The following is a 54568-nucleotide window of genomic DNA, read 5'->3' as shown; positions in this document are numbered from 1 at the left end:
TGCTGTGGGGTGGGCGCGTGTTCGCGGATGGGGACAGCGCCTGGCTGGGGCGAGAGGTCGGGGGTGTCGTCAACCGCAAACACCAGGCGGCTCACGCGGTGGTCTTGACCACGGCGAGCGAAGCTCAAGCCGTCCCCCGCCGTAAACGCAAGAACTCCCGGCCCGCGACCAGCGAGACCGGGAGTTCCCGACAAACCCGAAACCGCCTAACGCCCCACCAGCAACAGGGCGGCAGGTGACACCGTCACCACCAAACCCACCAGGATCGCCAGCAGCGTGGTCTGCAGGTCTTCCGCGCGGCGGATCTTGCGGACGATCCACACCAGCGCCACGATCACCAGCAGGGCGCCCACGAGGGCGGCCGGCGCGAGGTTGACCCAGAGCCAGTTGAAGCCGAGCCACACACCGGCGCCGCCGACGACGCCGAGGGCCAGTTGGCCCGCGAGGGTGAGCCACTGTTTGCCAGGAGACCCTTCGAGGGCCGGCTCTGCGGCCACGGGAGCGGCGGCGGGCTCTTCGGGGGCGACGTCGTCGTAGTCGTCCTCGTAGTCGCCGTGCTGGTCGTAGCCGTAGTCGTCGCCGTCGAAGTCCTGGGAGCCCGGCTGGGCGAACTCGCGCTCGTACTCGGACAGGTCGTCGACGGGGCCGCCGCCCGGGGCGAACGGCATGGGCGCCGGGTAGCCCGCGGTGGGCGGGCCGGCGTCGAAGTCGGCGGGGGCGGCCATGGTGGGCGGGCCGCCGTCGTAGCCGCCCTCGGCGGCGTACGGCTCGTCGTAGTCGTCGGCCGCGTAGTCCTCGTCGGCGTAGGCGTCGGCGGACTCGCCCGGGACGACCGGCATCACGCCGATCTCGGTGTCCTCGAGTTGTTCCTGCTCACGACGTTTGCGCCAACCCGCCAAGCCCGGCGGCTGAGCGGGAGGACCACCGGGGCGAGGACCACCCGGCCCAGGACCACCCGGGCCAGGACCGGGAGCCACCTCAGGCGCCTCCGGCGCCACCCCGGCCACGGCGTCGAACTGCTCTGTGTGCGGGTCCTGCTGCGGCGCGGGACGGCGGGCCGGCGCCCGGCGCGGACGCTGCGGCGCACCCGTGGGGAACGCGCCACTGGCCATGGGCGGCTCGGGCACGTCGGCGTCGGGCGTTCCGTCAAGACCGTCGAGGCGCGACGTCAGCGTGCCGCCCGGCGCGGGCGGCGGGCCGGGACGACGGCGGACCGGCGGCACCTGGTTGCGGGTCTCTTCCGCACCCGGCGGCGGCACCGGCTGCTGGCGCGCCGGACGGCCGCGCGGCGGCACCGGCATCTGGCCGGACTCCTGCGGCGGCGCCGGCGGACGCACGAACTGGCTCGACTCGGCTGAAGGCGAAGGCGGAACCGGCAGCTGCGCCGACTCCTGCGGCCGCGCGAACTGGCCCGACTCCTGCGGCGGAGCCGGCGGGCGCGTGTAACCCGTCTCCTGCGGCCGCACGAACTGCCCGGACTCCTGCGGCGGAGCCGGCGGCCGGGCGAACTGCCCCGACTCGGGTGGAGGCTGACGAACGTACCCGGAATCCTGCTGCCCGTTCACCGGCCGGACCGACCGCGTCGGCGGGCCGGCAGGACCACCAGGGCCACCCGGACCCGCAGGACCCGGACCCGGACCAGGACCAGCCAACCCACCCGGTCCCTGAGGACCGGCGGGAGGAGCAGGCGGACGCTGCATCGGCCCCGACTCCTGCGGCACCGCCCGCGGCGCGGGGGCCGCGGGCCCGTCCGAACGACGACGGCCACCCGCCGAGCGCGAAGGCGGCGGCGGAGTGCCGCCGTCGCTGGTCACGCGGTCGATGATCGCCTGCGGGGCGGTGTCGCTCACACCCGCGGCGCGACGGCCGCTCTCCGGCGGCTGCTCGGGGGTTTCGTCGTCTTCGGCTGCGCGACGCCTGCGCCGCCGTGAGCCCTCGACCTGCTGCCCGTGCTGGGCGAGCAGTTCGGCCACGGTCTTCTGGGGCGGGGCGCCGTTCTCGTCGGTCATACCGTGCTGTCCAAAGCGCGCTCGGGGTTGGCCACGGCACGAGCCGGCGGCCGGACGCAGGCGGCGCCGCGCGCGCTGAACACCGTGCTGTGCATGTCCGTCACCTCTTCACCGTGCCTGTTTTCCGTCACCGAAGTCCAGTCCGCTGCTGTCACCGGTCCTCCCCGTTCGCCGAAACGCCGGTGAGGGCGGCCCCAGTTTCGTCCGCGCCGTTGGAATGGTCCAGCCGTCGCAGGATGACACCCTCTCGCAGTGCCCAGGGGCAGATCTCGAGTTCTTCGAGGGAGAGCGCCCGCATGGCGGCTTGCGCCACCAGAGCACCCGCCACGAGCTGGGCCGACCGGCTCGAGCTGACCCCCTCGAGTTGCGCGAGGTCCGCTGCGGGCATGCGCGAAATGAAGGCGATGAGCTGGCGCAACGCGGTGTCCGTGAGCGTACGGCGCACGCGCGGGCCCGCCGCCGAGGGGGCCGCGCCGGTGAGCCTGGCCAGGGAGCGGAACGTCTTCGACGTCGCCACCACCCGATCGGGTTCACCCCATCTCGCGACCTTCTTCGCGAGCCCGCCGAGCTCGCCCTCCAGCCACGCGGAAGTGGCCACGACCTCCGAACGCGTGGGCGGGTCGTGGCGGAAGCGCGTGCGCGTGGTGCGCCCGGCTCCCAGCGGCAGCGACTCCGCGAGCACGGGCTCCTCGTCGCGGCCCATCGCGACCTCCAGCGAGCCGCCGCCGATGTCGAGCACCAGCACCTGGCCGGCCGACCAGCCGAACCACCGCCGCACGGCCAGGAAAGTCAAGCGCGCCTCGTCGACGCCGGAGAGCACCTTCAGCTCGACGCCGGTCTCTTCCGCGACTCTGGCCAGCACCTTCGCCGAGTTCTTGGCTTCGCGCACCGCCGACGTCGCGAAGGCCATCACTTCTTCGCACCCGAGCCGGACGGCCGAAGCGCGCGCCGACTCCACGGCCCGAACCAGCTGGTCGGAGCCCGCGCGGCTGAGCTCGCCGGATCGCGTGATCTGCTCGGCCAGGCGCAACACGGCCTTCTCCGAGTGCATGGGCGTCGGGTGCGCACCACGATGGGCGTCGACCACCAGCAGGTGGACGGTGTTGGACCCGACGTCGAGTACCCCTAGGCGCACGAGGATCCAGCGTACCGGTCCCACAGCCAGGTCTCGAAACTGTAACCAACACCACTCGGTCCGGGCTCGACTCTGCGTGGCCGAACGCCCGCACAGGGTGAAAAATAAAGCGTTTTCCCAGGAGCCAAAACGGCCGGAGCGGCAAGAAAAAACCCCGCCACGCCGGCCGTGCTCCGGTGTTTTACCTACCGGCGGCTCACGTCTCGAACTTGTACCCGAGGCCGCGCACCGTCACGAGGTGGCGCGGGGAGCCCGGGTCGGGCTCGATCTTCGAGCGCAGGCGCTTCACGTGGACGTCGAGGGTCTTGGTGTCCCCGACGTAGTCGGCGCCCCACACGCGGTCGATGAGCTGGCCGCGCGTGAGCACGCGGCCCACGTTGCGCAGCAGGTACTCCAGCAGGTCGAACTCCTTGAGCGGCAGCGAAACCTCGGCGCCGTCCACGGTCACGACGTGCCGCTCGACGTCCATCCGCACGGGCCCGGCCGAGAGCACCAGCGGCGCCAGCTCGCCCTCCGCGCCCGGCTCGCCGCCGCGGCGCAGCACCGCGCGCACGCGCGCGATGAGTTCCCGGGCCGAGTAGGGCTTCGTCACGTAGTCGTCGGCGCCGAGCTCGAGGCCCACGACCTTGTCGATCTCGCTGTCGCGCGCCGTCACCATGATCACCGGCACGGCCGAACGCTGGCGCAACTGCTTGCACACGTCCGTGCCGCTCATACCCGGGAGCATGAGGTCGAGCAGCACGATGTCGGCACCATTGCGGTCGAACTCCTCGAGCGCCTGCTGTCCCGTCCCGGCCACCGCGGCCGTGAAACCTTCCTTGCGCAACAGGAAGGCGAGCGGGTCGGCGAAGGACTCTTCGTCCTCGACAATGAGAACCCTCGTCACAGGTTTCCTCCATGGTCTGGGCTGGAGAGCTCCTGCCCGGTTGCCACGAGCCGGGGTGTCCGCTCGGGGGTCTTGTCCTGCCGCACCACGGTGGCGGGCTGGGTCTGCTGTTTGCCACGCGCGCCGTCGCCGCCGGGCTCGGGGCTGACGTGCGCGGGGATCCGCAGCGTGAACGTGGACCCGGTGCCGGGTCTGCTCCACAGGCCCACCGAACCGCCGTGGTTGGCCGCGACGTGCTTCACGATCGCCAGGCCCAGCCCCGTGCCGCCGGTGGCGCGGGAGCGGGCCTTGTCCGCGCGGTAGAAGCGCTCGAACACGCGCTGCTGCTCGTCTTCGGCGATGCCGATGCCGCGGTCGGTCACGGCGATCTCGACCATGCCGTCGGCGAGCCGGCGCGAGATCGACACCGGGCTGCCCGGCGACGAGTACGCGACGGCGTTCTCCAGCAGGTTCGACAGCGCAGTGACCAGCAGCGTCCGGTCGCCCTCGATGAGCAGGCCGCTCGCCGTGTCGGTGGTGATGGTGATCTCCGCCGACTCCGCCGACAACGTTGTCCGGCCCAGCGCCTCCCGCACCACGGCGTCGACCTCGACGACGTTGAGGTCCGGCAGCCGTTCGGCGCCCTGCAGGCGCGAAAGCGCGATCAGCTCGGTCACGAGCGTGCCCAGCCGGGTGGACTCGCGCAGGATCTTGCTGCCGAAGCGGCGGACCTCGTCCACGTCGTCGACCGCGTCGAGCACAGCCTCGGTGAGCAGCGCGATCGCGCCCACCGGGGTCTTGAGCTCGTGGCTCACGTTGGCCACGAAGTCGCGCCGCACGGCTTCCAGGCGGATGGCCTCGGAGTGGTCCACGGCCTCGACCACGGTGAAGCCGTCGCCGAGCGGGCGGACCTCGCCGAGCACCGCCTCGGGCTGTCGCCTCCCGCGGTTCTCGAGCGGCGACAGGTCGATCTCCATCGGCTCGTCGGTCTCCACCACCTGCTCGGCGGCGGCGCGGGCCCGCGGGTCGGCCTGGTTCACGCGCACCAGGCCGAGCTCGTAGGCCCTCGGGTTGTGCAGCACGAGGTCCCCGAAGCGGTTGAGGACGATAACGCCGCTCCTGGACGACCGGATCAGCCGATCGAGTAGCTCCGCCACGGTCGGTCCCGCCGGCCGTGCCGTCTCCTTCCGGGCCCGGGCCCGGGCGATGAGGAACCCGACGACCGCGCCGACGACAAGAGCGCCGATGGCCGAGATCAGGGCAACAGGCGTGGTCACGAGGGAATCGTAAGCATCCCGGTAGCCTTTCGGACCAGTCCTGGAAGCCCGGTCGTGAGGCGCGTGACACCTACAGGGGACAAGTTCGCCCTGGTGTCAGGCCCCGTTCACCCTGCCGAGATCTTGCGGACAAATGTTCACGCTCCGTCGAGCTCGGCAAGATCGCCGGCCGTCAGGCGCAGCTGCGCGGCGGCGACGTTCTGTGCCAGATGGTCCGGGTTGCCCGTACCCGGGATCGCGAGCACGTGATCACCTTGCGCGAGTGTCCACGCGAGACGGACCTGGGCCGAGGTGGCGTCGTGGCGTTTCGCGACCGTCGCCACGCGCTCTTCGACGCCCGTTTCGTCGGTTTGTCCACTCGCGACGGCGAACCACGGCACGAACGCCACGCCGTGCTCACCGCACAGGCGCAGCAGCTCGTCGTCCTCGCGGACCGCGGTGAGGCCGTACTGGTTCTGCACGCAGACCACGGGCGCGATCGCCAGTGCCTCCGTGAGGTGCTCCGGGCCGACGTTGGAGATGCCCAGCTCGCGGATGAGGCCGGCCTCCCGCAGCTCGGCCAGCGCGCCGAAGTGCTCGGCGATGGAGCCCGTGCCGCGGCCGAGGCCCGTGCCGATGCGCAGGTTGACCACATCGATGTGGTCGCGCGCGAGCTGGCGCAGGTTCTCCTCGACCTGGCCGCGCAGCTGGTCGGGCCGCGCGAAGGGCAGGAACTCGCCGGACGGGTCGCGGCCGGGGCCGACCTTCGTGGTCAGGACCAGGTCGTCGGCGTACGGCGAAAGGGCCGCGTTGATCATCTCGTTGGAGGAGAACTCCGGCGTGAAGTAGAACGCCGCCGTGTCGATGTGGTTCACGCCGAGCTCGAGCGCGCGGCGCAGGACGGTGAGGGCGCGCTCGCGGTCGGCGCTGGTGCCGCCCGTGAACGGGACGAGCCGCATGGCGCCAAAGCCGAGGCGGTTGACGGTCAGGGAGCCGAGCTGCCACGTGCCGGCGGCCGCGGCGGGAAGTGCTGTCTGGGTCATGACTTCCAGCGTGACCCGGCGGCTTTCGCGTCGCCCGGATTGGCAGGAAGCTGCCACCCGGCAGTGGCCGCGGTCGCTCCACGAGGTGACACTGGAGTGCGTGACTCGAGTCGACGACGTCGTGACCGTGCGCGGCGAACGCGAGCTGTTCGACCGCACCGCCCACCTGTTCGGCAGCGCCACGGACATCGCGTGCGCCGCGAACACCCTCTTCACCTGGGCGGCTTCGCGCCCGGGCACCGGTGTGCCCCCGGTGCCCGACCTGCAGGGCCGGCGGGCACGCAAGATCTACGTGCCGAGCGTGCTGCTGGACGAGGCGAGCGTCGAGCACCTGCGCCTCCTGCGAAAGGTCGGCGCGCAGATCCGGATCACCGAGCGCGAGATCAACGAGACGATCATCCTCGACGGGCGCCTCGCGATCCTCGCCGCCGAGGTCACGCCGGACGGGCGCAGCTACACCGTCCTTTCGCGACCCGACCTCGTCAACGGGATCTCGTCGCTGTTCGAGGCCGCGTGGCGGTCGTCGACGGACCTCGCGGCGTTCGAAACGCGCTACGCCGAGCTGCGCCGCCACACGCCGCGGCTGCTCGACTTGCTGCTGTCGGGCTGCACCGACGAGACCGCGGCGCGCACGATGGGCGTCGGCCTGCGGACCTACCGGCGCTACGTCGCGGAGCTGATGGCAGCGTTGGGGGCGACGTCGCGGTTCCAGGCCGGGGCGCGCGCGAAGGAGGCCGGTCTGCTGTGAAGCGTGGTGTCGTGGTGTTGCTCGCCCTGTTCGCTGCCGGGTGCAGCTCGGCGGTGGGCGGGAAGGCCGCGGTTCCGCCGCAGCCCGCCAACCTGGCCTACGTGGACGCGAAGGCCACGAGCGACGCGTCCGCGGGGATCAAGAAGGCCATGGAGACCGTGTTCAGCTTCGACTCCACCGACACGGCCGCGGTCGCGAAGAACGAGCAGGAGTACTTCACCGGCAACGCCCGCACGCAGTTCGACCAGACCTTCGCACAGATCAAGACCACTCCGGTGAAGACGCAGACGCACGTGATCGATTCGGGCGTCGCCGCGCTGTCGCCGGGCGGGGCCACGGTGCTCGCCGCGATCAAGCAGCAGAGCCAGGCCCCCGACGGCAAGACCAACGCGGCGCTCGCGGTGGTCCTCGTGACCGCCGCACCGGCCGGCGACCACTGGCGCGTCAGCGACCTGAACCTCAACCCGCGCGGCACCCTCGGCCCGGCGGCCGACCCGGGCGCCCCGCGCCCTGCCGTCACCCGCGACTCCGCCCTCGCCGCCGCCCGGCACGCCGGCTCGGTGCTGCTGACCGTCGACGCCCAGAACGCCGACGCCGTGTACGACGGCTACGAGAGCGTCGCCGTCGACCCGCTCCTCACACAGTTCCGCGCGACCCGCCAGACCACCGTCGACAGCATGAAAAGCAGCGGCGCCAAGGCTTCCTTCAACCCCCAGTCCGCGGCCGCCGTGTCGTCGGCCTCCGCGGACGGCAAGACCGCCACGGTCCTCCTCGACGCCGTCGTCTCGACCCAGCAACAGGGCGGCCCACAGGACCGCACCATCCCCGTCCGCCTCACCCTGGCCCGCCAACCGGACGGCGGCTGGAAGGTGTCGGCGATCGACCCGCTGAACGCTGCCTGAGCCGCTCCCGACTACGCCGAAGGGCCACCGCGCAGCTCGCGCAGTGGCCCTTCGTCCGTGACTGGGTAAGGCTCAGCGACCCTGGTTCGCCACCGCGGCAGCGGCTTCCTCCGCCGCCTCCGGGTCGAGGTACAGGCCGCCCGGCTTGATGGGCTGGAGGTCGTCGGTGAGGTCGTAGCGCAGGGGGATGCCGGTGGGGATGTTGAGAGCCGCGATGTCCGTGTCGGAGATGCCGTCGAGGTGCTTCACGAGCGCGCGCAGCGAGTTGCCGTGCGCGGCGACCAGGACGTTCTTGCCCGCGCGAAGGTCGGGGACGATCGCGGACTCCCAATACGGCAGGAGGCGCTCGACGACGTCCTTGAGGCATTCGGTCAGGGGCGCGTTGTCGCCGAGGTCGGCGTAGCGCGGGTCGCCGGCCTGGCTGAACTCGTCGGCCGGGTCGATGGCGGGCGGCGGGGTGTCGTAGGAGCGGCGCCAGAGCATGAACTGCTCCTCGCCGAACTCCTCCAGCGTCTGCTTCTTGTTCTTGCCCTGCAGCGCACCGTAGTGGCGCTCGTTGAGCCGCCAGTCGCGCTTGACGGGGATCCAGTGCCGGTCGGCGGCGTCGAGGGCGATGTTCGCCGTGCCGATCGCGCGGCGCAGCAGCGACGTGTGCACCACGTCCGGCAGCAGCTCCGCCTCGGCCAGCAGCTGGCCACCCTGGCGAGCCTCGCGCTCGCCCGTCTCCGAAAGCGGCACGTCCACCCACCCGGTGAACAGGTTTTCCGCGTTCCACGTGCTCTGTCCGTGACGCAGCAGCACCAGCGTCCCAAGTTCGGCCATGGCCCACAGCCTGCCAGAGCGGACCAGGTTCGTGACTGGTGAGTCCCGCTTGAACGACGTTCTACAGAGAGTGTGTTACCCCATAGTAACACCTTCACCCGAACAGAAGTCAGCCCGTCAACAAGCCGCGAAAAGGGTGCAATGTGCTGCGCGCTGTTATCCCGCCTCGCGAAGTTCACACGAATGGAGTAACGAGTAGTCTTGTGATTACAGGTGGACATCTGACAGGTTTGGCATGTCCCGCTCAGCCGGATTCCACGCACTCCCCGGCTGACGGCGGGCTATGACCGCGGCTCGTCTCCCCCCTGCCGAGCCGCGGCCCGCCGGCCCCGTTGGCATCCCCCTCGTCACCGGGTCCTTGATCGGCGGGAACTTCAGCGGGGCGGCTCGAGATCGCGACTCCCCCCTCCCTCGAGCCGTCCCGCCTTTCCCGTTATCCCGCAGGTCCGGCGGGGACAGCCGCGTCTGCCGTGTCACCGACCGGCCGCGAACGGCGCCGCTTGCGCACCCACCACCACACCGCCCCGGCCGGGATCCCGAGCACCACGGCGAACGGCGCGATCGCCCCCAGCGCCGTCAGGAAGCCACCACCGACGGTCAGGAACGCGTCCCAGCCACCGGCGAGCCCCGCGAGGAAGCCGGGCAAGTCATCGGATGTCTGCCCGGGACCGGTTACGACCTCGGCCGTCACGGACAGTGCCACTGTCGCCATCGCGACACTCCCCGCGAGCGCCTTCTGCTGCTGTTCGAGTGACTCGAGCGCGGCTTCGCGGTTGGTGAGCTCACTCTCCACACTCGCGATCTCGGAGATCGACGTCGCCTTCGCCAGCAACGCCCGGATCCGGTCGACGCTCGCGCGCTGCGTCGCCAGGCGCGCGTCCACGTCGACCACCTGGGCGGTGACGTCCTGGGAGCTCAGCTCCCGCTTGGTGACCTTGCCGAGCCCCGCGAGCTGGTCGAGCACCCCGTCGAGCTTTTCGGCGGGCACGGCGAGGCTCAGGGTCGCGGACGACTCCAGCGTGCTCTCCTGGCCCGTGTACCCGCCGGCTCCGGCCGCGATCACCCGCGCCCGCGAGACGACGTCGTCGAGCTTCGGGGTCGAGAGGTCCAGTCGCGCGCTCCGGGCGAGTTTGCGGTCGGTGGTCCCCGCGGCCCCCACCGCCGGCGGAACCGGGCCCTTCGTGGTCAGGCCCTGCTGCGGCACACCGGGTTGCGCCACGCCCTGCTGAGGCAGTCCCTGTTGGGGCACAGCCGCGCGCCCGGCCGCCACCCCGCTGTCGGCCTCCGTCGAGCTCGGCTCGTTCGCCGTGCACCCCGCCAGCGCCACCAGCAACCCGGCGCCGGCCAGCATCCATCTCCATCGAGTTCTCATCCGTCCTCCTCCACTCGGGTGGCAGACGGACGGACCCCGGCGTCAACGGCGTTGCACGGCCCGAGTCACGACTCGGTCAAGCCCGGCTCGTGCGGCTTCTCGGGCGCCACGAGGTGCTTGAACGCCTGGAGGTTCGCCAGCGACTCCCCGCGCGACACGCGCCAGTCCCACTCGCGCTTGATCGACGACGCGAACCCGATCTCCAGCAACGTGTTGAAGTCACCGTCGGCGGCTTCGAGCACCTGCCCGAGGATCTTGTCCAGCTCGGCGTCGGTCACGGTCTCCTTGCCGAAGCGCCCGACGAGGTAGATGTCGCCGATACTGTCCACTGTGTAGTGCACGCCGTAGAGCCGGGCGTTGCGCTGCAACAGAAAGCGGTACACCTGCTCGTGCGCCTCGTCCGGGCGGCGGCACACGAACGCCTCCACGGAGAACGCGTGGTCGCCGTCCACGAGCCAGCAGTTGGTCTGGAGCTTCTTCGTGCCCGGCAAAGTCACGAAGTACTTTCCTTCGCCACGCCGGTCGTACTTGAGCTCGGCAGCGTCCAAAGTGGACTTGATCGTCGCGTCCAGGCTCACACGGCCACCTCCGCCCGCACTTCGAGCGCTCCGCGGAACGCCTTGGTCGCCTGAGCATAGATCTCCAGCAGCGAGTCCGTGGTGCGGCTCCAGGAGAAGCGGTGGGCGTGCAGCACGGCGTTGGCGCCGAGCTCACGCCGGCGTTCCGGACGCAGCGCGACGGCCGCCAGCGCGTCGGCCCAGTCGGTGGCCGTGTGCGAAGGCACGAGCAGTCCCGACACACCGTGCGGCACCGCGACCGGCAGCCCGCCGACCTCGGCGGCCACCACGGGCGTGCCGCAGGCCTGCGCCTCCAGCGCCACGAGCCCGAACGACTCGTTGTAGCTCGGCACGGCGACCACGTCGGCCGCGCGGAACACGTCCACGAGCTTCTGCCCCGGCTGCGGCGGCAGGAACCGCACCTGCTCCTGGATGCCGAGCGTCCACGCCAGTTCCTTGAGCGCCTGCGGCTGCTCCAGCCCGGTGCCCGACGGCCCCCCGACCACGAGCACCACGAGCTTCGAGCGCAGCGCCGGCCGCTGGGTCAGCAGCTCGGCGGCCGCGCGCAGCAGCACGTCCGGCGCTTTCAACGGCTGGATCCGGCCCGCGAACGCCAGCACCACGGCGTCCCGCGGCAGCCCGAACGCGTCGCGCGCCAGCGCCTGCGAACCGGGCGTGAAGCGGTCGAGGTCGACACCCGGCGGCACGGCGTGCACCGCGTGCGGGTCGGCGCCGTAGAGGTCCACGAGCTGGCGGGCCTCGACCTGCGTGTTGGCGACCAGGCAGTCGGCCTCGGCCACCACCTGGTCCTCGCCCATCACGCGCGTGCGCGGCTCGGGCTTGTCGCCGTCGGCGAGCAGCGAGTTCTTGACCTTCGCCAGCGTGTGGGCGGTGTGGACCAGCGGCACGCCCCAGCGGTCGCGCGCGAGCCAGCCGACCTGGCCCGAGAGCCAGTAGTGCGAGTGGATGAGGTCGTAGTAGCCGGGCTCGTGGAACGCCTCGGCCCGCAGCACACCCGAGGTGAACGCGCACAGCTGCGCGGGCAGCTCGTCGCGGCCCAGCGGCTCGAACGGGCCGGCCTGCACGTGCCGCACCGTCACGCCCGGCGCCAGCTCGACCAGCGGCGGCTGGTCCGACGAGGTCGCACGGGTGAACACCTCGACCTCGACGCCGCGGCGCGCCATCTCAGTGGCGGTCTCGCGCACGTACACGTTCATGCCGCCCGCGTCGCCGGTGCCCGGCTGTTCGAGCGGCGAGGTGTGCACGGACAGCACCGCGATGCGACGCGGCGCAGCGCGGAACCCCGACAGAGAGGAGATGGTCACCTGGTCACTACTCCTGTGTGCGCTACTCGGCTGTTTCCCCGGAGAACCGCCGCAGCGCGGAGTTGAACTCCCCCGCGTCCTCGACGAACGGCAGATGCCCCGCATCAACGAACCAACGCAGAACGGCCCCCGGAATCTTCCCGGCCGAATATTCCGCTGCCGACGGATCGACCACGCGGTCGGCCGTGCCGTGCACGACCAGCACCGGTTTGTCGACCTTGGCCAGCACTTCAGCGCTCTCCACGTCGCGCTTGAACAGCGCCGCGCGCACGGCCGGCGGCACCGCCAACGACATCCCGAGCAGGGCTTGCGCGAACGTCCCGGGCACCGAGGCGTTCGCCTGGGCCCGGGTGAACTCGACCAGCGCGGGCACGGCGACCTCGGGATCATCCGAGAGCGCCGCGGGCAGCGCGGCCCGTATGACCGATCCGGTCTTACCGCCTTCGCGGCCGCGGCCGATCTCCGTGATGGCTCCGACGAGCACGATCCCGGCCAGCCGTGCCGTTCCGTGCACCCGCAGGTAGTCGGCGATCACGAGCCCACCGTAAGACCAGCCGACGACGATCGCGTCGGGGCCCGCGAAGTCGAGCACGGCGGCGAGGTCGTCGGCCCACTGGCGCGGGTCGTCGTAGCCGGCCGCCGGGACGTCGGACGCACCGTGGCCCCGCAGGTCCATCGCCACCAGGCGGAACCGCTCCGTGAGCGCCGGGTCGGCCAGCTGGGCCGCCCACGCGCGCGACGACTGGGCCCAGCCGTGCACGAAGACGATCGGACGCGAGTTCTGGGCACCCTCGACGCGCAACGCGATGCGCACGCCGGAGGTACCGACCACTTCGGTGTTCACGACGTCATTTCGTAGCACGCTTCACTTGGCCGCCGACAGCGTCTTCCAGGTGGACCAGTCGTAGAACCAGTCCTTGACGTCGGAGCCGGTGGGGCTGGACAGCTGCGAACCGGTCACCTCGACCGGGTCGCCGATGAGCGCGGAGTCGAAGTACTCCTTCGCGTCGGCTTCCAGCAGGTTGACGCAGCCGTGGGAGTTGTTGGTCTTGCCGATGTTGGCGGCGTTGTCCTGGTTTTCGTGGATGTACTCGCCGTGGTTGGAGATGCGGCAGGCCCACTTCTTGTTGACGTTCGTGTAGCCGTAGCGGGCGTTGTCGAACACCGCCATGGGTTCCTTCGACATCACGATGAACGTGCCGTTGGGCGTGTTGCGATTCACATCGGAGTCGAGGCCGTTGGCGCACGGGTAGCTCTTGTACACGGAGCCGCCGCGGTAGACCTTCATCTCGTGGTCGGGGGTGTTCACCTTCACGACCTGGTTGCGGCCGATCTTGAACTTGGTCGTGACGTCGGCCTTGCCGTAGGCGCCGTTGCCGAGGTCGACGCCGTAGAGGTTGGCCTCGACCTCCACGGTCGTGTTCTCGGGCCAGTACTCCTTCGGCCGCCAGTCGACCTGCGTGGCCGAGAGCCAGCCCCACGAGCCCTCGACGTCCGTCTTCACCTTCAGCGCCTTCTCCACTGCCGCGCGGTCCTTCGGCGCTTCCTTGAACTTCACGCTGATCGGCATCGCGACACCCACGTGGGCGTCGTCGGCCGGGTTGAGCGTGGCGCGCAGCTGCTTGGCCGGGGTGACCGTCGCGAAGGAGCCCTTGAGCTCCACGGGCCGGTTGTCGGTGCCGGTGGCCTTGGCGGCGTAGGTGTAGGTCTTGCCGTAGCCGAGCGATTCGGAGCTCTTCCAGGTGAGGCCGTCGGCTGAGAGGTCACCCTTGACGGCGTCGCCGTCGGAGTTGGTGACCTTCACCTCGCTGAGCTTGCCGTCGGTCACCTTGACGACCACGGGCTCGCGGACGTCCGCGTCCTTCGCGTCGACGGCCGGCGTGGCAGTGATTTTCGCCACCGCGTCCACGGGCTTGCCGCCGTCCTCCCGGCTCCCGCCGAGCGGCAGCGCCGTGCCATTCGTGGTGGTCGAACATGCGGCCGCGAGCGCCCCCGCCCCCGCGGCGAGCACCGCCTTGAACACCGTGCGCCGTTCCATCCCCGTGAACCTCCCCTTTTGGACAACGCCGGCCCCCGCACCGGCGGATGCTTCCACGCTGTCAGCGCTGGTGAGCGACTCGACGTTACCTGCCGACGCCGGGTTCACCCAGTGAGTGGGGCCCGTGTCATGTCGACAAGACGTTTCATCCACCGGGTGGTTCCGCTGGTGACAGCGTTGTGACGGGATCAGAACGAGCAGGCGATCAGCAGCGGTTCCGGGTGCAGCGTCACGCCGAAGCGGTCACGCACGCCGTCGCGGACTTCGCGGGCCAGGCTGAGCAGGTCGGTGGTCGTGGCGGTGCCACGGTTGGTCAGGGCGAGCGTGTGTTTCGTCGACAGCGAGGCGCGGCCGCCGGGGCCGGGGTGGCCCTTGGCGAAGCCGGCGCGCTCGATCAACCACGCAGCGGAGAGCTTCACGCCGCCGTCGGCCGGGTACTGGGGCACGGCGACGTCCGGGCCGACGACGGCGGTGATCCGCGCGAGCACGGCCTCGACGTCGGACGGAGGGACGATCGGGTTCGTGAAGAACGAGCCGGCGCTCCACGTGTCGTGGTCGGCTGCGTCGAGGACCATGCCCTTGCCGCGGCGCAGGCCCAGAACCGCGGAGCGCGCGGCGGCGGTGGGGACTTTCGCGCCGATCTCGACATCGAGCGTGCGGGCGAGCTCGGCGTAGCGGATGGGCGCGGACTCGCCGGCCGGGTCGACACGGAAGCGGACGCTGAGCACCACGCCGCTGTCGGTGCCCTTGAGCGCACTGGTGCGGTAGGCGAAGCCGAGTTCGTCGGCCTTGACCGTGCGCACCTCGCGCGCGACGCGGTCGTAGAGCTCGATCGAGACGATGGACTCGGCGACCTCGCAGCCGTACGCGCCGACGTTCTGGATCGGCGTCGCGCCGACGGAACCCGGGATCCCGGACAGGCACTCGAGCCCGCCGATGCCCGCCTCGACGAGCCCGGCGACGAACGAGTCCCACTCCTGCCCCGCGGCCGCCTCGATGACGTCGTCGGTGTCGCCGGCCCCAGTCCAGCCGGTGTTCGCGACCTGGATGAGCGTGCCGGGGAAACCGCCGTCGGCCACCACGAGGTTCGAACCGCCGCCGAGGAGCAGCACGCGTTCGCCGGCGGCGTCGGCCCCGCGCACGGCGGCGACGAGATCGTCGCTGGTCGTGGCCCGCACGAACCGGCGCGCGGGTCCTCCGAGGCGCAGCGTCGTGTACTCGGCGAGGCGCGGCGGCGCGGGCGTTTCGACGGGGTTCACGCTGCCTAACGGTACTGTCCGGCCCATGGGATCCCGGATCGAGCACCGTGCCGAGTTCTCCGCCGGACTCGCGGCCGTGCTGGCCGCCGTGTCCGGTGAGGACGCGCTGCGGGCGCGCCTGAAGGAGCTGGGCGGCGACAACGCGGCGCTGCTCTCGCACTCTGTCACCAAAGACACCTCCGGCGACGTCGTGCGCTACGAACTGCAGCACGGCATCGCCGCGCAGCGCCTGCCCCAGGCCGTGCAGGCCCTGCACCGGGGCGACATCATCGTGCACCGCAAGCAGGTGTGGCAGCGCTCCGGCGACGCGTACGCGGGCAAGGTCGACGTCAGCGTGAGCGGCGTGCCGGGCGAGATCGGTGCGCAGACATTCCTGACGCCGCGTGGTGAGCGCGTGGAGTTCCGGACGTCCGGCGAGGTGACGGTGCGGATCCCGCTGTTCGGCGGAAAGATCGAGGAGTTCGTGGCCCAGCAGGTGACGAACCTCTTGGCCCACGAAGCCGACTTCACCACGTCGTGGCTGGCCGAGCACGCCTGAGCCCGGTGGGCGCCCCGACGAGGGGCACCACCAATCCCAATCGGTTACGCAGAGTCGATCGCTGGCTCGCGAACGACCCCGCGGTGACGCGGCTGTTGCGGCGAACGCCCGACCCGCTCGTGGTCGACCTCGGCTACGGCGCGTCACCCGTCACGACCATCGAGCTCCTGCGCTGGCTACGCCGGGTCCGCTCCGACGTCCGGGTGCTCGGGCTGGAGATCGATCCGGAGCGAGTGGCGTTCGCGCGCCGCGCCGCTGACCCTCCGTGGCTGGACTTCCGCCGCGGCGGCTTCGAGCTGGCCGGCGCGCGGCCGATGGTGGTGCGGGCGTTCAACGTGCTGCGCCAGTACGCCGAGCACGAAGTCGCCGGCGCGTGGAAGGTGATGCTCGACGCGATGCCCGACGAGGGGCTGATCGTCGAGGGCACCTGCGACGAGATCGGGCGGCTGGCCTCGTGGGTCGTCGTGGGCGAGGCCGGCCCGGTTTCGCTGACGGTGTCGATGCGGCTCGCGGGCCTGGAACGTCCGTCCATTGTGGCCGAACGACTGCCCAAGGTTCTCATCCACCGCAACGTTCCCGGCCAGCCGGTGCACGCGTTCCTGTCCGCTTTGGACGACTGCTGGGCCGCCGCGGCGCCGCACCGGTCGTTCGGGGTGCGGGCGCGGTGGGTGTCGGCGGTGGGAATGCTGCAAGCCCGGGGCTGGCCGTTGCTCGGCCGGCCGGAGCGCTGGCGGCTCGGGGAGCTGACGGTGCCGTGGGAAAGTGTGAACCCGCTCTGAAATGACTACGGACAGTGCCCGACTGGGCTGATCAGTGCGGGTACGAATGCGTCGTCCGGGTACGAATCCCACCTGTTCACCGACCCACCCCCGCGGTGTCACCCGGTGGTGACCTGCGGTGATCACGATAGGCAGGTGGAACTGCTTCAACACGTCACCGACCTGCTGCGCGGCGCGCTGGGTTCGCCGTGGCTCTGGGTGCTCGTGTTCGCCGTCGCGGGGCTGGACGCGCTGCTGCCGTTCATGCCCAGCGAGACGACCGTGGTGACGGTCGCGGTGCTGCTCGGGCCCGACCCGGAGCGGCTGGCGTTGCTCGCGCTCGTCGCGGCGACCGGGGCGTGGGCCGGCGACTGCCTGGGGTACACGGTGGGCCGGGCGGCCGGGCCGCGGGCGCTCGCGCGTCTGCAGCGCGGGCCGGCGGGGCGGGAGCGCTACGAATGGGCGCGCGAGCAGGTGCGGCGGCAAGCGCCGTTGCTGATCATCGCCGCGCGCTACCTGCCGGGGGGCCGCGTGGCGAGCGCGCTGGCCACAGGCAGCCTTGGCTACCCGCTGCGCCGCTTCATGCCGCTCGACGCGGCCGGCGCCGCCGTGTGGGCGGTCTACAGCGTGCTGATCGGCCTGGCCGGCGGCTCGACGTTCGCCGACGAGCCGGTGAAGGGTCTGCTCCTGTCGTTCATCCTCGGGCTCGGCCTGGTCACCCTCATCGAGTTCGGGCGGCGCCTGCGCTTGCGGCGACTACGGTCGAGCGATGCACCTGACCGAGGCGATCGACATCCACGCCGACCGGCTGAAGGCGGCGGCCCTGACAGCGGGCCCGTCGGCGCGCCTGCGCAACTGTCCGAAGTGGACGATGCACGACCTGGTGACGCACCTGACGACAGTGCTCTCGTCCACGGTCGCGGCGATCACGGACCGACCCACTGAGCCCGCGCCACCCACCGACTGGGCCGACGCGCTCGGCCGGTGGGACGGCCAGCGCCTCGCCGTCCGCGAAGCCCTCCGGCTGCCTGCCGATACCCCGGTGCGGTCGCCGTTCCCCGGCGGCGGACTGCTGACCGTCGGCCGCTGGGCCCGGCGCCTGGCCCACGAGACGGCGATCCACCGGCTGGACGCGGAGAGCGCCCTGCCCGAGCCGCCGGCCACGCGGTACGCGGACGTGTTCGCGGTGGACGGGATCGATGAGTTCCTGACGTTCTTCGTTCCCCGCCGGGCCGCTCATCGGGACGGCGTCGTGCGGATCGAAGCCGGAGACCGTGCGTGGACGGTGGTTCTTCGTCCCGGCGAGACTCCGGCGGTCGAGTCGAGCGGCGCCGCGGACCTGACTGTCACCGGCTCACCCGACGACGTCTACCGCGCCCTCTGGGGCCGCCCCCACGCCGCGCGGATGGTGGGCCACGTCGCACTCCTGGAGCCCCTCGCGGCGCCCTGACCAGCACCGGCGAGAATGGTGGGCGTGCCTGATCCCCAGCGTTACGTGCTCACCTTCGGCTGCCCCGACCGCACCGGCATCATCGCCCGCATCTCGGGCTTCCTCGCCGACCACGGCGGGATGATCGTGGAGGCGGCGTACCACACCGACCCGGACTCGGGCTGGTTCTTCACGCGCCAGGTGGTGCTGGCGGAGTCGCTGCCGTTCGACGCCGACGGGTTGCGGGAGCGGTTCACGGCCGTCGCGGAGGAGCTGTCGGCCGAGTCGAGCTGGCAGGTTCGCGATACGGGTGAGCGCCCGCGCGCCGTCGTGCTCGTTTCGAAGGCCGGGCACTGCCTGTACGACCTGCTGGGCCGCGTCGCGTCCGGGGAGCTCGACGTGGACATCGCGGCGGTGATCGGCAACCACGCGTCGCTCGCGGACATCACGCGGGCGCACGGGATTCCCTTCTACCACGTGCCTTTCCCGGCCGACGGGAAGGCCGAGGCGTTCGCCCAGGTGCGCAAGCTCGTCGACGAGTACGACCCGCACGCCGTGGTGCTGGCGCGTTTCATGCAGGTGCTGCCGGCCGACCTGTGCGACGAGTGGGCCGGGCGGGCGATCAACATCCACCACAGCTTCCTGCCGTCGTTCATCGGGGCGCGGCCGTACCACCAGGCGCACATCCGCGGGGTGAAGCTGATCGGCGCGACCTGCCACTACGTGACGGCCGACCTCGACGCCGGCCCGATCATCGAGCAGGACGTGATCCGCGTGGACCACGGCGACTCCGTCGACGACCTCGTGCGCAAGGGCCGCGACATCGAGAAGGTGACGCTGGCGCGCGGCCTGCGCTGGCACCTCGAGGGCCGCGTGCTGGTGCACGGCAACCGAACGATGGTGTTCTGAGCGCGGCACCCCGACCACCCCAATGTGGCGTTGGTTGCGTCCAGCGCACCCAATGTGGCGTTCGGTGCGTTGAGCGCACCGAACGCCACATTGGGGCGCTCTGAGCTGTGGATCAAGCGGCGGCCGGAACCCCGCCGCCACGCAGCCGGCCTCGCGTGCGGCGCCAGGCGATGACCACGAGCACCACCAGGCCGATCAACGGCAGGCTGCTGATCGCCCAGCTCAGCCCCATCGGCGGTCCCGGCTGCGCCAGCACCGGCAGGCTCTTCAGCTCACCCGTGCCCTGGCCCTCGGGGCCGCTGATCGTGAAGCGGAACGCCCACGTGCCTTCCGTCGGCAGCGCGCGGATGTCCAGACCCCAGACGTCGCGCTTGCGCGGGTGGCGCGCCAGCGGCTGCGGCCGTTGGAACGCGGCGACCGACGGGTTGTGCATGGCGAGCGTGCCCGTTTTGGTGCCGATGCCGCCGTCGGGGATGAAGGTGAAGTCCAGCGACTGCATGGCCCGCAGCGGCCACGTCGAGAAGCCGACGGTGAGGCCGTAGGGCCCGGCCTGCACGCGTTCGGTGTGGACGATGTTCACCGGCTCGTACGCGTTGGCCGGCAACGCGGTGGCGAGCAGCAGGCCGATGACCGCGCCCAGTGCCAGCAGAGTCTTACGCATGGGTCTGCACCTCCGAAGCCGGGGCGAGCAGGCGGAGCATGCCGCCGAAGCGCCAGCCCGCGAAGCCGCCCGCCAAACCCAGCACGCCGGCGGCGAGGCCGGTCGCGAGAACCGCCGTGAGGTCACCGACGTGACCGGAGTAGACCAGACCGCGCTGCACCAGCAGGGTCGCGCCGACCAGCAGCCCGGCCAGCCCGCCGGCGAGCACGGACACGCGGCCCAGCTGCCAGCCCCGTCGTCGCGCGAGGAGCAGGTAGGCCTCGACCAATGCGGCCACCGGCAGGAGCGCCATCGGCATCAGCGCGGGCATGTCGGGCACGCCGCTCACGTAGTCGCGCACCGGCAACCCGACGAGGTCGGCGTACGAGCGCGCGGCCCACGGCGAGAACCACCAGAAGACGGCCTGGATCACGGCCAGGATCGCCGCTGTCGCCACGGCGCCGCCCGGCCGGCGCAGGAACCCGGCGCCGGCGAAGACGAGCAGCACGGACAACAGCGTCGACCCCACCGACGTGGCCTCGACCGGGTCGAGGTCCACCTGCTGCAGCCCCAGCGCCGTCACCGCGCTGAACGCGATCAGCACGGCCAGCGAGCCGAACACCCCGATCCGCCCCCAGCGGTGCTCCCGCGCGGCCGCGAAGACCATCGTGGTGCCGATGATCGACAGCGTCACCGAGAGCAGCAGCCCGATGTGCGGCGGCGAGTCGATCACGGCGTCGAAGCCGTACAGCCCGTGCCACCACTGGTCCCACAGCCCGTAGAGCAGGAACAACGCGGCGCCGACACCGGACACGAGGTAGCCCGCCGGCGCCGCGAACGTCCGGCCGAACACGCCGATCGCGCGCCCGCCGATGCGCGGGTCGACCGGCCGCCCGGCGCGTTGCGCGGCCGTGGTCAGCAGCACCACGGCCAGGCTCGCGAGCCCGACGATCGCGCTGCCCGAGTACAGGAACAGGTGCGGCAGCGTGAAGAACGTGTCCGGGCCGACGTCGTCGTGCCACTGCACGTCCCAGGTGAGCCCGACCATCGAGATCACCGACCCCGCGAGCACTGTGCACGCGGGTGCCAGCCCCGGCCTTCTCGTCGCAGTGACCACCCGGGCCCCCGACGCGGTGAGATCCATCCCCAGCCTCCTCCTTACTGGTTGACCAACACGGGAAACACGACTTGACCGGCGCCCGCCGGCCCACGCAGGGAGACCGTGATCTCCCACTGGCCCGCCATCGGTAGGCCGACGTCGGCGGCGCGGAAGTGCCCCGGCCCGTCGGCGGTCGCCGGCACGGGCGTGACGGCGTGGCCCATCTGCGGCATCACCGGCTCCACCGTCACGCGTTCGACGGCGGGACCGGTCACCGCGAACGCGAACGTGTTGCCACCGACGCGTGGCGCGTCCGCGGACAGCTGCACGGTGTACGGACCGGTCGTCGACTTCAGCACGGTGGGACCGCTCGACCCGCCGCCGAACAGCAGCCAGCTCGCGATGACCGCGGCCACCACCACGACGACGCCGATCAGCACCACCGGACGTTTCGTTTTCATTGGCCCCCTCCGGGAACAGCCGGCACGTCGAGCACCACCGGCACGGTCAGCACGGACCAGTTGCGTTCGGCCTGCAGCCACAGCCGGTAGCGGCCGGGCGCGGGGAAGGTGAACGTGAAAGGCACGTCGGGCCCATACGCGGCGACGGTCTCGTCCGGCACGCCCGTGAGACCCGCTACGTACGGCGGCATCGCGTGCGCGTGGGCCCACGTCGGTGCGGTGGCGGCCGCGGCGCCGAGGTTGTTTGCCGAGGGCAGCGGCCCGACGACGATCAGGTGGCCCAGCATGCCCAGCCACGGCTGGAGATCGCCGGTGGGGAAGTGCGCGGTGACGGTGACGGGCGTGCCGGCTTGCACCACCGTGGTGGTCACGTCGATCGGCACTCCGTCGACGACGCGTTTTCCCGGCCCTGCGGGGACTTCGGCGGGGTTGCCGGTGACGCCCTTGAAGTCCACAGTGGACCTTGCCAGCTGAACTCCGCCGCCGCGTCGCTCGAGTTCCGCGGCGACCGCGTAGGTCCCGGACTCCGGCGGGGTGAAGTCGACGCGGTATTCGCCGGGTGCCACCCGCACCGGGTGCAGGTGCCACAAGCGGCCCGAAGGTGAGACGACGATGAGGTGCACCAGCGCGTCGTCGTGGATCACGAGGTCGTCGGCGGGCCGGCCGGTGGAACCGTCGGTGAAGTGGAGGGCGAGGGACTTTCCTTGCGCGCCAACGCTCAGGTTCACCGGCGGCCGCGAGTAGTCCGTGCCGGGCAGGCGTGACAGCGCGTACGGATCGGTGACGTTGTCGACGGTCGCGTCGAGCTGCGCGCCCGGCGTGGGCGGAGGGGGAGTGCCGGTGGACAGTAGCGCGCCGGTGACCGCGACGGCCAGTGCCGCGACCATCCCGCCCGCCGGAAGCAGGGCGTAGGCGGTTCTACGTGACCGCACCGCCACCACCAAGGCGATGAGCAGAAACGCCCCTGCCGCAACGAAACCGCCGTACGCCGCCTTCTCCCACGGCGGCACCACGCGCGCCGGGACGACGAACGGAATGGTCGCGGTGGTCGTCCCGTCGTTCAGCTGCAGTTCCCACGGCCCGGCGTGGTCGACGCCGACCGTGCCGGAGTAGAGCCCGGGTGTCGCGCCGAGCACGACGTCGCCGCGGGAGAACACGACGCCGTCGGCGGCCGCCGCCAGGCGCAGCGGCCCGGGTGCGGTGCCCGCGTGCGTGGCGATGTCGACGTGCAGGTCGCCCGGTGTCACGTCGATCCGCCGGATGATCACGGTCAGCTCGCGGGCGCCGAGCGTTTGCGCCACCTGGATGTCCGCGCCGACCGGCGCCCCGTCGGCGTGCGCGGTGCCGCCGCCGAGCGCGATCCCCAGCGCGCACAGCACCATCAGCAGCGCCGTTCTCTTTGTCGTCCCCATCACGGGAAAAGGTAGCGAGGTCACAGCAGCCGAATCGTCACGGAAGCGGGGGAAGATCCATCCCCGGTTCGGGGGATGCGAACCCTGAGGTGCCGGTCTTCTTGAACTGTGTCCTTGAAAAGCGGAACATTGCTCCGTATGGTTAACGGAGCAACGTTCCGCTTGCTTCTCGGAGGACCATCTCATGCAGTACCGCACCTTGGGCCGCACCGGTGTGCAGGTCAGCGCGCTCTCGCTCGGCGCCATGAATTTCGGCGCGATCGGCCGCACCACGCAGGACGACGCCACGGCCATCGTCGACGCCGCGCTCGAAGGCGGCATCAACGTCGTCGACACGGCCGACATGTACGGCACCGGCGAGTCGGAGGTGATGGTCGGCAAGGCCATCGCCGGCCGCCGCGACGACCTCGTGCTGGCCACGAAGGCCGCCATGCCGATGGGCGACGAGCGCAACCACCGCGGCAGCTCGCGCCGCTGGCTCGTCACGGAGCTCGACAACAGCCTGCGCCGGCTCGGCGTCGACCACGTCGACCTCTACCAGGTCCACCGCTGGGACCCCGCGACCAGCGACGAGGAGACGCTTTCCGCACTCACTGACCTGCAGCGCGCCGGGAAGATCCGCTACTTCGGCTCGTCGACCTTCCCCGCGTACAAGATCGTGCAGGCGCAGTGGGCCGCGCGTGAGCACCACCTGAGCCGCTATGTGACCGAGCAGCCCAGCTACTCGATCCTGCAACGCGGCATCGAGGCCGACGTGCTGCCGATGACCGCGGAGTACGGCCTCGGCGCGCTGGCGTGGAGCCCGCTCGCGTCCGGCTGGCTCTCGGGCGCCGTCCGCGAGGGGCGCGAGATCACGACGAGCCGCTCTCGGGTTCTGCCTCAGCGTTTCGACCTGACGCTGCCCGCCAACCAGGCTCGCCTCGATGCTGTCGAGCGCCTGGCGAAGGTCGCCGCCGACGCCGGGCTCACGCTGATCCAGCTTGCGCTCGGGTTCGTGACCGCGCACCCGGCCGTGACCAGCGCGATCATCGGCCCCCGCACGCTGGAGCACCTGCGTTCGCACCTCGCGGCCGCCGACACCGTGCTGTCCGCCGACGTGCTGGACGCGATCGACGAGATCGTCGCGCCCGGTGTGGACCTGGCTGCGCACGAGAAGTTCGACACCCCGCCCGCTCTGCTCGACCCGGCCCTGCGTCGCCGCTGAAAGGAACCTCCCCATGTCACCTCGGTTCGGCATCATGACCGCCCCGATGCAGGTGGGCTACGACGACCTCGTGCGTGTCTGGCGCGAAGCCGACGCACTGCCGGAGATCGAGCACGCCTGGCTCTTCGACCACCTCCTGCCCATCGCCGGCGACCCCGACGGCCCGATTTTCGAAGGCTGGACCCTGCTTTCGGCCCTCGCTGCGCAAACTTCGCGCCTGCGCCTGGGCCTCATGGTCACCAGCAACCGCTTTCGCCCGCCCGCCGTGCTCGCCAAAATCGCCACGACCGTCGACGTCGTTTCCGCCGGCCGCTTGGACTTCGGCATCGGCGTCGGCTCACGCCCGAGCCATCCGCTGGCGAGGCGCGAATACGAAGCCCACGGCCTGCCGTTCCACGAGACCACGCACGCGGTCCAGGCCCTCGCCGAAGCCTGCACGGTCATCCGTCGCTTGTGGACGGACGACACGCCCTTCGACTTCGCCGGCGACACCGTCCAGCTGACGGGTGCGTTCGGCAACCCCAAGCCCGTACAGCGCCCCCACCCCCCGATCGTCATCGGCGGACGCGCGGCCGCCACCCTGCGCGTGGTCGCCGCCCACGCCGACATCTGGAACATCCCTGGCGGCGACCTCGAAGACGCCGTGAGCCGCAGCGCCCTTCTCGACCGCTACTGCACGGAACTCGGCCGCGATCCGGCGGAGATCACCCGCTCGCTCCACCTGCAGGTGTCCTACGAGGACCCCGGCCACACGCGCAAAGCCATCGCCGAGGCCGTCGACGCCGGCTTCGAACACGTGGTTCTCGGCCTGCCGTCGCCGTTCCCTGAGGGCGTCGCGCACTGGGTCGTCGACGAGCTGATCAACGCCTGACCGAGAAGCTCACGCCGGCGCACCACGACGGCTTCTGGCCGCTCCTCAGGAGGCCGTGGTCGCAGTCCGGCTTGCTGGCCCGGCAGGGAAGCGGTCGCGGTCCGGCTGACCCCGCGTTGCTGAGTACGCGCTGGGTGCGTTGCTCACTCGCCGCGTAGCCAGGTCAGTTTCCCGCGGGCGTCGCGCCGTGGAGCCATACGAACTGATCAAGGCCTAGCCCAAGAACTCCCGCAGGTGCGACACCACCACCTCCGGCTGTTCCTCCGGCAGGAAGTGGCCGCAGTTGTCGAGGCCGACGCCGGTGACGTTGTCGGCGTAGTCGCGCCAGATGTCGAGGGTCGGGAGTTTGCCGAGGAGGCCGGCCTGGCCCCACATCGCGAGCAGGGGCTGGGTGAGGCGCTTGCCGGCGGCGTAGTCGGCGTCGTCGAGGGTGGCGTCGTCCGGGAAGGAGGCGCGGTAGTCGTCGAAGCCGGCGCGCAGGGCGCCCGGGGCGGAGAACGCGCGCACGTACTCGTCGACGTCCTCGGCGGGCAGGCCCTGGCGCTGGAACGTCCAGCGTTCGAAGAAGTAGCCGAGGTACGCGGCGATGTTGCTGCCCGCCAGCAGCTCCGGCAGGTCGGGCTGCAGGTGGAACAGCCAGTGCCAGTAGCCCTTCGCGACGTCGGAGTCGAGCCGCTTCCACATCTCGCGCGTCGGCGCGATGTCGAGCACGGCCAGGCGCTCGACCTGCTCGGGCCGGTCCAGCGCCCAGCGGTGCCCGACGCGGCCGCCGCGGTCGTGGCCGACGACGGCCAGCCGGCCGAAGCCGAGCTGCTCGGCGAGCTGCGCGAGGTCGGCGGCCATCGTGCGCTTGTCGTAGCCGCCGCGCGGTTTGTCGGTGCGGCCGTAGCCGCGCAGGTCGGGCGCGATCACGGTGTGGGTTTCGGCGAGCGGGCCCGCGACGCGGTGCCAGCAGTGCGACGTCTGCGGCCAGCCGTGCAGCAGGAACACGGGCGGGCCGTCGCCGCCGCGCAGGTAGTGCATCCGGAGGTCGCCGACCTGGGCCATCGAAGATTCTAACCGGATCATGAGGTTAGACGCTACCGGATGCGGCTAACCGGTGGCAAGGGTTAGAATCCACCCCATGGAGTGGGTCTTCGACGGCGGCCGGCCGAGTCTCGACCTCGTCAACACGCTGCGCGACCGCTATCGGCCCGAGGGCGTCGAGCTGCTGACGTCGCCCGAAGCCCTCGCCGAGTGGCTCGCGCTCGCGGGTCTCACCGACAACCGGGTGCCCGTCACGGAGGAAGACCTCGAAACGGCGAAATGGCTCAGGGAGGCCGTGAACCGGCTGGTCACCACCCCGCCGGCGCGGCAGGACGTCGAGCTCGTCAACAAAGCCGTCGAGGAGCCGCTGCCCAACGCGCGCCTGCAGTTGTCGGACGGTGAGCTGCACAAAGCGGCACCCATTCCCCGTAACCCGGTCGCCGCCGCCTTCGCGCTGATCGCCGCCGACGTGATCGAACTGGTGACCAGCCCGGTAGACGTGCGCGTCTGCGCGGCCGAAGACTGCGGCCTCCGCTTCGCGGACGCATCACCCCGCCGCACCCGCCAATGGTGCTCGATGTCCCGCTGCGGCAACCGCGCCAAGGCCCGGGCGCACTACGCCCGCACCCGCGGCTGAGTCAGGAGATCAGTCGGTAAGCCCACGGGTGGGCGCGCAGCCACACGTTCAGCTTGCCGATCCACCGCATGTGCGCCGTCCGCAACGGCACGGGCACCAACCAGCCGACAATCCGCACCACACGGCAGAATCGCGCGAACCGCAGCCGGTCACGAGAAGTCCACTGTAGACCGATCTGCTCCCGCAAAGCCGACGGCAATGTCGCCCGGATCAAGAAAAACTGCCCCGCGGCCTGCGCGTCCCGCAGCCGAGGCCACCACCGATCCGGCAGCCACCGCACGGGTTTCGGCACGGCGTGGATGGTCTCGAACAACGTCGTCATCGTCTCGTTCGGCCGGAACGACGCGACCATCTCGTCGTAGTACCGCTCGAACGCGGCCCAGTCCGCCGGCAGATCCCGCTCCCGCACCCCGAGCACCCGGCCGACGTCGCACATCTGCGCGTAGTACTCGTCAAGCTCGGCAAGACTCAACGGACGGCCGAAAAACCGTTGCACATCAACCGGAACCTTCACCAGAGTCGCATGCACCCACGCATAAGCCCCCGGATCCAGCCCGCTGTACCGCCGCCCGTCGGCCACCCCGGTGAACGTCCGATGCAGCTCCCGCAGCCGCGCAGCCTCGAACTGTGCGCCCGCGGCACCGCCGTACACGTAAATCGACAGCGAAGCCCCCGTACGCATCAATCGCGTCCAGGGATCCGAAACGTAGTTCGAGTGGTCCCGCACCCCGGCCGCGACCACGGGGTGCGCCAGCTGCAGCAGCAGCACCTGCCCCGCCAGCAGCAGGTCGCGGAAGTCGCCGAAGTACCGCCAGGCAGCGGTGCCCGGCACGACCGGCGGCCCCACGTCAGGCCCCGCGCAGCAGCATCATCAGCGGCTCGGCGGCCGGCACGTCGGTGCCCGTCGACAGCCGGCGCAGCTGCAGCCCGGCGATGAGCGCGACGACGGGACCCGCCACCCGCGCGGGATCGGCCACGCCGAGCGCACGCAGGATCGTCGTGGCCAGATCGTCGTACGCGGCGAAGCAGCGCGCGGACGCTTCGCGCAGCCCGGGATCGCGCGCGGCCTGGAGGTAGAGCTCGTGGGGCGCGAGGTCGTCGGTGCCGAACGGCAGCTGCTCGATCACCTGCTCCACCACGGCCGCGGCCTGCTCGAGGCTGAGGCCGTCGGCTCGGTGCGCGTCGGCGATCGCGGCGAGCTTCGCCGTCTCCTCCTCGGCGAACAGCAGCATCGCCTCGCGCAGGAGCTCCGTCTGGCTGGGGAAGTGGTAGGTCAGCGTGCCGAGCGAGACGCCCGCGGCGGCCACGATGCGCCGGTTGGTGAGCCCGCCGACGCCTTGCTCGCCGACGACCTCGAGCGTCGCCCGCAGGATCGCGTCGCGGGTGTTCACCACACCCTTGCGGGCCGGCGCAGGTGCCACCGTTGGACCTCTTCCAGTTGCGCGGCAACGGAGATCAGCCGCTCCTCGGCGTGCGACGGGCCCAGCAGCTGGGCGCCGAGGGGGAGCCCGTCTGCCGTCTGTCCGGCCGGGACGTTGATCCCCGGCCAGCCCAGCACGTTCCACGGCCAAGCGTAGGGGCACGCGGCGATCATCGTCTGGTCGGTGCGCCAGCCGGTGAGCCCGTCGAACGCGCCGGTCTTCGGCGGCGGCGTCGCGGTGGTCGGGGTGAGCAGCACGTCGACGCGTCCGAACACCGACCCGATGCGGCGCTGCAGCGCGGGTTCGAGCGCGCGGGCGAGCTTCAACGCGCCGGCGAGCACGGTGCCCTGCTGCGCGTTGCCGCGGGTGCGCCGGTCGAGCTTGGCCTTCTCGGGCACGCGAGCGGCCCAGTCGCGCACGCCGGTGAGCGACCGCGGCAGGAAGGTGAGCCCGATGAGCCCGTAGTCCGGATCGATCTCGACGATCTCGTGGCCCAGGTCTGCGAGCGCCTCCGCGGTGTTGCGCACGGCCGCTTCGACCACCGGGTCGAGGGTGGTTTTCGTCGCGGTGAAGGGAATCCTCGTCGACAGCCCGATGCGCAGCCGGCCGGGTTCGCGCCGGGCCGCACTGCGGAAGGTGCTGTCGGAGCCCGTGGTGACGTCGAGCAGGGTCGCCGCGTCGGCGACGGTCCGGGCGAGCGGCCCGAGCACGGTGAGGCCATGGAACAGCTCCCCGCCCAGCGGCACGCGTCCGCGCTGCGTCTTGATGCCGACGAGCCCCGTCCACGCCGCCGGGATGCGCACCGACCCGGCGCCGTCCGAGCCCAGCGCCGCCGCGACCACGCCGCCGGCCACCGCGGCCGCCGAGCCGCCGGAGGACCCGCCGGGCGTGTGGTCGGGGTGCCACGGGTTGCGCGTGACCCCGAACGCCGGCCCTTCCGTGAACGGCCATTGCCCCAGCTCAGGCGTGTTCGTCTTGCCGATGATCACGGCGCCGGCCCGCTTGAGCAGCCCCACGGCCGGCGCGTCCTGCGTCGCGGCGGGGAAGTCGCCCGCGCAGCCGAACGCCGTCGGCAGGCCCGCGAGGTCCACGTCGTCCTTGATCGCGACGGGCACGCCCAGCAACGGCGTCCGGTCACCTCGCGCCCGGCGTCGATCGGCTTCTTCGGCCTCGGCGAGGGCTTCTTCGTCCCGGATCCGGCGGAACGCGTTGAGCACGGCCTGGCTCGCGTGCGCCTCTGCCAGGGCCGCGGCCGTGAGCGCCACGGACGTCGTTTCGCCTGCTTCAAGCGCCGCCACCTGCTCGGAGACGGTCGTGAACGCGACTGCGCTGATCTCACAAGCCCTGACGGTCATCGGGCCACCCCCGGGGGGTTCTCGTTCGTTCGAACGAACGTTACCACCGGACTGTGATTCCGGCTCCCTGGTTCGACAGCCGCCCTGCCCGAGGCTGACGATTGTGTCCGAATCCCGGCACCAGCCCGCCCCAGCACCACGGAGGATCGATGACGTTCGACTTCGACCGATTTCCCGTTTTCGACGCGTTCCCGCGGGCGGGGCTCGGCAGCGGACCGACGCCGCTGCTGGCGGCGCCGCGGCTGGGCGAGGCGCTCGGGCTGCCGCGGCTGATGCTCAAGCGCGACGACGTGCACCCGCTCGGCGTCGGGGGCAACAAGCTGCGCAAACTCGACTTCCACCTCGGCGCGGCGCTCGCGGCCGGCGCCGACACGGTGATCACCTTCGGCGCCCTGCAGACCAACCACGGACGCCAGACGGCGGCCGCGTGCGCACGGCTGGGGCTGCGCTGCGAGCTCGTGCTCACGGCGAAGGTGCCGCGCGAGGGCGAGGCCTACGAGCACTCCGGCAACATCCCGCTCGACCTGCTCTTCGGCGCCCGCGTGCACATCTGCGCCACGGCAGAAGAAGCCGACCGCACGTACGAAGAGCTGCTCGCGTCGGCCGACTACGAGGGCCGGAAGGTCTTCACCGTCCCCGTCGGCGGGTCCGACGCGCTCGGCACTCTCGGCTACGTCGCCGCGTCCCACGAGCTCGCGCAGCAGCTCTCGGCGCTCGGCATCGACAGCGCGCGCATCGTCGCGCCCCACGCGAGTGGCGGCACGTCTGCCGGCCTCTCGCTCGGCACGGCGCTGCTCGGCAACCTCGGCGCCGATTTCGCGTGCGTGAGCCACCCGCTCGACGAGGCCACCGACAACCTCACTCACCTCGTCACGTCGGCCGCGCAGCTGCTCGGCCTCGACACACCGTCGCTCGACCACGTGCGCATGAGCGACTCGACGCTGGGCGAGGGCTACGGCATTCCGGCGCCCTCGACGTGGGGCGCGCTGCGGCTGTTCGGCCGCACCGAAGGCGTGGTGCTGGACCCGGTCTACTCCGGCAAGGCCGCCGCCGCGCTCGTCGAATGGGCCGCCGGCGGCCGGTTCGACCCGGAGGAGACCGTGGTGTTCGTGCACACCGGCGGCCTGCCCGGGCTGTACGGCTACGCGCCGGAATTCGTCGCCGCGATGCAGGAGTGAGTCAGTCCCGCGCGGTGGCCGGTTGCAGCTCGGCCGCCGCGCGGGTGGCGTCGACCCGCACCGCCACGCGGATCAAGCCCAGCAGCAGCACGACGTCGGCGACGAGCATCAACCGTTGCGTGGCCCCGACCGGCAGCAGCTCGGTGACGGTGTGGACCGGCAGCCCGGCCTCGTCGAGGCGCGCGAACAGGAAACTCACGCCGAACACCACCAAAACGGCCACTCCGAACCGCAGCCACCGCGCCACGAGCGTGCGTTCGGCCGTGCCGCGCAACGGTTCCAGCAACGTCAGCGCCGCGGCCGGCAGGCTCGCGAACGCCACCACACACGAGTACAGGTGGATCTCGCCGCTCGCCAGGTCCGGGTGCGGCGGGTAGCTCGCCGGGAACACCGCGGCCGTTGCCAAACCCAAGGCCCACAACGAAATCAGCACCCGCGTGGTCCGCGGCAGCGGCACGCCACCGGCGGCCAGGCAGCCGAGCACGGCCAGCGAACCGACGGCGAGCGCCAGCACGCTCGCGCTCAGCAGGCCGGGGTCGGTGGTGGTGTAGCTGGACAACGTGTCGTGGATCGGGTCGCGCGAGCTGATCACGTGCATCAGGGTGATCGTGAACAGCCCCCACCCGATCGCCACCAGCGCGCCCGTCCGCCAGATCCGCAACCCCCGTGAAATCCCCATGGTCCCCAGCGTCGCGGGGTTGGCGCGATTCGTGATCCGGGATCACCCTGAATTCGACCCCTAATCGACGGCGCTGGTGAATTCCGCGAGCACCAGTGCCTGGTCGTCGTGGCGTTTCGCGCGCGGCCAGCGTGAACCGTCGGGATCCTGCGTTTCCGCAGTTCGCACGACATCCAGCACCGCGTTCGGGCCGCTCGCGCGAGCCAGCCGCAGGACGTCGGGCCAGCCGAAGAGGCCGTAGTCGTCGACCCCGGTGGACACGCCGTCGGTGGCGAGCAGCACGGCGTCGACCTCAGGGCGGGGCCACGAGCGCCGCACGGCCCTCGACGCCGCCGCCGGATCGGCTTCGGCCACCCAGAAGCCGCCCTCGGCGTTGCGGCGGCGGCGGACGTCGGCGCCGGTCTGGAGCAGGCCGCCGTCGCGCAGGGAGACCAGCCGGTCGTCGGCCACGACGTCCACCCCGAACTGTCCGAACGCGACAACCGGACTGTCAGCCAGCACAAGGGATTCGACCTCGGCCGCGTCCCAGCGCAGGATCGACACGGTGCTCGACGGCGAGTGCCCGGGCTCCAGCCCGTGCTCCGCCGCGACGCCGGCGATGGACGACGCCAGCGCGACGGCGAGGTCCTCCTTGGGACTTTCTCTCAGCTCGTCCGCCAGCCGGCGCACCAGCAGGTCCGCGTACCAGCCGCCGGGCGGCAGGTCCGGGCTCGGTGACGTGGCGCCGTCCAGCAGCAGCACGGCGTTGTCCAGCACCACGACGTGGTCTTCGCTCGCGCGAGGCAGGCCGTCCGCGCCTACTCCCGCGCGCTCCGCGATCGCGATCTCGGGCATCACTCGATGCTAACCCGAGTGCCCCGTCAACTTGGGTTGACAGGAGCGAGAGTGTCAACCTAGATTGACACCATGACGGAAGCAACAGACCTGGCCGCGAGGGCGGGCGACCGTGATCCCCGAGTGGGGCTTCGCGCGGTCGCCGCGCTTCGTCGGCTCCTCGAACAACTCGAAGCCGTGCAGGTGCGCAGCGCCCGTGTGCACGGCTGGTCCTGGCAGGAGATCGCCGCCGAGCTGGGGGTCAGCCGGCAGGCCGTCCACAAGAAGTACGGGAGGCACTGATGTTCGAACGGTTCACGCTCGACGCGCGGCTGGCTGTGGTCGAGGCCCAGATCGTGGCGCGCGAAGCCGGCGCGCGGCAGATCGAGCTCACCGACGTGCTGGCCGGGCTCGCGCGCACCGAGAACGGCGCCGGCCTGCGGCTGCTGGAGGAGCTCGGCGTGACACGGGAGGACGTGCTCGCGGAGCTCGACCGCATCCGCCGGCGCGGCGGGATCAGCGACGCCGACGTGGCCGCGCTCACCGAGTTCGGCATCGACGTGGAGCAGATCGTCGAGCGCGTCGAGGAGACCCACGGCCCTGGCGCGCTCGCCGGTGGTGGCAGACGCGCCAAACGTGGCCACATCCCGTTCGCCGCCGACGCGAAGCGCACGATGGAGCTCAGCCTGCGCGAAGCCGTGAAGCTGGGGGACAAGCACTTGGGTCAGGAGCACCTGCTGCTCGCGTTGGTGCAGCAGAAGGGCCCGGTGCCCGATCTGCTGGCCGCGCACGGCGTCGACTACGTGTCGGTGCGCCGCGTGGTCGCGCAACGGGAGGCCGGCTAGTGCTGCTGCTCTTCGCGGCGCCCGGTCCGCCATGTGACCAGCGGCAACAGAGCCTGCGTGAGCGGTCCGATCGTGACCGCGTAGAGCACGGTCCCCACGCCGAAGGTGCCGCCGAGCAGCCAGCCGACGGCGAGCACGGTCACCTCGATCCCGGTGCGCACCAGCCGCACCGACCAGCCGGTGCGCGCGGTGAGGCCGGTCATCAGCCCGTCGCGCGGCCCGGGGCCGAGCCGGGTCCCGACGTAGACGGCGGTGGCCACGGCGTTGAGCACCACGCCGCCGACCAGCAGCAGGATCTGAAGGGCGAGCGCGTGCTGGTCGGGCAGCACCGCGCGCACGGCGTCGACGGTCACGGAGATCACCACGACGTTGGCCACGGTGCCGATGCCGGGCCGCTGGCGTAGCGGGATCCACAGCAGCAGCACGAACACCGACGCGATGGCCGTGACCGTGCCGAAGCTCAGTCCGGTGAGCTTGGTGATGCCCTCGTGGAGCACGTCCCACGGGTCGAGGCCGAGGTGGGCGCGGGTGAGCATGGCCATGCTGGCGCCGTAGAGCGCGAGCCCGGCCAGGAGCTGGGCACCACGGCGCGCGGGTGCCCGGCGGACGCTGAGGGGACTGAGGTCGACAACTGCCACTTCTCCACTATCGGCCATAAGTGGACTGGTAATCCATGGCCAATGTCGGATAATTGGTCTTATGACCTCGCATATTCCGCTAGGTAGCCGCGTTTCTGGCACCCGATTGGCTGTATTGCTCGGGGAGTGGCGTCGTCGTGGCTCTCGCCAGGGCGCGGCGGATCTGGCCGCGGCCGTCGAGCTGCAGGTGCTCGACGGCCAGCTCCCCATCGGCACCCGGCTGCCCGCGGAACGCGAGCTCGCCGACGCCCTCGGCGTCAGCCGCACGCTCATCGGCGCGGCGCTGGACCGGCTGCGTTCCACAGGTGTCGTCGCCAGCCGTCGTGGCGCTGGTTCGTGGATCTCCGGTGCCGGCCACCGTTCGGCCGCCCCGGCCCAGCACGAGCGCGACGGCCTGATCGACCTCGCGCGCGCCGCGCCACCCGCGTTGCCCGGCCTGATCAACGCCGTCGACGCCGCGCGGCGCGACCTCGTGGAGCACCTGAGCGGCAACGGCTACCTCACCGGCGGCCTGCCGCTGCTGCGCGAGCGGATCGCCGAGCGCTACACCGCGCGTGGCCTGCCGACGTCTCCCGACCAGGTGATGCTGACGGCCGGCGCGTACTCGGCATTCGTGCTGTGCCTGCGCATGCTGGCCGGCCCCGGCGACCGCGTGCTGGTGGAGCAGCCGACGTACCCCAACGCGATCGACGCCGTGCGCGCCGCCCACGCGTTGCCCGTGCCGGTGGCGCTCGACCCCGTGCGCGGCTGGGACCTCACCGGCATCGAGGCGGCGCTGCGCCAGGCGGCGCCGCGGTTCGGCTACCTCGTGGTCGACTTCCAGAACCCCACGGGCCTGCGCCTCGACGCCGCCGGCCGCGAACGCCTCGGCGGCCTCCTCGCGCGTTCGCGCACGCCCGTGGTGGTCGACGAATCGTTGGTGGAGCTGGATTACGAGGGTGATCCGCTCGACGCGCCGCCGCCGCTGGCCGCGTTCGCGGGGGACTTGGCCTTGACGGTCGGCTCGGCCGCGAAGTCGCAGTGGGGCGGGCTGCGGCTGGGCTGGATCCGCGCGTCGGCCGAGCTGCTCGACCGGCTGCTGTCGTCGCGCTTCGCCGTGGACCTGGGGGCGCCGGTGTTCGACCAGCTGGTGCTGGCTTCGCTGTTGGAGCCGGAGGGGTACGCGGCGTTGGCCCAGCGGCGCGTGGATTTCCGGCTGCAGCGCGATTCCCTGATCGACGCCGTGCACGCCTACTGTCCTGAGTGGACGTTCGAGGTCCCGGCCGGCGGCCTGTCGCTGTGGTGCCGCCTGCCGGAACCGATGAGCACGCGCCTCGCCGTCTCGGCGGCGAACCACGGAGTGCAGCTGGCGCCCGCCTCGCGCTTCGGCGTGCACGGCGGCCTCGAACGCTGGCTGCGCCTGCCGTTCGGCCTGCCGCCCGACCAGCTGCTCGAGGCCGTGCGGCGGCTGAGCCTGGCCGTCGAGTCGGTGCGCGGCTACGCGGACGTGCCCGCGGCGAACGTGCCGGTGACCTGAGGTTCGGATCCGGGCGTCTCGATCGGGCCCGCGCAGCCGGATTTTGTTGCTGCGGCGCCGTTTCTACCGAAACAGGGCCGTAAACGATAAACAGCCGGTGCACCGGATGTTCCAACCACTCCAGGGATGGTGGTGGTCGCATCCGGCGCACCGGCTGTTCGTCACCCGCTCCGTTCAGAGCGGGCGCCGCGGCGGCTTCCCGGCACAGCCCCTCGACGTGCCGGGAAGCGCCGACGGCTCAGGCGGGCTTCGGTTGGCGCAGGTTCCCGCTCGGCGCGGTGAGCGGGAACCTCCGGAGCACGCCCGTTGTGGGTCCCGGCGCCGCGGGGGCAGCGCGGCGCCGGGACCAGGACCCGATCCGGCCGGGCGCGGTCGGCCGGTCGGGAAGGCTGGTCATACGCATGGATCGCCCCTTGTCGAATGATTGGTGCGAAAGGATGAGCCAGGCGCAGCGAACGGGCGCGCGCTCCAAGAAGTTGATCTTGGTTTGGACGTGGCTCTCCCCGGTGGACCGGGTGCCGGTCAGTCCGGGGAGGTGGTGGGCAGGGCTGCGTCCCTGCCCGCGCCGTCGACCTCGTGGTCGCGGCTGACGCCGATCAGCTTGAGCTGCGTGGTGGTCACGCTGTCCCCGACGACGGCGAACGGCTGCCGCGCGCCGCCCGAGCCGTCGTGGCCCGGGTTGACGGTGGTGGTCGGCGCGACGGGCGCGCTGGGCGCCGCGGGCAGGCCACCCCCGCCCCCACCGCCGCCGCCACCTGTGACGCCGACGTGGGAGTTCTCGTTGTTCGCGTGCTGCGCGCCGGTGCTGCGCTGCTGCACGGGAATCACGTGCACGACACTCGGGTGGTGCGCCGGCGCGGCCGTCTTGGGCACGGTCACCGGCGCCGGCTGAGGTACGACCACCGGAACCACGGCGCTCACCACTTCACCGGGCTGAACCGTCAGCTCGGGCACGGTCGCCGTGACCCCGCCACTCACCGTCCCACCCGAGAACACCGGCCCGAGCACATCCCCGATCGGGATCAACGGCGGCGCGTCATCCCCACCCGGCACCGTCGTGACCGGCGGCAACACGGTGTCCCCGACGTCGCCCACGGTTCCGGCCACGCCGGTGATCGAGTGCACCGCGTTGTCGACCAGCCCGAGCACGCCGCCGAGCAGTCCGCCCAGCAGCCCACCCTGCGACGGGGTGGCACGCAGCGGCGCCTCGGCGTCGGTGCTGGTGGTGACGGTGGTGCTGGGAGCCGTGGCGGGGTCGGTCGCTGTGGTGTCGGTGGTGGTCTGGTCGGTCGCGCTGTGGTGGGTCCCGTCGCAGTCGTCGGTCTCGTGCTGCTTCGCTCCGCCTGACCCGTCGGGCACGACCTGAGCGGAGCCGGCGTTCGCGCCGGTCGTGGCAGCGGCGTCGGTGCTGCCGCCGGAACTGGCGGGCGTCTCGGCCTGGTCCGACTCGGTTGTGCCGGAAGTGTTCGGCGTGTCGGAAGCGCTCGTGTCCGAGGCGCCGGAAGTGCTCTCGTCGGAAGCGCTCGTGCCGGAAGTGTTCGGCGTGGCGGCGGCCGAGTCGGTGCTGTCGCTGGAAGTTCCGGTCGAGTCCGAACCCTTGCTGCCACTGGAAGTTCCCGCGGCAACCGAGTCCGCAGTGGACCCGGTCGAAACGCGGTGCCAAGGATGTCCGCGCGGCTCTCGACGGTGCTCCCGAGCTTCGCCGTGCCCGGTGTGCCCCGGCGCGGTCGCCACGGTGTTCCCCGACGCGTCGAGGCCGTGCGGCTGTTCCGCAGCCTCCGCGCCGGCCCCGGCGACCAACGCGCCGAGCAGCCACCCGGCCAACGTCAACCCGCCTGCCAGCGCGATCCGCGCGGCCGGCCTCGCCAGCGGGGCCGCCCACGGCCGCGGCCTACGCACCGAAGCGAGGCTGTTCGAATCCGAGCCCTTCGCCGAAGCGCCGACGGGCGGAACCACAGGAGCCACAACAGCAGAAGCTGCCACGGCAGCGGCCAGTCCGGGATCAGTGCTGCTCAGGAGAGGTGCGTCGGTGCGTGCGGCAGCCGTGTCGCTCACGCCACCACCACCGTCCGCGCCTGAAGCTCATGCGGCTACCGCACGAGACTGATCCAACTGGGGTTCTTCTCCGGCCAGGTCGCAGTTCCCCCGGGGCTGCACTCTTTCTAGCACCGGTCGCGAGTGTTTCATCTTCCCTGCGTTCGATCCACCCCGTAAGGCGGAACGGACTTACCGGCTCCGGTGTCCGATCAGCCGAAGTTGATCACTCAGCGTGCGCCCGATGGGACCCTCTGCGGCCATCCGGGCGGACCCCCGCATGGCCGTTGACCTGATGTTTCATCCCAAAACCATACTCTCGGTATCGCATCACTAACGCACCGTCGATGAATCTGGAGCGTAACCGCCTCGCAACTCGTTATTCGGTAACCGCAGTGGTCAGACGAGTTGGCGCAGCCGTCCGACGGCCTCGTCGATGACTTCGTTCCGCTTGCAGAACGCGAAACGCAGCAGGTGTTTCCACTCGTCCGGGTGATCTGTGAACACCTTCACGGGCACGGCCGCGACGCCGACGCGTTCGGGCAGCGCCCACGCCAGCTCGGCGGCGTCGGTGAAACCGAGCGGGCGGACGTCAGCCGTCACGAAATACGTGCCGCTGCTGGGGCGAACGGCAAAACCCGCGTCCGCGAGTCCCGCCGACAGCCGGTCGCGCTTGTCCTGCAGGCTCGTCCGCAGCTCTTCGACCCACGGCAGCTCGTGGTCCAGCGCATACGCCACCGCCGGCTGCAGCGGCCCGCCCGAGACGAACGTGATGAACTGCTTCGCCGCCTTCACCGCGGCCACGAGCTCGGGCGTCGAGCAGACCCAGCCGATCTTCCACCCGGTGCAGTTGAACGTCTTGCCGGCGCTGGAGATCGACACCGTCCGCTCGCGCATGCCGGGCAGCGTGGCGAGCGGGATGTGGGACGCGTCGTCGAACACGAGGTGCTCGTAGACCTCGTCGGTCACCGCGATGAGGTCGTGCTCCACGCACAGCGCCGCCACGGCCTCCAGTTGCGCGCGCGAAAACACGGTGCCGGTCGGGTTGTGCGGCGAGTTCAGCAGCACCGCGCGGGTGCGCGGCGTGATGGCGTCGCGCAGGGCGTCGAGGTCGAGCTCGAGGCGCCCGTCGGCCGTCTCGACCAGGCCGATCACGCGCCGCTGGGCGCCGGCCATCGCGACGGCCGCGGCGTAGGAGTCGTAGTACGGCTCGACCACGATCACCTCGTCGCCGGCCTCGGTCAACGCGATGAGCGCGGCCGTGATGGCCTCGGTCGCACCCGCCGTGACCAGGACTTCCGTGTCCGGGTCGTACTCGGTGCCGTAGCGCAGCCGGTGCCGAGCGATGGCGGCGCGCAGCTCGGGGCGGCCCGGGCCCGGCGGGTACTGGTTGTCGCCGCCGAACAGGGAGTTCTTCGCCGCTTCGAGCATGCCGGCGGGCCCGTCGGTGTCGGGAAAACCCTGGCCGAGGTTCACGGCGCCGTGCTTCACGGCGAGCGCCGTCATCTCGGCGAAGATCGTCGCGGTGAAGGGGCGGAGGCGGGGGACGAGAGCTGGTTCACGCACGAAAACGCATCCTCACGGACAATGGCGTCGTGGAGCAACTCACCCCAGCCAAGGTCACGCCCGCAGACCCGCCCGGTGGCGCCGCCGGTGACGCGGAAAAACGGCGCGGCTTGCGGAGGATGAAGCAGGTCGCGCTGTCCTTCCTCCTCGGCGCCACGGTCGTCTTCCTGCTCACGAGCTGGGCGGAGTCGGCCGGCTGGCCCGCGTGGGTCGGCTACGTGAAGGCGGCCGCCGAGGCCGGCATGGTCGGCGCGCTCGCCGACTGGTTCGCCGTCACCGCGCTGTTCCGTCACCCGTTGGGCCTGCGGATCCCGCACACGGCGATCATCCCGAACAAGAAAGACCAGCTCGGCAACAGCCTGGGCGACTTCGTCGGCTCGAACTTCCTCTCCGAGGGCGTGATCCGCGACAAGCTCAAGCGGGTCGAGATCTCGCGCCGCCTCGGCGGGTGGCTTTCGCAGCCGGACAACGCCGAGCGCGTGACGTCGGAGCTGGCCACGGTCGTGCGCGGCGCCGTCACGGTCCTGCGCGACGAGGACGTGCAGGCGATCATGGAACAGGCCGTGGTCAAGCGCATCGTCGACCGGCCGTGGGGCCCGCCGCTGGGCAAGATCCTCGCGGGCGTGTTCGAGGACGGCGCGCACCACAAGCTCGTGGACCTGATGTGCGACCGGGCCTACGAGTGGGTGCGCGACAACCACCAGGCGATGCTGCGGGTCGTCTCCGACCGCGCGCCGAGCTGGTCGCCGAAGTTCGTCGACGAGATGCTGGCGGACAAGGTCTACGGCGAGGTGCTGTCGTTCGCGTGGGCAGTGAAGACGGACGTGAACCACCCGATGCGCCTGGCGCTGGACAAGTTCCTCGGCGAGTTCGCGCAGGACCTGCAGAACGACCCGAAGACCATGGAGCGCGCCGAGCAGATCAAGGGCCAGATCGTGCACCACGACGAGGTGCAGAAGCTGATCGGCAACGCTTGGGCCACGGCGAAGGAGATGCTGCTCAACGCCGCCGAGGACCCGTCGAGCGAGCTGCGCCGGCGCGTGCGCGCGGGCCTGCAGTCGCTCGGCGAGCGGCTGATCACGGACGACTCGCTGGCGTCGAAGGTGGACAGCTGGGTCGAGGGCGCCGCGGCGTACCTGGTGAAGAACTACTCGAAGGAGATCACCACGATCATCACCGACACCGTCGAGCGTTGGGATGCCGAGGAGACGTCGCGGAAGATCGAGCTGCAGGTGGGTCGCGACCTCCAGTTCATCCGCATCAACGGCACGGTGGTGGGCGCGTTGGCCGGTCTGGTGATCTACACGGTGGCGCAGCTGCTGTTCTGACCTGGGCTTTTCTCGGTTTTCTCGGTGTTGTTCCGTGCTTTGCGATTGTCGGAGCGTGGCCGCTCATGTGCAGCCGGTGCGTATACCACACCCGGGGGACCTTCAAGCCAGTTGTCCACAGGAAGCTGAGTTATCCCCCGGGTTATCCACAACTTTTCACGGATCTGGCCTAACGCCCATCCACAAGTTGTGGGGATCCGGTGCGTCTGCACGTGCATATCTGGTGGCTGTGCCTGAGTTGTCCACAGGTGCTCAGTTGTGCACACCCGTCGCGCGGGCGCGCCAGGTCCGAGCCTTCTCGCGGTTGCCGCAGACGCGCATGGAGCACCACGTGCGCGAGCGGTTGCGGGACTCGTCGTAGAAGGCTTCGAGGCAGTCGTCGGCGGGGCAGATCTTGAGCCGGACCCAGTCGCCGCGGATGGAGAGCCGGGTGGCGGCGACCAGCACCGCGGACACGGCGGTTGTCCCCAGGAGCTGCGGGCCTTGGTTGTTCAGCGAGAACGTCAGCGGGACTTCGAGCTGTTCCACGGGGAGGCGCGGATCGCCGACGGCGGCGCGCAGCCCGTCGCGGATGGCGCGGGCTTCGTCCGCGTTGCTCGGGGAGACGCCGCGTTCGGCTGACCAGCGTTGCCACAGCCCGGGGTCGTCCAGCAGGTCCTCGCCGCGCTCGATGTCGACGGTGTTGAGGAAGTCCACCACCAGGGTCGCGTCGGTGTGCACGCAACCAGTGTACGAGCGAGGGTGGTTGCTTCGTCGGCTGATAACTCCCATACTCCGAATACTGGTTACTGGAGGGAGTCACGATCATGGGTGCTGTTCCGACGTTCGGCTCGACCGTCTTCGACTGCCCGGACCCCGCCGCGCTCGCCGGCTTCTACCGCGCGGTGCTCGACTGGCCCGAGCCCGCGGTGCGCGCGGGCGGCTCCTGGGCCCGGCTCGTCAACCCGACCGGCGGTGCGCGCTTGGAGTTCCAGCAGGTGGCGGACTACCGCGCGCCCGAGTGGCCCTCGGCTTCGTTGCCCCAGCAGGCCCACCTCGACCTGGACGTCGACGACCTGGAAGCCGCGCACACCCGCGTGCTCTCCCTGGGCGCCAAGCTGCTCGACGACTCGCCCTCGACCTTCCGCGTCTACGCCGATCCGGTGGGTCATCCGTTCTGCCTGTGCGCCTGCTGACGCGCCGGGCGGAATCTGCGTAGTCTCGGATGCGTGATTTGTCCGAAGTGTCAGAACCGGATGCGGACCGTCGACAAGAACGGCATCCACATCGAACAGTGCGAGGCGTGCCGGGGGATCTTCTTGGACCACGGTGAGCTGGAGCAGATCGCCGGAGCCGAGAGCTCGTATTACGGCGGGGCGCAGCCACCGCCGCGCTACGGGCGGGCGGACTCGCCGCGCCCGTACCGAGGTGGGCACGGGGACTCGCCGAAGCCCTATCGCGGTGGTGGGTATTCGGATTCGCCTAGGCCTTATGGGGGCAGTGGGGGTTACTCGGACTCGCCGCGGCCCTACAGCGGGCATCGCGGCTACGCGGACTCACCTCGGCCCCACGGGGGTCACCGCAAACGCGGCTTCCTCGAGAACCTGTTCGACTGAGTTGCTTTCCGTCGATCCGGTTCCCGGCGCGGGCCCGGGGCCGGCTCTTGATCCAGTGCCCGCCCTCGACCTGCGGATTTGTCCCGCGTGCGGCGATCGTGCCGACCGCCCGCGGGTCGAGGGCGCGGTGCTGGAGTGTGTCCTCTGTGGACACCGGTGGCCGTTCCGGCGGCTGCCGCTGTTCGCGCTCACCGGCCCGAGCGGCGCGGGCAAGTCCACTGTCGGCCCGGCGCTGGCCGCGCGGCTGGCCGGGGATGCGGTGGTGCTGGAACAGGACGTCCTGTGGGCGGGCGCCCTCCGCGACGACATCCCGGGCTTCCGCGCGGCCTGGCTCCGTATGGCGGCGATGCTGCACCAGAACGGCCGGCCGGTCGTCCTGTGCGGCACCGTCGCCCCACAGGAAATCGAGCCCCTGCCGGAACGCGCCTTCTTCTCCGACGTGCACTACCTCGCACTCGTCGCCGACGACGCGGCGCTCCGCAAACGCTTGCGAGCCCGCCCCGCGTGGCGCGAATGGGACGAGCCGCGCATCGACGAGATGCTCGAGTTCAACCACTGGATCCGCACCCAGGTCCCGCACCTCGATACGACGACCACCCCGCTCGATGACGTGGTCACGCAGGCGGAGAAGTGGGTTAGGTCGAACCTAACCGGCTGACCGGCCAGCGGGGATGGGCTGGGTCGGACCCAGCAACCGTCCACAGCCCCCCGCCGGTTGGGCCGGACCTAGCGACTTGTCCACAAGCGCAGCGAGCACCGTTGGGCCCGACCTAACTCAACTCCCACTGAAGCCCATCCGGCTCATCCAGCCAGAACTCCTGCCGCGAGCCATCCACCGTCAGGCCGAAGCGGTCGCGCTCCGGGCGGCCCAGGGAGTTCCACAGGACGAGGGCGCGCTCGGCGAGGTCCCACAAGCCGCGGGGGCCGCCTTGGGCGGTTTCGAGCGTGTCGCCGTGGGTGCGGACGCGGGCCCACGAGCCGTCGGGGTGGGTGAGGGCGAAGGGGCCCGCTTGGGGGTCCCCCGAGGAAATCGCGTCGGTCGAGCCGTCGGGGAGTTCGCGGACCGGGTGGACGCCCGGGAGTTCCAAGGAGGCGAAGAACTCGAACTTCAAGTGCGGCTTCAGCAGCAAATCAATCGGCAGCTGCGTCGGCCGCCAATCCGCGGAAGCGGGCGAAGGCAGAGCAGCCGGAGCCGGGAGGCGGTGGGCGCGCAGGGGCATGAAGCGACCGTCGCGGGCCAGGACCCGCCCGTGGCCCGTCGCGCCCGAGCCGGCGACCAGCCGGACCAGCCCCGCGCCCAACGGCCGGTTCAATGTCGTCACCACGAGGCCGCCCGGCACCGTCTGCTCAAGCCAAGCCGGCGGCACCGAAGAAACCGAGGCCGTGCACAACACCCGGTCGAACAGGACCCCGGCCGGAAACCCGAGCGCCCCATCGCCAACCTCGCACGACGGCGCATACCCCGCCTCCTGCAGATGCCCACGCGCAGCCGAAACCAGCCCCGCATCAACATCCACAGTGGACACCGAACCCGACCCGCAACGATGGCTCAGCAGAGCCGCGTTGTACCCCGTCCCGGTCCCGATCTCCAGCACCCGCTGCCGGTCCTCCACGCGCAGCTCCTCGAGCATGATCGCCATGATCGCGGGCATGCTCGAAGAACTTGTCGGCACTCCGTCGATCGGCCCCTCGCGTCGAGCCTTGTCCCACAGGGACGAATCGTCGTCGAGCTGCGTCACCAGCACGTCGGGGGAGTAGACCCGCTCCAGCCACCCCGGATCGTCACGGTCGACAGCCGCCCAGCCCTCGTCGACGCGCGTGAAGAACTGCGGCAGGAACACGTGGCGCGGCACGCCGCGAAAGGCCTCGACCCACTTCGGGTCGTGCAGCACGTCCTCGTCGACCAGGTGCTTGACCAGCCTGCGGCGCAACCGCTGAGTCGCCATGGGGACCACCGTAGCCGGGTGAGCGGAACCACACCTGAAAGTGCAAGCAGAGTGCTTGCAATAGCTAGCACCTCCGCGTACGGTCGGAAGTGTCGCGAGGAGGTGACCGGATGACAGAACCCGGCGGGACCCAAAACCCGATCGAGAAGGTCGCGGACATCGCCTCCGACATCGGCGAGTACATCCGCCAGCAGCGGAGTTCGGCGAAGATTTCGTTGCGGCAGTTGTCGAAGCTCGCCGGCGTGTCCAATCCGTACCTGAGCCAGATCGAGCGCGGGGTCCGCAAACCCAGCGCGGAGATCCTGCAGCAGATCGCCAAAGGTCTGCGGATTTCGGCCGAAGCGCTTTACGTGCAAGCAGGAATCCTCGACTTGCCCACGGGAGGCCCGGTCGGCGACGCGATTCGCGCCGACACCGTGCTGACCGAGCGGCAGAAGCAGGTTCTGCTCGACGTCTACGAGTCCTTCCGGCGGGAGAACGCCGCCGGCACGCCCGCTGAGCCACCGGCAACCACCAAGACCACCCACGACACCACAGAGGAGTCGGCATGACCACGCCCAAGACCGAGGACGTCCGCAAGGCCGTCAGCACCGCCATCGACCAGGTCCGCACCCCGCTGCTCGCCGCGCTCGGCGCCGGCAACCTCGCGAGCCAGGCCGTGACCGACGCCGTCGCGAAGGCCCGTAAGAGCGGCGAGAACGCCCGCAAGAACCTCGAAGAGCTGCCCACCGACGTCGAGAGCCTCCGCGGCAAGCTCGACCCGGCCGAGCTGCGCAAGGTCATCGACGAGTACACCGAGGCCGCGCTCAAGCTCTACAACAAGCTGGCCGAGTCCGGCGAGCAGACCTGGGACAAGATCTCCGCGCAGCCGCAGGTGAAGAAGGCCCTCGACCAGCTCGAGGACGCGCTGACCACCGCGCAGGAGCGCGTGGACGGCCTGGCCGGCGAGACCCGCGAGCGTGTCGACGGCGTGCTGGCCAAGGTCACGAAGCGCACCCGCTCCGTCGGCGAGAAGACGGCCCGCAAGGTGACCGAGGTCGCCGACGAGACCGCCGAAGCCGTCGAGGACCTCGGCGACGACCTCGCCCACGAGACCCGCTCGGTCGCCCGCAAGGCCGCGAACCGCACGGCGCCGAAGACCGCTTCGCCCGCCCGCCGCACCACCACGACGGTCGCGAAGAAGCCGGCCGCCGCGCCGAAGACCGAGAAGTAAGCCCGAGAACGACACCAGCCCGCTCCCCGGCGCGCCGCACCGACAGGTCGGCCCGCCGGGGAGCGGGTTTCTCGCGGTTCGGGTGGCAGGAGCTGCAACGCCGGAGCCGCTTCCACGCGCCGCACCGGCGAAGTCGGTCGCCAGGAGATCCGCTCCCGATGGCCGGCAAGGAGGGACGGCCGCCTTTTCGGACGCGCGCCACAACCCCGCCCGTTCGCTGGCAGCCGCTCACGACGGCGGACAAACGGCGAGAGGCCGCTTTCCCGCCGCGGTACGACCCGGGCAGCCGCTCGCGATGGTCGGGAAGCAGATGCGGATTCCCCCGTGCTGTGCGGCACGACCCCGCCTTTTCGGCGGGCAGGTGTGCTCACGAGTGCCGAGAAAGGGCCGGCGCCGCGGCTACCTCGGTGGCGGGGCAGAGTCCCGCCGTAAGGCCGGCAACGGTGAGACCGCGTCACCGCGCGACTGCCCGGCCCGGCTCAAAAGCCGGCCCGACATGCCCGTTCCCCGCCCACCACACCGCCGCATCGGCAAACCCGAACCACAGGGCCGAACGCAAGACCCCCACCAGGACAGAGAATTAGGTCACACCCACCCCACATCCCGGCGCTTGTGAAGTGCCGGGCCACCGGCGCGTTGGGTGGTTTGCCGTAAGCTGGCGTCCGTGCTTGTTGCCGCTTGGATACTTCAGGTCATCCACTGGGGCAGCGCCTTGGTCGGGCTTTTCGCCTTCGTTCACGCGCTGCTGCAGCGCTCCGACGCGTACCAGGCGGCCGACCGCAAGACCAAGCCGATCTGGTTGCTGATCACCGGCGGCGCCACGCTCGCGATGGTTCTGTTCGGCTACAACGTCAGCGGTGTCGGGTTCATCTTCTGGGTGCCCGCGATGGCCGCCGCGCTCGTGTACCTGGTGGACGTCCGTCCGAGGCTCATCGAGGTGCAGCGGGGCAAGCGCAACTGGTAGCCGCGTAGATTCTCTCAATGTGACCACCTGGACCATCGCCGGGAGCCTCACGGTCGTCCCCGCGCCCACCCGCACCGACCTGCTCGCCGAACCCGTCGCGAAGGCGCTCGCTGCCCTCGCGGAACCCGACGCGGTCGGCGTCACGGAGATCGATCCCGAGCTCGCCGACACCGCGGCCTTCTGCGAGACCTACGGCTCGCCCCTCGAAGCGTCGGCCAACTGCGTCGTCGTCGCCGGCAAGCGCGCCGGCGAAGTGCGCTTCGCGGCGGCGCTCGTGCTCGCCACCACCCGCGCCGACGTGAACGGCGTGATCAAGCGTCGCCTCGACGTGCGCAAGGCGTCCTTCGCGCCCATGGATGAAGCCGTGTCCCTCACCGGCATGGAGTACGGCGGCATCACGCCCGTCGGCCTGCCCGCCGAGTGGCCGATCCTCATCGACGCCCGCGTGGCCGCCGCGCCGGAGCTCGTGATCGGCAGCGGCATCCGCGGCAGCAAGCTCCTCATCTCCGGCGCCGCCCTGCAGACGCTCCCCAACGCCGAGGTCATCGAGGACCTCGCCCGGTGACTGTGCCGCACTCGGTCTGGCTCCGCTACCTGACCGGCGACGACATCGACAGCCTCGGCATCACCGACGCCGACATCGTGGGCGCCGTCGAGGACGTGCTGGCCGACCACGGCCGCGGCGACGTCGTGTTCGAGCCGCGCACGCACCTCGTGCCCGACAACGGCGGCAAGGGCCACTTCAACATCCTGCGCGGCCACCTCTCGGCCAAGCAGGTCAGCGGCGTGAAGGTGGTCGGCGACTTCGTCGGCAACTTCGAACGCGGCCTGCCCAGCGAGATGGCCCTGATCCTCCTGCTCGACCCCGAGACGGGCATGCCGCGCGCGATCGTCGACGGCACCATGATCACCGAGGCCCGCACGGGCGCGATGACGGCCGTCGGCGCGAAACACCTGGCGCGGCCGGGTTCGAAGGTGCTCGGCCATGTCGGCGCACGCGGCACGGCGTGGTGGAACGTGGTGCTGCTCGACTCGCTCTTCGACTTCGACGAGATCCGCGTGACGAGCAAACGCCCCGAGTCCCGCGAGGGCTTCGCGCACCGGCTCACCGAGCACCTCGGCAAGCAGGTCCGCGTCTGCGAAACCGCCGCCGAAACCCTCGACGGCGCCGACGTGCTCGTGGAAGCTTCCCGCCTGACGGAGCCGGAAGCGTTGGTGCGCAAGGAGTTCCTGCGGCCCGGCGCGTTCCTCGTGCCCTACGGCACCATCAGCGCGCTGGAGCTCACGCTGCTCGACGCCGTGGACAAGGTCGTGGTCGACAACTGGCGCGAGTCGCAGTCGGGCAACCCCCGCTTCGGCGCCCTGCGGCCGCACCTCAACGCCGGGCTGCTCACCGAAACCGGTGTCCACGCCGAGATCGGCGACGTCGTCGCGGGCAACCGCCCCGGCCGCGAAAGCGACGACGAGCGCATCCTCTTCTGGCACCGCGGACTGTCCACAACGGACGTCGCCGTCGCGCACATGATCCTGCAACGCGCGGAAGCGGCGGACGTCGGCACGATGCTGCCGTACCGGTGATCGTCCGCGAACCCGCCGACGTCCTCGCGGCCGGCAGCGAGCCGGGGGAACCCCTCGAACTGCACCCGGACCTGCTCAGGCGCGTCAAAGAGAACCGCGCCGCGATGCTGGCCGTGCTCGACGCCGCAGACGGCCCGGTCTACGGCGTCAACACCGGCATGGGCCGCCTCGCCGGCGTCAAGCTCACCGCCACCCAGCAGTCCGAGCACCAGCACAACCTGCTGGTCGGCCGCGCGGTCGGTGGCCGGCCGTGGCTGTCCGCGGAGCTCACGCGCGCGCTCCTGCTCATGCGCCTGCGCGGGTTCCTGCGACCCGAAGCGGCCGTGAGCCCGGAGCTCGTCACGTTCCTCGCCGACCGCCTCAACGACGGCTTCCTCCCCGCCGTCCCCCGCGACGGCCTCGGCAGCGCCGGCGAAATCATCCCGCTGGCGCACGCGTTCCAGACGTTCACCGGCCTCGGCACCGTGCTGGAAGACGGCGTCGAAACACCCGCCGCGACCGCCCTCGCCGACAGGAACACAAAGCCGCTCGAGCTCGGCCCCAAGGAAGGCGCGAGCCTCATCCAGGGCTCCCCGCTGGCCCAGGCCTACGCGTGGACTCTCTCCGGCCGCGTGCGCCAGCTGGTCGACCTGCAGACGCTGTGCGCCGCCATCGCCGTGGACGTGCTCAGCGCACCGCGCGAGGTGTACCGCTACCCGGTGGCGAACCGGCACGCCCAAGCCGTGCTTTCCGAAGTGCTGTCCCTCACGAGCGGCTCCTCCACGCGCCCGGTGGTCCAGGCACCGGTTTCGGTGCGGGTCGGCCCGCGGGTGATCGGCTTCGTGGACCAGGCGTGCGCCGACCTCGTCGAAACGCTCGGGGAAACCTGGCAGACACCGGACGACTCACCGTCCTTTGTGGATGGAAAGCTCGTGCCCACGACCGGTTACCACGCGGCGGAGCTGGGGCTGCGCATGGACGCGATGAAAGCCGCGCTCGTGCACGCCGGCGAGATCTCCGTGCAGCGCACCCACCGGCTCCTCGACCCGCAGTTCAGCGGCCTGCCCCCGCAGCTGGCCGTGGACCCCGGCCCGCAGGCGGGCCTGACGCCGCTGCACAAACGTGCCGTCGGCGAGCTGCACTCGCTGCGCCGCCTCGCCGCGCCGGCGACCCCGGGCTCGCTGGACACGTCGGCCGGCCAGGAGGACGTGCAGGCCTTCGCCTGGGCCGCGGGCCACGAGCTGGAAGTGGCCGTGGACCACGTCTTCGCCATCACCGCGTGCGAGCTGATCGCCGGCGCGCAGGCCCGCCACCTCGGCGACGGCCCCGGCAGCCCCGGGCTCCGCGCGATCTACGAGTGGATCACCGAACGGGTGCCGCCGGTCCTGGTCGACCGGCCGCTGGGCCCGGACGTCGAACGGCTCGTGGCCGCGTGCCGCGATGCCTACTTCAACGACCTCAGCTAGTCGCGCCGAGCCGTCTGCAGTGCGACACCCTTCGGCGTCGCCCAACGAGTCAGCAACGCGAAGATCCCTTCGCACAGCAGCGCCAGGATGATCACGGCCAGACCGCCGCCGAAGATCTCGCCGTAGCCCTGGGCGCCTTCGGCGAAGCCGTCAACGATGTAGCGGCCGAGGCCGCCGCCGTCGTTGACGATGGCGCCGATCGCGACGGTGGCCACCAGCTGCAGGAACGCCACGCGGGCGCCGGCGACGATCACCGGGGAGGCCAGCGGCAGTTCCAAGCGAAGCATGATCTGCCATTCGCGGTAGCCGGTGCCGCGCGCCGCGTCGATGGTCTCCTGTTCCAGCTGCACCACGCCGGCGTAGGTGTTGGTGAACAGCGGCGGCAGCGCCAGGCCGACGAGCGCGAGCAGCAGCGGCCAGAAGTCCGTGTCGGCGCCCCAGCGGCTGGCCAGGAACCAGAACAGGATGATCAGGCCGAAGCTCGGGATCGCCCGCCCGATGTTCACGGCGCTGCTCGCGAGGAACGCACCGCGACGGTAGTGCGCGAGCCACAGCGCGAGCGGGATCGTGAGCACGGCCGCGACCACCAGCGACAGCACGGAGAACCACAGGTGCTCCACCGTCCGGTACGGCACCCCCGCGGGGTCGGTCCAGCTCCAGCGGTTCGGCGCCGAGAGCCACTCGCCCAGCTGCGTGAAGACGTTCATCGCGCCCGCACCTTCCGCACCCACGGCGCCAGCGCGCGCTCGCTCAGCCACAACAACAGGTCGACGACCACCGCGAGCACCACCGACAGCACCACGCCGACGATGATCGGGCTCGGGTTCGGCGTGGTCGTCTGGATGCCGGCGCGGATGAAGTATCCGAGCCCGCCCATGCCGAGCAGCGACGTGACCGTGACGAGGCCGATCGTGGTCACGGCGGCCACGCGCAGGCCCGCGATCACCACGGGCAGCGCCAGCGGCAGCTCCACCTGCCACAGCAGCCGCCCGCGTGTGAAGCCCATGCCGATCGCCGCCTCGCGCACCTCCGCGGGCACCTGCTGCACGCCCGTGACGATGTTGCGGATCAGGATCAGCAGCGTGTAAGTGGCCAGCGGGATCACCGCCGTGGTGAACGTGAGCCCGAAGAACGGCACCAGCAGCGCGAACGCCCCCAGGCTCGGGATCACGTACAGGGCACCCGCCGTGCCCAGCACCAACGGGTAGAACCAGCGGTACCGCAGGCAGAGCGTGGCCAGCGCCAGCGACACCACCAAGCCGATGCCCAGGGCCGTGGCCGTGAGGGCGATGTGTTCACCGAGGCGTTGGCCGATGGCGTCGGCGTTGCGCTCGACCCACCGCCACTCGAAGATCGGCCGGCTGCTCTCGGTGAGCAGCGGGGTGACCGAAGACGCATGCACCACGGAAGGTTACCCCGTTCGAGCGCCGCGATTTCGGTTGTTGAGATTCGATGCCGGTGATTCCCGGTATGTGGTTTCTGTCGTGGCTCACGGTTAGGGTCCAATCCTCTGTTCGTGACACGAGGAGTGTGGGGACGTGCGCTGGACCCGGAAAATCCGAGCGGCCGCGTGGGTGGCGGTGGCCGCGCTCGGCCTGACCGCGTGCGGGGGTGGGGGCTCCGACAGTGGCCAGCCCGCCGCGCAGAGCAAGGGCGGGGCGCCGATCGTCGTCGCGTCGTTCAACTTCACCGACAGTCAGATCCTGGCGGAGATCTACGCGGGCGCGCTCGAGGCCAAGGGCTACCCCGTCACGCGCAAGCTGAACCTGGGTTCGCGGGAGCTGATCTACCCGTCGCTCAAGTCGGGTGAGCTGCAGTTCCTGCCCGAGTACCAGGGCGCGGCGATCACCACGGGCTTCGGCAAGGACGCCGTGAAGACGGCCGACGGTGAGCACCAGCAGCTCACCGACCTGTTCGCGCCGGACGGCATCGCGCTGCTGAACTACGCCGCGGCCGAGGACAAGAACACCTACATCATGAAGGCCGACGTCGCGAAGGCCAACGGCATCACGAGCATCAGCGACCTCAAGAAGCTGCCCAAGGTCGTCATGGCCGGGCCGCCGGAGTGCGAGTCGCGGCTGCCTTGCTACAAGGGCTTCACCGACGTCTACAAGCTGACGAACACCTCGTTCCAGACCGTGCAGGAAGCCGGGCCGCGCGTGCAGCAGCTCGACTCCGGCGCGGCGACCGTGATCCCGGTCGACTCGGTGAGCCCGCTGGTCGGCGACCCGCAGTACCTGGCGCTCAAGGACGACCTGCAGATCGTGCCGACGGAGAACGTGGTGCCGGCGGTGAACAAGAAGGTGCTCGACGAGCGTGGCGCCGACTTCGCGGCCGCCGTCAACGCCGTTTCGGCGAAGCTGACCACCGACGGCATGCGCGAGCTGAACAAGCGCGTGGACTCCGACGGTGACCCGGCTGCCGACGTCGCGAAGGACTGGCTGACGCAGCAGGGTCTCGCCTGAGTGTGTTCAGCGGGAAACGGGCCGTCCGGAACTTTCCGGACGGCCCGTTTTTGTGTGACCCTCGGCGGAAAACCCCTGGTGACGCGGTGCCCGATCGGGTGGTGTGCGAAGGTGGCGCGTGAGGGGTTCTCCAGTACAGCTGAGGAGCGAGATGGGTAAGGTCACGGCCGCCGCGGAGCGCACGATCGCCGCGCCGGTGGACAGGGTTCGCGAGCTGGTCGCCGACTACGCCGAGACCCGGCCGAAGCTGCTCACCGAGCACTACCGCGACTACGAGGTCACCGAGGGTGGCGTGGGCGCGGGCACCAAGGCGAGCTGGAAGCTGCAGGCCACGTCGAAGCGCGTGCGCGACGTCGCCGCGACCGTGAGCGAGCCGGCGCCGGGCACCCTCGTGGAGACCGACGCGAACTCCAGCATGGTCACGACCTGGACGGTTTCGTCGTCGGGCACCGCCAGCGTCGTGCGCATCGAGACGAGCTGGGACGGCGCCGGTGGTGTCGGCGGCTTCTTCGAGAAGACGTTCGCGCCCGGTGGGCTGAAGAAGATCTACGACGGCGTGCTCGGCAAGCTCGAGGAGATCGTGTAGCGCTTGCCACACGGCCGGGCATAATCGGAATGATCGCCCCGGTTGGCTCGTTGGGGCGGGTGTATGCGGGGCGATGGCCCCGGTTCAGACCCAGTCTCATGAATGGAGTCCCGTGGTGAACGCACCGACCCAGGCGACCGAGATCCGGCTCGCCGCCCGCCCGCACGGCGTGCCGACGTCGGCCAACTTCGACGTCGTCGACACCGACATCCCGACGCCGGCCGACGGTCAGCTCCTGGTGCGCAACGTGTTCATGAGCGTCGACCCGGCCATGCGCGGCCGGATGAACGACGCCAAGTCCTACGCGCCGCCCTTCGCGGTCGGCGAGGCGATGAGCGGCGGTGCGGTCGGCGAGGTCGTGGAGTCCACTGTGGACGGCTTCAAGCCTGGTGACCATGTGCTGCACCAGCTCGGCTGGCGCACCCACGCCGTGGTCGACGCGACGAAGGTCGTGAAGGTCGACGGTTCCGTCGCCCCGCTTTCGACGTACCTGGGCGTGCTCGGCATGCCGGGCCTCACCGCGTACGCCGGGCTCCTGGTCACCGCGGAGTTCAAGCCGGGCGACACGGTGTTCGTCTCCGGTGCGGCCGGCGCGGTGGGTTCGCTGGTCGGCCAGCTGGCGAAGCTCAAGGGCGCCAAGCGCGTGATCGGCAGCGCGGGTTCGGCGGAGAAGGTGCGCCACCTCGTGGAGGATCTCGGCTTCGATGCCGCCTTCAACTACAAGGACGGCCCCGTCGCCCAGCAGCTGGCCGCCGCCGCGCCCGAGGGCATCGACGTGTACTTCGACAACGTCGGCGGCGAGCACCTCGAGGCCGCCATCGCGTCGATGAACCTGCACCGGCGCATCACCGTGTGCGGCATGATCTCGCAGTACAACGCCACCGAGGCCACCCCCGCGCCGCGCAACCTGGTGCAGATCATCGCCAAGCGCCTGACCATTCGGGGCATGCTTGTGCTCGACCACTGGCACCTGCAGCAGCAGTTCGTGTCCGAAGTGGCGCCGCTGGTGGCCTCCGGCGAGATCAAGTACTCGGAGACCGTTGTGGACGGCATCCGCAACGCGCCGGACGCCTTCCTTGGCCTCCTCAGCGGCGCGAACACCGGCAAGATGCTGGTGCGGCTCAGCTGATTTTCGCGGCCAGCTCGGGCAGGCTCGTCGCCGTGTAGGTGGCGGGCCGGCCTGGGAGTGGCCGCTGGTTGTCCCTCGCGATGAGGGCGGTCTCCATCCCGACTGCCTCCGCCCCCGCCAGGTCCCACCCGTGCGCGGCGATCATCACGGCTTTCGTTGTGCCGCAAGCGCTCAGCACCTGCCGGTACGGCTCGGGCGCGGGCTTGAGCCGGCTTACTTGCTGCGCCGAGAAGATCCGGTCGAACCTCGTCGCGAGCCCCGCGTTCTGCAACTGCGCCTCCGCCGTGGCGAGCGGCGAGTTCGTCAAGGCGACGACTTGGTGGCCGGCTCGCTTGAGCGTTCGGAGGGCTTCGTCGACATCGGCGTGGGCGGGCAGGGACCGCAGCCCGTCGCCGATCCTGGCCAGGTCGTTGTCCGTGAGCTCGCGGCCGTACCGGCCCGCGATATCCACGGCGGCCAGCCCGGCGATCTCCGCGAAGTCCCGATAGCCCCCGGTCGCCGTCACGGTCAACGCCGTGTGCACCACCAGCGCGAACCACTCCTGCCGCGCCGTGGGGCTCCCGGTGAGCTCGCGGAACAGCGCATCGAGCGCCCGGAGGTCGAGCAGCGTCTCGTTCACGTCGAACACGCAGAGCATGCGGACTCACCTCACTGCGTCCGGTAGGCCTCGATCACGATCCGCGCCGCCCTCGTCGACTTGGCCACCACCTGGTCGGCCGAGTACCCCATGCGGGGCGACACTCCCTCCAGGTACAGCGAGCCGTAGCCGTGGGACTGGGCGTTGAGTTGTTCCAGCAGTTCGAGGGCCGTGGCGTGGCCGTCGGTGACGGCGAGGCTGAGGGTGAGGAACGTGCCGAACATGGCGCGGCGCTGGTCGTGCATCTCGGTGTACTCGGGGTTGGCCAGGCCGTCGGCGAAGAGGACCGGGAAGCCGAGGCGCGTGTCGATGAAGAAGCGCGTGTAGGTGCCCTGCGCGGAGGCCAGGCGGGTGACCGGGTCGGGCTCCTCGGTGATGACCTTGTCGACCAGGTCACGCAGCCGGCAGGCGGCAGTGGCGGCGACGGCGGCCATCAGGCTCGACCGGTCGGGGAAGTGGCGGTAGGGCGCGGCGGCGGAGACGTTCGCGCGTTTCGCGACCTGGGCGACGGAGAACCCCGCCAGGCCCTGCTCGGCGATCAGGTCGAGTGACACGCGCACGAGCTCGGAGCGCAGGTCGCCGTGGTGGTACTTGGCGCCCATGCCGTGGATCACACCCCTTCTTGGTCGCGCGGATGTAAGACCCCTCTTACTATAGAAGATGTAAGAGGGGTCTTACATGGTCCGGGCGGCTGAGCCCGGAATCGTCTGGAGGATTTCATGACCACCACCACGCCCGCCATCGCCGCACCGGCCGCGGGGCAGCCGCTCGCGCCGACGACGATCGTGCGCCGCGACCTGCGTCCGGACGACGTGCTGATCGACGTCGCCTTCGCCGGCATCTGCCACAGCGACATCCACCAGGTCCGGGAGGAGTGGGGCGGCTCGATCTTCCCGATGGTGCCGGGCCACGAGATCGCGGGCGTCGTCGCCGCGGTGGGCGCGAACGTGACGAAGTACCAGGTCGGCGAGCGCGTCGGCGTCGGCTGCATGGTCGACTCGTGCGGCGAGTGCGAGTACTGCGTCGCGGGCACCGAGCAGTTCTGCGTGAAGGGCAACGTGCCCACGTACAACGGTGTCGGCTTCGACGGTGAGAACACCTACGGCGGTTACAGCCGCCAGGTCGTGGTGAAGGACGCCTTCGTCTGCCGCATCCCCGAGGGCATCGCCCTCGACGTCGCCGCGCCGCTGCTGTGCGCGGGCATCACCACGTACTCGCCGCTGCGCCAGTGGGGCGTGGGCCCGGGCAAGAAGGTCGCGATCGTGGGCTTCGGCGGCCTCGGCCACCTGGCCGTGAAGCTCGCCGCCGCGATGGGCGCCGAG

The 54568-nt window shown here is 70.9% G+C and carries 60 protein-coding genes (1 of these 60 only partly in view); 28 read left to right on the top strand and 32 right to left on the bottom strand.

Annotated elements, in window-relative coordinates:
* Positions 1 to 206: 206 nt before the first annotated feature.
* From ABZU76_RS10245 to ABZU76_RS10220, 6 genes are all read right to left on the bottom strand, one after another.
* Positions 207 to 2009 carry a hypothetical protein gene (locus tag ABZU76_RS10245; protein WP_354867087.1) on the bottom strand — a complete coding sequence of 601 codons (1803 nt, stop codon included), beginning with the start codon at positions 2007 to 2009 and terminating at the stop codon, positions 207 to 209.
* Positions 2006 to 2164 carry a hypothetical protein gene (locus tag ABZU76_RS10240; RefSeq protein ID WP_285970812.1) on the bottom strand — a complete coding sequence of 53 codons (159 nt, stop codon included), beginning with the start codon at positions 2162 to 2164 and terminating at the stop codon, positions 2006 to 2008. The genes ABZU76_RS10245 and ABZU76_RS10240 overlap by 4 nt, the downstream gene beginning before the upstream one ends.
* Entirely contained in the window at positions 2161 to 3144 is a 984-nt protein-coding gene (locus tag ABZU76_RS10235; protein WP_354867085.1) for a Ppx/GppA phosphatase family protein, read from the bottom strand. Before ABZU76_RS10235 ends, ABZU76_RS10240 begins: the two co-directional genes overlap by 4 nt.
* Positions 3145 to 3340: 196 nt before the next feature.
* Positions 3341 to 4030 carry a response regulator transcription factor gene (locus tag ABZU76_RS10230; protein ID WP_204091841.1) on the bottom strand — a complete coding sequence of 230 codons (690 nt, stop codon included), beginning with the start codon at positions 4028 to 4030 and terminating at the stop codon, positions 3341 to 3343.
* Positions 4027 to 5286, bottom strand: coding sequence for an ATP-binding protein (locus tag ABZU76_RS10225; protein WP_354867082.1), 1260 nt, complete (start codon positions 5284 to 5286; stop codon positions 4027 to 4029). The genes ABZU76_RS10230 and ABZU76_RS10225 overlap by 4 nt, the downstream gene beginning before the upstream one ends.
* 137 nt (positions 5287 to 5423) lie before the next feature.
* Entirely contained in the window at positions 5424 to 6308 is an 885-nt protein-coding gene (locus tag ABZU76_RS10220) for an aldo/keto reductase (protein ID WP_354867081.1), read from the bottom strand.
* A 100-nt stretch (positions 6309 to 6408) separates the two neighbouring features.
* On the opposite strand from ABZU76_RS10220, the gene ABZU76_RS10215 reads away from it, so the two are divergent.
* Positions 6409 to 7056, top strand: a complete 648-nt coding sequence (locus ABZU76_RS10215; RefSeq protein WP_354867079.1) for a DNA-binding response regulator — start codon at positions 6409 to 6411, stop codon at positions 7054 to 7056.
* On the top strand, positions 7053 to 7958 hold the full coding sequence (locus ABZU76_RS10210) for a hypothetical protein (RefSeq protein ID WP_354867077.1): 906 nt from the start codon (positions 7053 to 7055) through the stop codon (positions 7956 to 7958). Before ABZU76_RS10215 ends, ABZU76_RS10210 begins: the two co-directional genes overlap by 4 nt.
* A 72-nt stretch (positions 7959 to 8030) precedes the next feature.
* Here the strand turns inward: ABZU76_RS10210 and ABZU76_RS10205 are convergent, their stop codons facing one another.
* The 7 genes from ABZU76_RS10205 to ABZU76_RS10175 form a co-directional block, all read right to left on the bottom strand.
* Positions 8031 to 8780, bottom strand: a complete 750-nt coding sequence (locus ABZU76_RS10205; protein WP_354867075.1) for a phosphoglyceromutase — start codon at positions 8778 to 8780, stop codon at positions 8031 to 8033.
* A gap of 433 nt (positions 8781 to 9213) precedes the next feature.
* Complete coding sequence (locus ABZU76_RS10200; protein ID WP_354867073.1) at positions 9214 to 10152, bottom strand: DUF4349 domain-containing protein; 939 nt, start codon at positions 10150 to 10152, stop codon at positions 9214 to 9216.
* A 65-nt stretch (positions 10153 to 10217) separates the two neighbouring features.
* Positions 10218 to 10730: a YbjN domain-containing protein gene (locus tag ABZU76_RS10195; RefSeq protein WP_220245921.1), complete on the bottom strand. Its 513-nt coding sequence runs from the start codon at positions 10728 to 10730 to the stop codon at positions 10218 to 10220.
* A complete protein-coding gene (mshA, locus tag ABZU76_RS10190; RefSeq protein ID WP_354867070.1) occupies positions 10727 to 12034 on the bottom strand; it encodes a D-inositol-3-phosphate glycosyltransferase in 1308 nt (435 codons plus the stop codon). Before mshA ends, ABZU76_RS10195 begins: the two co-directional genes overlap by 4 nt.
* Before the next feature lie 22 nt (positions 12035 to 12056).
* Positions 12057 to 12878 (bottom strand): alpha/beta hydrolase, encoded by an 822-nt coding sequence (locus ABZU76_RS10185; RefSeq protein WP_354867068.1) that lies wholly within the window; start codon positions 12876 to 12878, stop codon positions 12057 to 12059.
* Between the two features lie 21 nt (positions 12879 to 12899).
* Entirely contained in the window at positions 12900 to 14072 is a 1173-nt protein-coding gene (locus tag ABZU76_RS10180) for an Ig-like domain-containing protein (protein WP_354867066.1), read from the bottom strand.
* Positions 14073 to 14260: 188 nt separating this feature from the next.
* Entirely contained in the window at positions 14261 to 15331 is a 1071-nt protein-coding gene (locus ABZU76_RS10175) for a UDP-N-acetylmuramate dehydrogenase (RefSeq protein WP_354867064.1), read from the bottom strand.
* 25 nt (positions 15332 to 15356) lie between these two features.
* Between ABZU76_RS10175 and ABZU76_RS10170 the strand changes: the two genes are divergently transcribed.
* The 5 genes from ABZU76_RS10170 to purU all read left to right on the top strand — a co-directional run bounded on the left by ABZU76_RS10170 (position 15357) and on the right by purU (position 18965).
* Positions 15357 to 15869 (top strand): DUF2505 domain-containing protein, encoded by a 513-nt coding sequence (locus ABZU76_RS10170; protein ID WP_354867062.1) that lies wholly within the window; start codon positions 15357 to 15359, stop codon positions 15867 to 15869.
* Complete coding sequence (locus ABZU76_RS10165) at positions 15848 to 16648, top strand: class I SAM-dependent methyltransferase (protein WP_354867060.1); 801 nt, start codon at positions 15848 to 15850, stop codon at positions 16646 to 16648. Before ABZU76_RS10170 ends, ABZU76_RS10165 begins: the two co-directional genes overlap by 22 nt.
* A 135-nt stretch (positions 16649 to 16783) precedes the next feature.
* The gene (locus ABZU76_RS10160) at positions 16784 to 17572 is read left to right on the top strand and encodes a DedA family protein (protein ID WP_354867058.1); all 789 of its coding nucleotides are present in this window, start codon (positions 16784 to 16786) and stop codon (positions 17570 to 17572) included.
* Positions 17475 to 18077: a maleylpyruvate isomerase N-terminal domain-containing protein gene (locus ABZU76_RS10155; protein ID WP_354867614.1), complete on the top strand. Its 603-nt coding sequence runs from the start codon at positions 17475 to 17477 to the stop codon at positions 18075 to 18077. The genes ABZU76_RS10160 and ABZU76_RS10155 overlap by 98 nt, the downstream gene beginning before the upstream one ends.
* A gap of 15 nt (positions 18078 to 18092) precedes the next feature.
* On the top strand, positions 18093 to 18965 hold the full coding sequence (gene purU, locus ABZU76_RS10150; RefSeq protein WP_354867056.1) for a formyltetrahydrofolate deformylase: 873 nt from the start codon (positions 18093 to 18095) through the stop codon (positions 18963 to 18965).
* Between the two features lie 112 nt (positions 18966 to 19077).
* On the opposite strand, the gene ABZU76_RS10145 is transcribed toward purU, so the two are convergent.
* Genes ABZU76_RS10145 through ABZU76_RS10130 form a run of 4 tightly spaced genes read right to left on the bottom strand, consistent with a single transcriptional unit; the run spans position 19078 to position 22577 of the window.
* On the bottom strand, positions 19078 to 19626 hold the full coding sequence (locus ABZU76_RS10145) for a hypothetical protein (RefSeq protein ID WP_354867054.1): 549 nt from the start codon (positions 19624 to 19626) through the stop codon (positions 19078 to 19080).
* On the bottom strand, positions 19619 to 20749 hold the full coding sequence (locus ABZU76_RS10140; RefSeq protein WP_354867052.1) for a hypothetical protein: 1131 nt from the start codon (positions 20747 to 20749) through the stop codon (positions 19619 to 19621). The genes ABZU76_RS10145 and ABZU76_RS10140 overlap by 8 nt, the downstream gene beginning before the upstream one ends.
* A gap of 14 nt (positions 20750 to 20763) precedes the next feature.
* A complete protein-coding gene (locus tag ABZU76_RS10135) occupies positions 20764 to 21165 on the bottom strand; it encodes a FixH family protein (protein WP_354867050.1) in 402 nt (133 codons plus the stop codon).
* On the bottom strand, positions 21162 to 22577 hold the full coding sequence (locus ABZU76_RS10130) for a hypothetical protein (protein ID WP_354867048.1): 1416 nt from the start codon (positions 22575 to 22577) through the stop codon (positions 21162 to 21164). Before ABZU76_RS10130 ends, ABZU76_RS10135 begins: the two co-directional genes overlap by 4 nt.
* 184 nt (positions 22578 to 22761) lie before the next feature.
* Between ABZU76_RS10130 and ABZU76_RS10125 the strand changes: the two genes are divergently transcribed.
* Both ABZU76_RS10125 and ABZU76_RS10120 read left to right on the top strand, forming a co-directional pair.
* Positions 22762 to 23781: an aldo/keto reductase gene (locus ABZU76_RS10125; protein ID WP_354867046.1), complete on the top strand. Its 1020-nt coding sequence runs from the start codon at positions 22762 to 22764 to the stop codon at positions 23779 to 23781.
* Between the two features lie 13 nt (positions 23782 to 23794).
* Positions 23795 to 24652 (top strand): LLM class flavin-dependent oxidoreductase, encoded by an 858-nt coding sequence (locus ABZU76_RS10120; RefSeq protein ID WP_354867044.1) that lies wholly within the window; start codon positions 23795 to 23797, stop codon positions 24650 to 24652.
* Between the two features lie 213 nt (positions 24653 to 24865).
* On the opposite strand, the gene ABZU76_RS10115 is transcribed toward ABZU76_RS10120, so the two are convergent.
* On the bottom strand, positions 24866 to 25720 hold the full coding sequence (locus ABZU76_RS10115) for an alpha/beta hydrolase (RefSeq protein ID WP_354867042.1): 855 nt from the start codon (positions 25718 to 25720) through the stop codon (positions 24866 to 24868).
* Positions 25721 to 25775: 55 nt separating this feature from the next.
* On the opposite strand from ABZU76_RS10115, the gene ABZU76_RS10110 reads away from it, so the two are divergent.
* Positions 25776 to 26315 carry a CGNR zinc finger domain-containing protein gene (locus ABZU76_RS10110; protein WP_354867040.1) on the top strand — a complete coding sequence of 180 codons (540 nt, stop codon included), beginning with the start codon at positions 25776 to 25778 and terminating at the stop codon, positions 26313 to 26315.
* A 1-nt stretch (position 26316) separates the two neighbouring features.
* Here ABZU76_RS10110 and ABZU76_RS10105 read toward each other — a convergent pair whose 3' ends face one another.
* Genes ABZU76_RS10105 through ABZU76_RS10095 form a run of 3 tightly spaced genes read right to left on the bottom strand, consistent with a single transcriptional unit; the run spans position 26317 to position 29091 of the window.
* Entirely contained in the window at positions 26317 to 27162 is an 846-nt protein-coding gene (locus tag ABZU76_RS10105) for an oxygenase MpaB family protein (protein ID WP_354867038.1), read from the bottom strand.
* Position 27163: 1 nt separating this feature from the next.
* Positions 27164 to 27736, bottom strand: a complete 573-nt coding sequence (locus ABZU76_RS10100; protein WP_354867036.1) for a TetR family transcriptional regulator — start codon at positions 27734 to 27736, stop codon at positions 27164 to 27166.
* Positions 27703 to 29091, bottom strand: coding sequence for an amidase (locus ABZU76_RS10095; protein WP_354867034.1), 1389 nt, complete (start codon positions 29089 to 29091; stop codon positions 27703 to 27705). Before ABZU76_RS10095 ends, ABZU76_RS10100 begins: the two co-directional genes overlap by 34 nt.
* A gap of 149 nt (positions 29092 to 29240) precedes the next feature.
* On the opposite strand from ABZU76_RS10095, the gene ABZU76_RS10090 reads away from it, so the two are divergent.
* A complete protein-coding gene (locus ABZU76_RS10090) occupies positions 29241 to 30269 on the top strand; it encodes a D-cysteine desulfhydrase family protein (protein ID WP_354867032.1) in 1029 nt (342 codons plus the stop codon).
* Between the two features lies 1 nt (position 30270).
* On the opposite strand, the gene ABZU76_RS10085 is transcribed toward ABZU76_RS10090, so the two are convergent.
* Positions 30271 to 30948 carry a DUF998 domain-containing protein gene (locus ABZU76_RS10085; RefSeq protein WP_354867030.1) on the bottom strand — a complete coding sequence of 226 codons (678 nt, stop codon included), beginning with the start codon at positions 30946 to 30948 and terminating at the stop codon, positions 30271 to 30273.
* Between the two features lie 60 nt (positions 30949 to 31008).
* A complete protein-coding gene (locus tag ABZU76_RS10080) occupies positions 31009 to 31782 on the bottom strand; it encodes a hypothetical protein (RefSeq protein WP_354867028.1) in 774 nt (257 codons plus the stop codon).
* Between the two features lie 72 nt (positions 31783 to 31854).
* On the opposite strand from ABZU76_RS10080, the gene ABZU76_RS10075 reads away from it, so the two are divergent.
* Positions 31855 to 32064 (top strand): sigma factor-like helix-turn-helix DNA-binding protein, encoded by a 210-nt coding sequence (locus ABZU76_RS10075; RefSeq protein WP_004559389.1) that lies wholly within the window; start codon positions 31855 to 31857, stop codon positions 32062 to 32064.
* Positions 32064 to 32606 carry a Clp protease N-terminal domain-containing protein gene (locus ABZU76_RS10070; protein ID WP_354867026.1) on the top strand — a complete coding sequence of 181 codons (543 nt, stop codon included), beginning with the start codon at positions 32064 to 32066 and terminating at the stop codon, positions 32604 to 32606. The genes ABZU76_RS10075 and ABZU76_RS10070 overlap by 1 nt, the downstream gene beginning before the upstream one ends.
* On the opposite strand, the gene ABZU76_RS10065 is transcribed toward ABZU76_RS10070, so the two are convergent.
* Positions 32603 to 33244, bottom strand: coding sequence for a hypothetical protein (locus tag ABZU76_RS10065; protein ID WP_354867024.1), 642 nt, complete (start codon positions 33242 to 33244; stop codon positions 32603 to 32605). The genes ABZU76_RS10070 and ABZU76_RS10065 overlap by 4 nt on opposite strands.
* 61 nt (positions 33245 to 33305) lie before the next feature.
* On the opposite strand from ABZU76_RS10065, the gene ABZU76_RS10060 reads away from it, so the two are divergent.
* Positions 33306 to 34760, top strand: coding sequence for a PLP-dependent aminotransferase family protein (locus ABZU76_RS10060; protein WP_354867022.1), 1455 nt, complete (start codon positions 33306 to 33308; stop codon positions 34758 to 34760).
* 522 nt (positions 34761 to 35282) lie between these two features.
* Here the strand turns inward: ABZU76_RS10060 and ABZU76_RS10055 are convergent.
* Both ABZU76_RS10055 and ABZU76_RS10050 read right to left on the bottom strand, forming a co-directional pair.
* On the bottom strand, positions 35283 to 36659 hold the full coding sequence (locus ABZU76_RS10055) for a hypothetical protein (protein WP_354867020.1): 1377 nt from the start codon (positions 36657 to 36659) through the stop codon (positions 35283 to 35285).
* A 534-nt stretch (positions 36660 to 37193) separates the two neighbouring features.
* Positions 37194 to 38360 carry a pyridoxal phosphate-dependent aminotransferase gene (locus tag ABZU76_RS10050; protein WP_354867018.1) on the bottom strand — a complete coding sequence of 389 codons (1167 nt, stop codon included), beginning with the start codon at positions 38358 to 38360 and terminating at the stop codon, positions 37194 to 37196.
* Positions 38361 to 38389: 29 nt separating this feature from the next.
* Here ABZU76_RS10050 and ABZU76_RS10045 point away from each other — a divergent pair, with 29 nt between their 5' ends.
* Positions 38390 to 39688, top strand: coding sequence for a DUF445 family protein (locus ABZU76_RS10045; RefSeq protein ID WP_354867016.1), 1299 nt, complete (start codon positions 38390 to 38392; stop codon positions 39686 to 39688).
* A 252-nt stretch (positions 39689 to 39940) separates the two neighbouring features.
* Here the strand turns inward: ABZU76_RS10045 and ABZU76_RS10040 are convergent, their stop codons facing one another.
* The gene (locus tag ABZU76_RS10040) at positions 39941 to 40408 is read right to left on the bottom strand and encodes a CGNR zinc finger domain-containing protein (RefSeq protein ID WP_220245899.1); all 468 of its coding nucleotides are present in this window, start codon (positions 40406 to 40408) and stop codon (positions 39941 to 39943) included.
* An 86-nt stretch (positions 40409 to 40494) separates the two neighbouring features.
* On the opposite strand from ABZU76_RS10040, the gene ABZU76_RS10035 reads away from it, so the two are divergent.
* Genes ABZU76_RS10035 through ABZU76_RS10025 form a run of 3 tightly spaced genes read left to right on the top strand, consistent with a single transcriptional unit; the run spans position 40495 to position 41941 of the window.
* Positions 40495 to 40863, top strand: a complete 369-nt coding sequence (locus ABZU76_RS10035; protein WP_354867013.1) for a VOC family protein — start codon at positions 40495 to 40497, stop codon at positions 40861 to 40863.
* A gap of 33 nt (positions 40864 to 40896) precedes the next feature.
* Positions 40897 to 41283 carry a zf-TFIIB domain-containing protein gene (locus ABZU76_RS10030; RefSeq protein ID WP_354867011.1) on the top strand — a complete coding sequence of 129 codons (387 nt, stop codon included), beginning with the start codon at positions 40897 to 40899 and terminating at the stop codon, positions 41281 to 41283.
* A gap of 55 nt (positions 41284 to 41338) precedes the next feature.
* Positions 41339 to 41941, top strand: coding sequence for an AAA family ATPase (locus tag ABZU76_RS10025; RefSeq protein ID WP_354867009.1), 603 nt, complete (start codon positions 41339 to 41341; stop codon positions 41939 to 41941).
* Between the two features lie 112 nt (positions 41942 to 42053).
* Here the strand turns inward: ABZU76_RS10025 and ABZU76_RS10020 are convergent, their stop codons facing one another.
* Entirely contained in the window at positions 42054 to 43229 is a 1176-nt protein-coding gene (locus ABZU76_RS10020) for a methyltransferase domain-containing protein (RefSeq protein ID WP_354867007.1), read from the bottom strand.
* Between the two features lie 110 nt (positions 43230 to 43339).
* Here ABZU76_RS10020 and ABZU76_RS10015 point away from each other — a divergent pair, with 110 nt between their 5' ends.
* The 6 genes from ABZU76_RS10015 to ABZU76_RS09990 all read left to right on the top strand — a co-directional run bounded on the left by ABZU76_RS10015 (position 43340) and on the right by ABZU76_RS09990 (position 48429).
* Positions 43340 to 43780, top strand: a complete 441-nt coding sequence (locus ABZU76_RS10015) for a helix-turn-helix transcriptional regulator (protein WP_354867005.1) — start codon at positions 43340 to 43342, stop codon at positions 43778 to 43780.
* Positions 43777 to 44442, top strand: a complete 666-nt coding sequence (locus ABZU76_RS10010) for a hypothetical protein (protein WP_354867003.1) — start codon at positions 43777 to 43779, stop codon at positions 44440 to 44442. Before ABZU76_RS10015 ends, ABZU76_RS10010 begins: the two co-directional genes overlap by 4 nt.
* 664 nt (positions 44443 to 45106) lie before the next feature.
* A complete protein-coding gene (locus tag ABZU76_RS10005; protein ID WP_354867001.1) occupies positions 45107 to 45406 on the top strand; it encodes a DUF2516 family protein in 300 nt (99 codons plus the stop codon).
* 19 nt (positions 45407 to 45425) lie between these two features.
* Positions 45426 to 45971 (top strand): YbaK/EbsC family protein, encoded by a 546-nt coding sequence (locus tag ABZU76_RS10000; RefSeq protein WP_354866999.1) that lies wholly within the window; start codon positions 45426 to 45428, stop codon positions 45969 to 45971.
* Positions 45968 to 46984, top strand: coding sequence for an ornithine cyclodeaminase family protein (locus tag ABZU76_RS09995; protein ID WP_354866997.1), 1017 nt, complete (start codon positions 45968 to 45970; stop codon positions 46982 to 46984). The genes ABZU76_RS10000 and ABZU76_RS09995 overlap by 4 nt, the downstream gene beginning before the upstream one ends.
* Positions 46981 to 48429, top strand: a complete 1449-nt coding sequence (locus tag ABZU76_RS09990) for an aromatic amino acid lyase (RefSeq protein ID WP_354866995.1) — start codon at positions 46981 to 46983, stop codon at positions 48427 to 48429. The genes ABZU76_RS09995 and ABZU76_RS09990 overlap by 4 nt, the downstream gene beginning before the upstream one ends.
* On the opposite strand, the gene ABZU76_RS09985 is transcribed toward ABZU76_RS09990, so the two are convergent.
* Together ABZU76_RS09985 and ABZU76_RS09980 are read right to left on the bottom strand one after the other, a co-directional pair.
* The gene (locus ABZU76_RS09985) at positions 48426 to 49136 is read right to left on the bottom strand and encodes an ABC transporter permease (RefSeq protein WP_220245907.1); all 711 of its coding nucleotides are present in this window, start codon (positions 49134 to 49136) and stop codon (positions 48426 to 48428) included. The genes ABZU76_RS09990 and ABZU76_RS09985 overlap by 4 nt on opposite strands.
* Positions 49133 to 49831 carry an ABC transporter permease gene (locus ABZU76_RS09980; protein WP_354866993.1) on the bottom strand — a complete coding sequence of 233 codons (699 nt, stop codon included), beginning with the start codon at positions 49829 to 49831 and terminating at the stop codon, positions 49133 to 49135. Before ABZU76_RS09980 ends, ABZU76_RS09985 begins: the two co-directional genes overlap by 4 nt.
* A 136-nt stretch (positions 49832 to 49967) precedes the next feature.
* Here ABZU76_RS09980 and ABZU76_RS09975 point away from each other — a divergent pair, with 136 nt between their 5' ends.
* The 3 genes from ABZU76_RS09975 to ABZU76_RS09965 all read left to right on the top strand — a co-directional run bounded on the left by ABZU76_RS09975 (position 49968) and on the right by ABZU76_RS09965 (position 52609).
* Entirely contained in the window at positions 49968 to 50894 is a 927-nt protein-coding gene (locus ABZU76_RS09975) for an ABC transporter substrate-binding protein (protein ID WP_354866991.1), read from the top strand.
* 151 nt (positions 50895 to 51045) lie between these two features.
* On the top strand, positions 51046 to 51480 hold the full coding sequence (locus tag ABZU76_RS09970; protein WP_354866989.1) for an SRPBCC family protein: 435 nt from the start codon (positions 51046 to 51048) through the stop codon (positions 51478 to 51480).
* Positions 51481 to 51553: 73 nt separating this feature from the next.
* Positions 51554 to 52609: an NADP-dependent oxidoreductase gene (locus ABZU76_RS09965; protein ID WP_354866987.1), complete on the top strand. Its 1056-nt coding sequence runs from the start codon at positions 51554 to 51556 to the stop codon at positions 52607 to 52609.
* Here the strand turns inward: ABZU76_RS09965 and ABZU76_RS09960 are convergent.
* Together ABZU76_RS09960 and ABZU76_RS09955 are read right to left on the bottom strand one after the other, a co-directional pair.
* Positions 52602 to 53246 carry a haloacid dehalogenase type II gene (locus ABZU76_RS09960; protein WP_354866985.1) on the bottom strand — a complete coding sequence of 215 codons (645 nt, stop codon included), beginning with the start codon at positions 53244 to 53246 and terminating at the stop codon, positions 52602 to 52604. The two genes, ABZU76_RS09965 and ABZU76_RS09960, sit on opposite strands and share 8 nt — an antisense overlap.
* Positions 53247 to 53257: 11 nt before the next feature.
* Positions 53258 to 53848: a TetR/AcrR family transcriptional regulator gene (locus ABZU76_RS09955; protein WP_354866983.1), complete on the bottom strand. Its 591-nt coding sequence runs from the start codon at positions 53846 to 53848 to the stop codon at positions 53258 to 53260.
* A 117-nt stretch (positions 53849 to 53965) separates the two neighbouring features.
* On the opposite strand from ABZU76_RS09955, the gene ABZU76_RS09950 reads away from it, so the two are divergent.
* A protein-coding gene (locus ABZU76_RS09950; RefSeq protein ID WP_354866981.1) for an NAD(P)-dependent alcohol dehydrogenase crosses the window boundary here: on the top strand, positions 53966 to 54568 show its 5' portion. The gene runs 447 nt beyond the window's last position; the window shows 603 of its 1050 coding nt (coding positions 1–603); the start codon lies at positions 53966 to 53968; the stop codon falls past the right edge of the window.

Source organism: Amycolatopsis sp. NPDC005232, assembly GCF_040607795.1.
GTDB lineage: Bacteria > Actinomycetota > Actinomycetes > Mycobacteriales > Pseudonocardiaceae > Amycolatopsis.
The sequence above is the reverse complement of the archived record's forward strand: the minus strand, read 5'-3'. Positions and strand labels throughout refer to the sequence as shown.

What these genes read in the sequence shown, in the direction of transcription:
- ABZU76_RS10245 (WP_354867087.1), bottom strand. Translation starts at nt 2,009, where the DNA reads ATGACCGACGAGAACGGCGCCCCGCCCCAGAAGACCGTGGCCGAACTG.
- ABZU76_RS10220 (WP_354867081.1), bottom strand. Translation starts at nt 6,308, where the DNA reads ATGACCCAGACAGCACTTCCCGCCGCGGCCGCCGGCACGTGGCAGCTC.
- ABZU76_RS10205 (WP_354867075.1), bottom strand. Translation starts at nt 8,780, where the DNA reads ATGGCCGAACTTGGGACGCTGGTGCTGCTGCGTCACGGACAGAGCACG.
- ABZU76_RS10200 (WP_354867073.1), bottom strand. Translation starts at nt 10,152, where the DNA reads ATGAGAACTCGATGGAGATGGATGCTGGCCGGCGCCGGGTTGCTGGTG.
- ABZU76_RS10180 (WP_354867066.1), bottom strand. Translation starts at nt 14,072, where the DNA reads ATGGAACGGCGCACGGTGTTCAAGGCGGTGCTCGCCGCGGGGGCGGGG.
- ABZU76_RS10170 (WP_354867062.1), top strand. Translation starts at nt 15,357, where the DNA reads ATGGGATCCCGGATCGAGCACCGTGCCGAGTTCTCCGCCGGACTCGCG.
- purU (WP_354867056.1), top strand. Translation starts at nt 18,093, where the DNA reads ATGGTGGGCGTGCCTGATCCCCAGCGTTACGTGCTCACCTTCGGCTGC.
- ABZU76_RS10145 (WP_354867054.1), bottom strand. Translation starts at nt 19,626, where the DNA reads ATGCGTAAGACTCTGCTGGCACTGGGCGCGGTCATCGGCCTGCTGCTC.
- ABZU76_RS10140 (WP_354867052.1), bottom strand. Translation starts at nt 20,749, where the DNA reads ATGGATCTCACCGCGTCGGGGGCCCGGGTGGTCACTGCGACGAGAAGG.
- ABZU76_RS10135 (WP_354867050.1), bottom strand. Translation starts at nt 21,165, where the DNA reads ATGAAAACGAAACGTCCGGTGGTGCTGATCGGCGTCGTCGTGGTGGTG.
- ABZU76_RS10130 (WP_354867048.1), bottom strand. Translation starts at nt 22,577, where the DNA reads ATGGGGACGACAAAGAGAACGGCGCTGCTGATGGTGCTGTGCGCGCTG.
- ABZU76_RS10125 (WP_354867046.1), top strand. Translation starts at nt 22,762, where the DNA reads ATGCAGTACCGCACCTTGGGCCGCACCGGTGTGCAGGTCAGCGCGCTC.
- ABZU76_RS10120 (WP_354867044.1), top strand. Translation starts at nt 23,795, where the DNA reads ATGTCACCTCGGTTCGGCATCATGACCGCCCCGATGCAGGTGGGCTAC.
- ABZU76_RS10115 (WP_354867042.1), bottom strand. Translation starts at nt 25,720, where the DNA reads ATGATCCGGTTAGAATCTTCGATGGCCCAGGTCGGCGACCTCCGGATG.
- ABZU76_RS10110 (WP_354867040.1), top strand. Translation starts at nt 25,776, where the DNA reads ATGGAGTGGGTCTTCGACGGCGGCCGGCCGAGTCTCGACCTCGTCAAC.
- ABZU76_RS10095 (WP_354867034.1), bottom strand. Translation starts at nt 29,091, where the DNA reads ATGACCGTCAGGGCTTGTGAGATCAGCGCAGTCGCGTTCACGACCGTC.
- ABZU76_RS10090 (WP_354867032.1), top strand. Translation starts at nt 29,241, where the DNA reads ATGACGTTCGACTTCGACCGATTTCCCGTTTTCGACGCGTTCCCGCGG.
- ABZU76_RS10085 (WP_354867030.1), bottom strand. Translation starts at nt 30,948, where the DNA reads ATGGGGATTTCACGGGGGTTGCGGATCTGGCGGACGGGCGCGCTGGTG.
- ABZU76_RS10080 (WP_354867028.1), bottom strand. Translation starts at nt 31,782, where the DNA reads ATGCCCGAGATCGCGATCGCGGAGCGCGCGGGAGTAGGCGCGGACGGC.
- ABZU76_RS10075 (WP_004559389.1), top strand. Translation starts at nt 31,855, where the DNA reads ATGACGGAAGCAACAGACCTGGCCGCGAGGGCGGGCGACCGTGATCCC.
- ABZU76_RS10070 (WP_354867026.1), top strand. Translation starts at nt 32,064, where the DNA reads ATGTTCGAACGGTTCACGCTCGACGCGCGGCTGGCTGTGGTCGAGGCC.
- ABZU76_RS10060 (WP_354867022.1), top strand. Translation starts at nt 33,306, where the DNA reads ATGACCTCGCATATTCCGCTAGGTAGCCGCGTTTCTGGCACCCGATTG.
- ABZU76_RS10035 (WP_354867013.1), top strand. Translation starts at nt 40,495, where the DNA reads ATGGGTGCTGTTCCGACGTTCGGCTCGACCGTCTTCGACTGCCCGGAC.
- ABZU76_RS10020 (WP_354867007.1), bottom strand. Translation starts at nt 43,229, where the DNA reads ATGGCGACTCAGCGGTTGCGCCGCAGGCTGGTCAAGCACCTGGTCGAC.
- ABZU76_RS10015 (WP_354867005.1), top strand. Translation starts at nt 43,340, where the DNA reads ATGACAGAACCCGGCGGGACCCAAAACCCGATCGAGAAGGTCGCGGAC.
- ABZU76_RS10010 (WP_354867003.1), top strand. Translation starts at nt 43,777, where the DNA reads ATGACCACGCCCAAGACCGAGGACGTCCGCAAGGCCGTCAGCACCGCC.
- ABZU76_RS09985 (WP_220245907.1), bottom strand. Translation starts at nt 49,136, where the DNA reads ATGAACGTCTTCACGCAGCTGGGCGAGTGGCTCTCGGCGCCGAACCGC.
- ABZU76_RS09970 (WP_354866989.1), top strand. Translation starts at nt 51,046, where the DNA reads ATGGGTAAGGTCACGGCCGCCGCGGAGCGCACGATCGCCGCGCCGGTG.
- ABZU76_RS09965 (WP_354866987.1), top strand. Translation starts at nt 51,554, where the DNA reads ATGGCCCCGGTTCAGACCCAGTCTCATGAATGGAGTCCCGTGGTGAAC.
- ABZU76_RS09960 (WP_354866985.1), bottom strand. Translation starts at nt 53,246, where the DNA reads ATGCTCTGCGTGTTCGACGTGAACGAGACGCTGCTCGACCTCCGGGCG.
- ABZU76_RS09955 (WP_354866983.1), bottom strand. Translation starts at nt 53,848, where the DNA reads ATGGGCGCCAAGTACCACCACGGCGACCTGCGCTCCGAGCTCGTGCGC.